The 42,006-nt window shown below is 49.0% G+C and carries 51 protein-coding genes and 1 pseudogene; 11 read left to right on the forward strand and 41 right to left on the reverse strand.

Annotated features, from left to right (window positions below; translation table 11 throughout):
- Window positions 1-3 precede the first annotated feature (3 nt).
- The 5 genes from ON063_RS05750 to ON063_RS05770 all read right to left on the reverse strand — a co-directional run bounded on the left by ON063_RS05750 (window position 4) and on the right by ON063_RS05770 (window position 4,142).
- Window positions 4-1,056: a glycosyltransferase family 4 protein gene (locus ON063_RS05750; protein WP_214693706.1), complete on the reverse strand. Its 1,053-nt coding sequence runs from the start codon at window positions 1,054-1,056 to the stop codon at window positions 4-6.
- 128 nt (window positions 1,057-1,184) lie between these two features.
- Window positions 1,185-1,592, reverse strand: coding sequence for a Rok-like winged helix domain-containing protein (locus ON063_RS05755; RefSeq protein ID WP_214693715.1), 408 nt, complete (start codon window positions 1,590-1,592; stop codon window positions 1,185-1,187).
- A gap of 218 nt (window positions 1,593-1,810) precedes the next feature.
- Window positions 1,811-2,476 (reverse strand): beta-phosphoglucomutase, encoded by a 666-nt coding sequence (gene pgmB, locus ON063_RS05760; protein WP_274664499.1) that lies wholly within the window; start codon window positions 2,474-2,476, stop codon window positions 1,811-1,813.
- Between the two features lie 200 nt (window positions 2,477-2,676).
- Window positions 2,677-3,012 carry an Asp23/Gls24 family envelope stress response protein gene (locus ON063_RS05765; protein ID WP_074033784.1) on the reverse strand — a complete coding sequence of 112 codons (336 nt, stop codon included), beginning with the start codon at window positions 3,010-3,012 and terminating at the stop codon, window positions 2,677-2,679.
- A 74-nt stretch (window positions 3,013-3,086) separates the two neighbouring features.
- Complete coding sequence (locus tag ON063_RS05770) at window positions 3,087-4,142, reverse strand: acyltransferase family protein (protein WP_214793707.1); 1,056 nt, start codon at window positions 4,140-4,142, stop codon at window positions 3,087-3,089.
- A 329-nt stretch (window positions 4,143-4,471) separates the two neighbouring features.
- Between ON063_RS05770 and ON063_RS05775 the strand changes: the two genes are divergently transcribed.
- Complete coding sequence (locus ON063_RS05775) at window positions 4,472-4,960, forward strand: hypothetical protein (protein ID WP_214693723.1); 489 nt, start codon at window positions 4,472-4,474, stop codon at window positions 4,958-4,960.
- A 5-nt stretch (window positions 4,961-4,965) separates the two neighbouring features.
- On the opposite strand, the gene ON063_RS05780 is transcribed toward ON063_RS05775, so the two are convergent.
- Both ON063_RS05780 and ON063_RS05785 read right to left on the reverse strand, forming a co-directional pair.
- Window positions 4,966-5,565, reverse strand: coding sequence for an alpha/beta hydrolase (locus ON063_RS05780; RefSeq protein ID WP_274664500.1), 600 nt, complete (start codon window positions 5,563-5,565; stop codon window positions 4,966-4,968).
- Window positions 5,562-6,506 carry a VOC family protein gene (locus ON063_RS05785; protein WP_274664501.1) on the reverse strand — a complete coding sequence of 315 codons (945 nt, stop codon included), beginning with the start codon at window positions 6,504-6,506 and terminating at the stop codon, window positions 5,562-5,564. Before ON063_RS05785 ends, ON063_RS05780 begins: the two co-directional genes overlap by 4 nt.
- A gap of 116 nt (window positions 6,507-6,622) precedes the next feature.
- Here ON063_RS05785 and ON063_RS05790 point away from each other — a divergent pair, with 116 nt between their 5' ends.
- The 3 genes from ON063_RS05790 (at window position 6,623) to ON063_RS05800 (ending at window position 9,186) form a co-directional block, all read left to right on the forward strand.
- Complete coding sequence (locus ON063_RS05790) at window positions 6,623-7,513, forward strand: ABC transporter ATP-binding protein (RefSeq protein WP_214759991.1); 891 nt, start codon at window positions 6,623-6,625, stop codon at window positions 7,511-7,513.
- Entirely contained in the window at window positions 7,503-8,696 is a 1,194-nt protein-coding gene (locus ON063_RS05795) for an ABC transporter permease (RefSeq protein ID WP_274664502.1), read from the forward strand. The genes ON063_RS05790 and ON063_RS05795 overlap by 11 nt, the downstream gene beginning before the upstream one ends.
- 64 nt (window positions 8,697-8,760) lie before the next feature.
- Complete coding sequence (locus ON063_RS05800; RefSeq protein WP_214693732.1) at window positions 8,761-9,186, forward strand: hypothetical protein; 426 nt, start codon at window positions 8,761-8,763, stop codon at window positions 9,184-9,186.
- 54 nt (window positions 9,187-9,240) lie between these two features.
- Here ON063_RS05800 and ON063_RS05805 read toward each other — a convergent pair whose 3' ends face one another.
- Together ON063_RS05805 and ON063_RS05810 are read right to left on the reverse strand one after the other, a co-directional pair.
- Window positions 9,241-9,846, reverse strand: a complete 606-nt coding sequence (locus tag ON063_RS05805) for a helix-turn-helix domain-containing protein (RefSeq protein WP_274664503.1) — start codon at window positions 9,844-9,846, stop codon at window positions 9,241-9,243.
- Window positions 9,847-9,935: 89 nt separating this feature from the next.
- Complete coding sequence (locus ON063_RS05810; protein ID WP_012727005.1) at window positions 9,936-10,436, reverse strand: PTS sugar transporter subunit IIA; 501 nt, start codon at window positions 10,434-10,436, stop codon at window positions 9,936-9,938.
- 175 nt (window positions 10,437-10,611) lie between these two features.
- Here ON063_RS05810 and ON063_RS05815 point away from each other — a divergent pair, with 175 nt between their 5' ends.
- Window positions 10,612-12,306 carry a M3 family oligoendopeptidase gene (locus ON063_RS05815; protein WP_274664504.1) on the forward strand — a complete coding sequence of 565 codons (1,695 nt, stop codon included), beginning with the start codon at window positions 10,612-10,614 and terminating at the stop codon, window positions 12,304-12,306.
- A gap of 31 nt (window positions 12,307-12,337) precedes the next feature.
- Here ON063_RS05815 and ON063_RS05820 read toward each other — a convergent pair whose 3' ends face one another.
- From ON063_RS05820 to ON063_RS05835, 4 genes are all read right to left on the reverse strand, one after another.
- Window positions 12,338-13,405: a DUF389 domain-containing protein gene (locus tag ON063_RS05820; RefSeq protein WP_274664505.1), complete on the reverse strand. Its 1,068-nt coding sequence runs from the start codon at window positions 13,403-13,405 to the stop codon at window positions 12,338-12,340.
- Window positions 13,406-13,540: 135 nt separating this feature from the next.
- Window positions 13,541-14,434: an aldo/keto reductase gene (locus tag ON063_RS05825; RefSeq protein ID WP_274664506.1), complete on the reverse strand. Its 894-nt coding sequence runs from the start codon at window positions 14,432-14,434 to the stop codon at window positions 13,541-13,543.
- Window positions 14,431-14,934: a cupin domain-containing protein gene (locus tag ON063_RS05830; RefSeq protein ID WP_274664507.1), complete on the reverse strand. Its 504-nt coding sequence runs from the start codon at window positions 14,932-14,934 to the stop codon at window positions 14,431-14,433. The genes ON063_RS05825 and ON063_RS05830 overlap by 4 nt, the downstream gene beginning before the upstream one ends.
- Before the next feature lie 82 nt (window positions 14,935-15,016).
- The gene (locus ON063_RS05835) at window positions 15,017-15,343 is read right to left on the reverse strand and encodes a winged helix-turn-helix transcriptional regulator (RefSeq protein ID WP_012727011.1); all 327 of its coding nucleotides are present in this window, start codon (window positions 15,341-15,343) and stop codon (window positions 15,017-15,019) included.
- 265 nt (window positions 15,344-15,608) lie between these two features.
- Between ON063_RS05835 and ON063_RS05840 the strand changes: the two genes are divergently transcribed.
- From ON063_RS05840 to ON063_RS05850, 3 genes and pseudogenes are all read left to right on the forward strand, one after another.
- The gene (locus ON063_RS05840) at window positions 15,609-16,811 is read left to right on the forward strand and encodes an MFS transporter (protein ID WP_224861817.1); all 1,203 of its coding nucleotides are present in this window, start codon (window positions 15,609-15,611) and stop codon (window positions 16,809-16,811) included.
- Window positions 16,812-16,821: 10 nt separating this feature from the next.
- Window positions 16,822-17,761 (forward strand): annotated as a pseudogene (locus tag ON063_RS05845) (TIGR03571 family LLM class oxidoreductase).
- An 84-nt stretch (window positions 17,762-17,845) separates the two neighbouring features.
- Window positions 17,846-18,955: a low temperature requirement protein A gene (locus ON063_RS05850; RefSeq protein ID WP_274664508.1), complete on the forward strand. Its 1,110-nt coding sequence runs from the start codon at window positions 17,846-17,848 to the stop codon at window positions 18,953-18,955.
- A 37-nt stretch (window positions 18,956-18,992) separates the two neighbouring features.
- Here the strand turns inward: ON063_RS05850 and ON063_RS05855 are convergent, their stop codons facing one another.
- The 16 genes from ON063_RS05855 to ON063_RS05925 all read right to left on the reverse strand — a co-directional run bounded on the left by ON063_RS05855 (window position 18,993) and on the right by ON063_RS05925 (window position 28,601).
- Window positions 18,993-19,421 carry a CBS domain-containing protein gene (locus tag ON063_RS05855; RefSeq protein WP_074033810.1) on the reverse strand — a complete coding sequence of 143 codons (429 nt, stop codon included), beginning with the start codon at window positions 19,419-19,421 and terminating at the stop codon, window positions 18,993-18,995.
- 257 nt (window positions 19,422-19,678) lie between these two features.
- On the reverse strand, window positions 19,679-20,482 hold the full coding sequence (locus tag ON063_RS05860) for an alpha/beta fold hydrolase (RefSeq protein ID WP_274664509.1): 804 nt from the start codon (window positions 20,480-20,482) through the stop codon (window positions 19,679-19,681).
- 75 nt (window positions 20,483-20,557) lie between these two features.
- Entirely contained in the window at window positions 20,558-21,670 is a 1,113-nt protein-coding gene (locus ON063_RS05865) for a M14 family metallopeptidase (protein WP_274664510.1), read from the reverse strand.
- 86 nt (window positions 21,671-21,756) lie between these two features.
- Window positions 21,757-22,155 (reverse strand): hypothetical protein, encoded by a 399-nt coding sequence (locus tag ON063_RS05870; protein ID WP_214874696.1) that lies wholly within the window; start codon window positions 22,153-22,155, stop codon window positions 21,757-21,759.
- A 114-nt stretch (window positions 22,156-22,269) separates the two neighbouring features.
- Window positions 22,270-22,737, reverse strand: a complete 468-nt coding sequence (locus ON063_RS05875) for a flavodoxin family protein (protein ID WP_274664511.1) — start codon at window positions 22,735-22,737, stop codon at window positions 22,270-22,272.
- 55 nt (window positions 22,738-22,792) lie between these two features.
- Complete coding sequence (locus tag ON063_RS05880; protein ID WP_274664512.1) at window positions 22,793-23,221, reverse strand: hypothetical protein; 429 nt, start codon at window positions 23,219-23,221, stop codon at window positions 22,793-22,795.
- Window positions 23,222-23,229: 8 nt separating this feature from the next.
- Window positions 23,230-23,880, reverse strand: a complete 651-nt coding sequence (locus ON063_RS05885; protein WP_274664513.1) for an SIMPL domain-containing protein — start codon at window positions 23,878-23,880, stop codon at window positions 23,230-23,232.
- Between the two features lie 33 nt (window positions 23,881-23,913).
- Window positions 23,914-24,492, reverse strand: coding sequence for a hypothetical protein (locus tag ON063_RS05890; RefSeq protein ID WP_274664514.1), 579 nt, complete (start codon window positions 24,490-24,492; stop codon window positions 23,914-23,916).
- A gap of 142 nt (window positions 24,493-24,634) precedes the next feature.
- Window positions 24,635-25,177, reverse strand: a complete 543-nt coding sequence (locus ON063_RS05895) for an RNA polymerase sigma factor (RefSeq protein WP_274664515.1) — start codon at window positions 25,175-25,177, stop codon at window positions 24,635-24,637.
- A gap of 114 nt (window positions 25,178-25,291) precedes the next feature.
- Window positions 25,292-25,462 (reverse strand): hypothetical protein, encoded by a 171-nt coding sequence (locus ON063_RS05900; RefSeq protein ID WP_224861835.1) that lies wholly within the window; start codon window positions 25,460-25,462, stop codon window positions 25,292-25,294.
- Between the two features lie 23 nt (window positions 25,463-25,485).
- Window positions 25,486-25,917, reverse strand: coding sequence for a DUF2812 domain-containing protein (locus tag ON063_RS05905; RefSeq protein WP_274664516.1), 432 nt, complete (start codon window positions 25,915-25,917; stop codon window positions 25,486-25,488).
- 9 nt (window positions 25,918-25,926) lie between these two features.
- Window positions 25,927-26,022 carry a DUF2812 domain-containing protein gene (locus ON063_RS14860; RefSeq protein WP_342455029.1) on the reverse strand — a complete coding sequence of 32 codons (96 nt, stop codon included), beginning with the start codon at window positions 26,020-26,022 and terminating at the stop codon, window positions 25,927-25,929.
- A complete protein-coding gene (locus tag ON063_RS05910; RefSeq protein ID WP_274664517.1) occupies window positions 26,019-26,342 on the reverse strand; it encodes a PadR family transcriptional regulator in 324 nt (107 codons plus the stop codon). The genes ON063_RS14860 and ON063_RS05910 overlap by 4 nt, the downstream gene beginning before the upstream one ends.
- Window positions 26,343-26,454: 112 nt before the next feature.
- Window positions 26,455-26,802: a hypothetical protein gene (locus ON063_RS05915; RefSeq protein ID WP_274664518.1), complete on the reverse strand. Its 348-nt coding sequence runs from the start codon at window positions 26,800-26,802 to the stop codon at window positions 26,455-26,457.
- Window positions 26,762-27,511, reverse strand: a complete 750-nt coding sequence (locus ON063_RS05920) for a glycoside hydrolase family 5 protein (protein WP_274664519.1) — start codon at window positions 27,509-27,511, stop codon at window positions 26,762-26,764. Before ON063_RS05920 ends, ON063_RS05915 begins: the two co-directional genes overlap by 41 nt.
- A gap of 97 nt (window positions 27,512-27,608) precedes the next feature.
- Window positions 27,609-28,601, reverse strand: coding sequence for a tRNA dihydrouridine synthase (locus ON063_RS05925; RefSeq protein WP_012727027.1), 993 nt, complete (start codon window positions 28,599-28,601; stop codon window positions 27,609-27,611).
- 138 nt (window positions 28,602-28,739) lie between these two features.
- On the opposite strand from ON063_RS05925, the gene ON063_RS05930 reads away from it, so the two are divergent.
- The gene (locus ON063_RS05930; RefSeq protein ID WP_274664520.1) at window positions 28,740-29,267 is read left to right on the forward strand and encodes an AAA family ATPase; all 528 of its coding nucleotides are present in this window, start codon (window positions 28,740-28,742) and stop codon (window positions 29,265-29,267) included.
- Here ON063_RS05930 and ON063_RS05935 read toward each other — a convergent pair.
- Window positions 29,259-29,699 carry a hypothetical protein gene (locus ON063_RS05935; RefSeq protein WP_274664521.1) on the reverse strand — a complete coding sequence of 147 codons (441 nt, stop codon included), beginning with the start codon at window positions 29,697-29,699 and terminating at the stop codon, window positions 29,259-29,261. The genes ON063_RS05930 and ON063_RS05935 overlap by 9 nt on opposite strands.
- 207 nt (window positions 29,700-29,906) lie before the next feature.
- Between ON063_RS05935 and ON063_RS05940 the strand changes: the two genes are divergently transcribed.
- Entirely contained in the window at window positions 29,907-30,575 is a 669-nt protein-coding gene (locus ON063_RS05940) for an excalibur calcium-binding domain-containing protein (protein WP_274664522.1), read from the forward strand.
- Between the two features lie 38 nt (window positions 30,576-30,613).
- Here the strand turns inward: ON063_RS05940 and ON063_RS05945 are convergent, their stop codons facing one another.
- The 11 genes from ON063_RS05945 to gatC all read right to left on the reverse strand — a co-directional run bounded on the left by ON063_RS05945 (window position 30,614) and on the right by gatC (window position 40,304).
- Window positions 30,614-31,228 (reverse strand): hypothetical protein, encoded by a 615-nt coding sequence (locus ON063_RS05945; RefSeq protein ID WP_274664523.1) that lies wholly within the window; start codon window positions 31,226-31,228, stop codon window positions 30,614-30,616.
- Between the two features lie 10 nt (window positions 31,229-31,238).
- Window positions 31,239-31,772, reverse strand: a complete 534-nt coding sequence (locus tag ON063_RS05950) for a GNAT family N-acetyltransferase (protein WP_274664524.1) — start codon at window positions 31,770-31,772, stop codon at window positions 31,239-31,241.
- Window positions 31,773-31,892: 120 nt separating this feature from the next.
- Window positions 31,893-32,297 carry an ester cyclase gene (locus tag ON063_RS05955; protein ID WP_274664525.1) on the reverse strand — a complete coding sequence of 135 codons (405 nt, stop codon included), beginning with the start codon at window positions 32,295-32,297 and terminating at the stop codon, window positions 31,893-31,895.
- A 99-nt stretch (window positions 32,298-32,396) separates the two neighbouring features.
- Window positions 32,397-33,263, reverse strand: coding sequence for an SDR family oxidoreductase (locus ON063_RS05960; protein WP_274664526.1), 867 nt, complete (start codon window positions 33,261-33,263; stop codon window positions 32,397-32,399).
- A 36-nt stretch (window positions 33,264-33,299) separates the two neighbouring features.
- A complete protein-coding gene (locus ON063_RS05965; protein WP_274664527.1) occupies window positions 33,300-34,007 on the reverse strand; it encodes an FAD-dependent oxidoreductase in 708 nt (235 codons plus the stop codon).
- 47 nt (window positions 34,008-34,054) lie between these two features.
- On the reverse strand, window positions 34,055-34,474 hold the full coding sequence (locus ON063_RS05970) for a MarR family winged helix-turn-helix transcriptional regulator (protein ID WP_274664528.1): 420 nt from the start codon (window positions 34,472-34,474) through the stop codon (window positions 34,055-34,057).
- A 195-nt stretch (window positions 34,475-34,669) separates the two neighbouring features.
- On the reverse strand, window positions 34,670-36,031 hold the full coding sequence (gene rlmD, locus ON063_RS05975; protein ID WP_274664529.1) for a 23S rRNA (uracil(1939)-C(5))-methyltransferase RlmD: 1,362 nt from the start codon (window positions 36,029-36,031) through the stop codon (window positions 34,670-34,672).
- Window positions 36,032-36,086: 55 nt separating this feature from the next.
- The gene (locus ON063_RS05980) at window positions 36,087-37,085 is read right to left on the reverse strand and encodes a diacylglycerol kinase (protein ID WP_214761626.1); all 999 of its coding nucleotides are present in this window, start codon (window positions 37,083-37,085) and stop codon (window positions 36,087-36,089) included.
- Between the two features lie 31 nt (window positions 37,086-37,116).
- Complete coding sequence (gene gatB, locus ON063_RS05985) at window positions 37,117-38,547, reverse strand: Asp-tRNA(Asn)/Glu-tRNA(Gln) amidotransferase subunit GatB (protein WP_274664530.1); 1,431 nt, start codon at window positions 38,545-38,547, stop codon at window positions 37,117-37,119.
- 12 nt (window positions 38,548-38,559) lie between these two features.
- Window positions 38,560-40,002, reverse strand: coding sequence for an Asp-tRNA(Asn)/Glu-tRNA(Gln) amidotransferase subunit GatA (gatA, locus tag ON063_RS05990; protein WP_214745755.1), 1,443 nt, complete (start codon window positions 40,000-40,002; stop codon window positions 38,560-38,562).
- Between the two features lie 11 nt (window positions 40,003-40,013).
- Window positions 40,014-40,304: an Asp-tRNA(Asn)/Glu-tRNA(Gln) amidotransferase subunit GatC gene (gatC, locus tag ON063_RS05995; protein WP_012727041.1), complete on the reverse strand. Its 291-nt coding sequence runs from the start codon at window positions 40,302-40,304 to the stop codon at window positions 40,014-40,016.
- A 216-nt stretch (window positions 40,305-40,520) separates the two neighbouring features.
- Here gatC and ON063_RS06000 point away from each other — a divergent pair.
- Window positions 40,521-42,006, forward strand: a 1,486-nt coding sequence (locus tag ON063_RS06000; protein WP_274664531.1) for a methyl-accepting chemotaxis protein, incomplete at its 3' end; no start/stop codon positions are given.

Consider the following 42,006-nt stretch of genomic DNA (forward strand, 5'->3'; position numbering starts at 1 on the left):
TGTTTATGTCCTCGGTCGACCAAGTAGTCGCCGAGACGTTCGGATGATGGGTTTATAGTTCGGATGAATGAGTTCCGTTGATTCAACAATCAATTCGATGACAATCAGGACCACGACGAACGTGATGACGGCACCGAGCATTGTCGTCTTCGCAAACAAGATGGATGAAATGCCGAAGAATAGCGTCATCCCATACATGAGCAGAACGGCTTGGCGCGTCGTGAATCCCATGTCAATCAACTGGTGGTGCATATGCGACTTGTCCGGTGACATCGGCGGTCGACCTTGGACGAGCCGACGAACGATCGCGAAAATCGTATCCGAGATCGGCAAGCCGAGCAAAAGGACCGGGACGACGAGTGAAAACAATGTCACGTTCTTAAATCCGATCAGCGAGAAGACGGCGAGCATATAGCCGAGAAACAGCGCTCCCGTGTCCCCCATGAAAATTTTTGCCGGGTAGAAGTTGTGGACGAGAAAGCCGAGCGTGCTCGCAAGCAACAACAAAGCCATCATCGTCAAATAGACGTTCCCTTGAATGATTGCCAAGACGGCAATCGTTCCGAGGGCGATACTCGAGACACCCGCAGCGAGCCCGTCGAGTCCGTCAATCAAGTTGATCGCGTTCGTGATCCCAATCAGCCAAAGAACGGTGACCGGGATACTCCATGACCCGAGATACAGTTGCTGATCGAACGGGAGATTGACGAGCTCGATGCGCATCCCAGAGTTCAAGACGACGACCGTCGCAATCATCTGCCCCATCAACTTCACACGGGCAGAGAGCTGGAAACGGTCATCAATCAGTCCGGTCAGGAGAATCACGACGGCCCCGATCAAGATGGCGTCATTATAACGACTCGTCGGAAGCAGCAGCGCATAGCCGATGAAGAAGGCGATGAAGATCGCCAAACCACCGATTCGTGGCATCGTCCGTATATGTACTTTTCGTGCGTTCGGATGATCGACTGCACCGATAAAGAATGCGAATCGACGAACGAGCGGTGTAATCAAGATGGCCATTACAAAACTGACCAACATGGCAATCCATAGCATGGGCCGACAGTTCCTCTCTCAAAAAAATAGACTCTGGCGAATTATATCATATTTTGAATCGATGAGTTGTTATCAGTCCGTTTACAACAAAAAGTTGGGACGATGGGGCGTTCCCCATCGGCTCAAACTTATGAAAGTGTTACGGCTACTTCTTCTGCTGGTTCATATGTATAGAGGCCGCGGCCAATCTTTTTAATCTCTGGGTTGACCCCTTCAATCTTCACCATCAATTGGTAGATGTTACTAATGTGATGGCGGTAACGAAGTTCGAGCTCCATCTGGATATCACGTACGCTCATCGTCTGACGCTCTTTCAAAAGATCCGTCACTTGATGAACATATACTTCGAGCGGATAACGCTGATTCACACGACGTGGACGTAGGCGTTTTGATGCATCAGTCGTTGAGTCTGTTTCCTCTTTGTCCCGACTCAATTCCGCAATCAAATATTCCGCACGTCGTTGCAATTGACGATAAGATTCTTCGATTTCCATCAATTCTCGATAAATGTGTTCATTCACATTCGTAGATTCCATACACAAATCCCCTTCTACATCCAATTAATTTTAGGAATTCCCTATTTTAAATCAGCAATTCCTAATAATCCCTTGATATCTTCTATAAAAGTGTAACGGATTTGTAATGTGCTTGTCATCTCTTTTTGGGCAATATTGTCTATTCGGGACTTTTGGACTATAAAAAGACGGCGACTGTTCGGGGCAGTCGCCGTCTCACGGAAGATGATTGTAGTCCATTACACGCGAGCGCGTTCGAGGATGCGATCGAGTGAAAGTTCATCGGTAGAAGCAACGATGAGGTCTGCATGACCAAGCATCGATTCTTCCCCGACGGCGACAGCAAACATGTTTGCCGCTTTGATTGCAGTTACGCCTGCAGCCGCGTCTTCAACGCCGATGGCGAGTTCGGGTTTCACGCCAAGGGCAGAAGCGGCTTTCAAAAACACTTCGGGGTGTGGTTTTGACTGGGCGACAGTTGCTGCATCGACAATATGATCGAAGTAGTGACGGACACCTAGTGCGTCAACGACCGCAAATGCGTTCTTTGAAGCAGACGCCATTCCGATTTTAAGTCCCGCCTCTTTGATTTCATCCAGGAATGAAACGATGCCAGGAAGAAGATCGTCAGATGAGATATGTTGAATGAGTTCAACGTAATGCTCGTTTTTCTTTTGAGCGAGTTCTTCTTTCTCTTCCGGCGTAAAGTCGTTCTGTTTTCCGCCGAGCGTAAGGATCCGCTCGAGCGATTCAGTCCGACTCACCCCTTTGAGCGTTTCGTTGAATTCGCGGTCAAATGGAATTCCGAGCTCTTCACCGAGCTGCTTCCAAGCGAGGTAATGGTACTCTGCCGTGTCAGTGATGACACCGTCCAAATCGAAAATCACTGCTTCAATCGTTAACATACATGCTTTCCGCCTTTCCTTCAAATGCTTGTGTCGTCAGACTACATTTAGGGAACTTGACAAGTACCCGTCGCACGTTTGGTCAATGATGCAAACGGTTGCACTTGTTCGATTTCTATTATAAATGAAAACGTTATCTTGATGCAACCGTTTTCGCAAAAATCAAAAAAAGAGAAGAGCCCTCTGCTCTCCCCTCTCATTTACAGTTGGATCCCTACGACTTTCACGTTCACCGAACGTGGTGTCATCGCAAGCATCGTGTCCATATCTTGCGTGATTCGCTCTTGAACCGCCGTCACCGTTTTGATGATCGACTGCCCATATGCGATATAAAGTGACAAGTTGATTGTGATGCCTTCTTCTGACTCATCGACTTTCACATGCTTCATGAGCGCACGTTCTGACAATTTCGTGTCTTCTTGCGTGAACGATACGTGTTTCGTTTCTTTGACCGCGACTGCGGCGATCATTTCTACGACATGACGTGAGACGTTCACGTCACCTTCTGTGCTGTGCATTCCATTTTCGTATGGCATAGGGTCACTTCCTTAACTCTAGTTTCGTTTCCTCTTTATAAAGTGTAGCGGAAATGAAGCGTTTAGAAAAGACTTTACCCTTTCACACCTTTCGTATTTTGTACGCGCCTCACGTCAATCTCGACGAGCGGACGTAAGAGACGAACCATCGGCGGACTGATAATCACGAGTACCATCACGAATGCGACACCGAACAAGACGAGCAATTGCATCCACGACGTCGGCATGAATCCAGCCGGCACGAACGCTTTCCAAGCGACGACGAAGAAGACGTGAACGAGATAGACATACAAGCTATATCGTCCTGCCCTCGAGAAGATTGGTAGTTTTCGTCCCGGAATGATGAGCGCGAAACTGATCGACATGAGAAGTGACACCGTATAGACGATCAAGAATGCGAACGGTCCGCTCCACATCGCCTCCGGCACCGCCGTATCATAAGCGAAGCGGAACTTGAACAAGTTTCCGATATGATAGAACGTGTCATCTTGTTGGACGCGCATGGAAATCAACAGGCCAATCGTCAACGTGACAAAGACAATCGCCCCCCCAATCCGGTAGCGGTTCCGTTGTTCAGCCCGTTTCGGCAATTCAAAGAAATTGAGTGTGTTCCGTTCGGACATCCAGTTCCCGATCAAGAAGAACGGATAGAACATGATCACTTTTCGTAACGCGAAATAGCCGGTCGCCTCCGCCTGGAACCCGAACAGGAGCGCAAATAGAAGCGCGTATAGCACATACCCTTTCAGCTGCGTCACGTACGGGGTGATGATGTACCAGAAAATGATCGCCATCAAATACCATAGTGCCCAATACGGTTTCAACAGATTCAGTCCCGGATTCTCCAGCGAGAAAATCGGGATGCCTTCTGTGAAAGCGAACCATGACCCGAGAATGACTTGCCAGATGACGTAGACGACGAACAACTGGATCACACGTAAATAACGGTTCTCCCGATAGAAGTAACCGCTTAGCATAATGAATAACGGCATATGGAAGGTGTACAGGAACAAATACACCCACTTCGGAAGAATGTCGTCATAAGCGCCGCGGACGTCCGTCAACAGGTGACCGAACACGACGAGTAAGACGAGTACTCCCTTAATATTGTCATACCAATAATTTCTCATAACATTCCCTCTAGTTCTTTATGATGATTGCGATGAAGCTGACCTTCATGTTTTCACGTTCAATTCGCACACGGACTGCATGGAAGATCAGATGGAAAAATCCCTCACCTATCATAATCGATTCCCTCGCCAAGTGAAATTACGTTTCAACAAAATTTTCGTGTCTTCACTGTCATCATTCCCATAATTCACGTATTGCAAGCCGAAACGTCAAAAAATCCTCACGATTCAGCACGTTGTGGGCGTATTCAAATAGACGGGATTGGGTACAGTATAGTATAGTAGTGTTACTAAATATTCAGAATATTCTAATAAAGGAGGTGGAGAGAATGGCTTCGATCATCCGGAATCGACATCATATGGTGCACGACCCGAAACGTTCATTCTCTAACTTCGGATTCTGGTGGTTAATCAGCAGCTTTTCCGTCGGGCTACTGATGGTGGCCTTTGAGTCGGTCCGTAACGGGTTCTCTGCCATTCATCCTGTGTTGTCTAGTATGGCCTTCCTCGGTCTAACGTTCGCGCTCGGTGTGTGCGCCAAATTGGTCCGTGACGTCTGGTGGCTCAACTATCTGCTCGAGCGCACCCAAAACCGGTACTTATACATCGGTGGCGACACGCTTCAGAGCTGGCAGTATACGCTCGACTCGATCTGGTTGCTCACGCGAACCTCACAAAAAAAGCTCGGCCGATTGTATATCCAAATCGACCGAACCGTGCATGCTGAGGAAGCGAAACGCTTATTCGCCGCCTATTTGATTGACCGAGGTGTCCTCGTCGTCTATTCTCGTCCGAACAAACCGAAAAAAATGGCTTGAACGAATTAGTCGAGGTGAGCGGCGATCCATGCCCGTGCCGCCTCGACTTCTTCCATGCGCACTTCATGCCCACCTGTATGATAGAAGAGCTCGACGTCCGCTCCGGCATTCCGGAGTGTCGATGTCAGCTCTTCTGTTTCTGCTTTCGGGCAAATCGGATCGCGCTCACCTGCCGAGATGAATACGTTCGTACCTGACAAGTCAGGCAATGTGAGCGAACGGTCTGGGACCATCGGATGGAACAAGAGTGAAGCGGCGAATGCTGGTTGACGGTATAGTGCCGAACCGATTAAGTTCGCCCCGTTCGAATATCCGATTGGGATCATCTTGTCGCGTTTGATGCCATATTCCGCTGCCGCATCATCTAAAAACTGAAGGAAGCGCTCCGTCTGTTTCTTTAAATCTTCGAGGTCGAGCACGCCTTCCGCGTGACGACGGAAGAAGCGGGTCATCCCATTCTCAAGAATGTCCCCTCGTAGCGTCAGTACGTTCGATTCCGGTGATAACTCTTTTGCGAGCGGGATCAAGTCTTGCTCGCTCCCCCCTGTTCCGTGCAATAAGACGAGCGTCGTCTCTTTCGTTCCTTGAATGAATTGATGAATCATATCCGTTCTCCTTTCGGGATTGTAATGGTTGGCAGCGTGCGCACAATCTTATCACGGTCCGTCTCTAACCATGATGGTAAGCGAAGCGCCTCACCGAGCGTGTCGATGGACTCGTCCACGGTGAATCCAGGTACGTCTGTCGCGAGTTCGTGCAAGATCCGTCCGGCATCGTGGAAATAAACCGAGCGGAAATAATTCCGTTCCTTCACTTCGGTCGGTCTAAGCCCAAGGTCAAAGATGGCACCTTGCCACGTCGGATAGTGTTCACCGTCCGCGACCCGCCAAGCGATATGGTGGACCGTACCCGTTCCGGGCACACCGTTCGGAAGAATCGTCTTTTTGACGTCGATGATGTTCCCATAGTCAGCCGTCCCTTTCAGACGTACCCATTCCTCGTCTTCTCCGACTCGTTCAAATCCAAACAGTTCCGTCAACAAGCGTACGGTCTCGTCTGGTGCTTTTGATAATAATGTCGCGCCCGCGAATCCGACGATCGCCTCATCCTTCGTGACGCCTGGGATGACCCAGCGCGTCTGTTTCGTCGTCGGGCGCGCGACGAGTTCGACGACGAGTCCGTCCGGGTCTTCAAACAGAAGTGACGGCTCCCCGAACCGTTCCGTGGCGACGGTCGCAATTCCATGCTGTTGTAGTCTTTCTTCCCAAAACGGTAAACTTCCTGCCGGCACGAGATATGTCGTCACACCGACTTGCCCGCTCCCGACCTGCCCTTTGCCTAACCCAGGGATTGGGAAGAAGGTAATGACGGTTCCCGGTGTGCCGACCTCGTCCCCGAAATAGAGATGATACGTACCCGGGTCATCAAAATTGACGGTCTGCTTCACGAAACGAAGACCGAGTACTTGTCCATAAAAATCAAGTGTACGTTGCGGGTCTTGTACCATCGATGAGATGTGATGGATGCCTGTAGACTGCGTATTCATTGTCATCCTCCTTTATTATCTTGATTTCAAGATAAATCATTTGTTAGAAAAAGTGAAACTTTTTGCTCACGGTGGCGTACGATAAGAAGAGAGACATTCTAAGGAGGTATAAGAACATGGCATTACAGATTGAACGAGTCACCAAAGAATTCGGTGACTTCACCGCTGTCGACGATCTCACGTTCCGCGTGCCACAAGGAGAGATGTTTGGTCTTCTCGGAGCGAACGGTGCCGGCAAGACGACGACGTTCCGAATGATCCTCGACATTTTGAAACCGACCGACGGAAGCATCACATGGAACGGCAAAGCGGTCGACCATCGGATTGTCGGATACTTACCCGAGGAACGAGGACTATACCCGAAGTCGCAAGTTCGTGAACAACTCGTCTTTTTAGCCAGTTTGAAAGGCATGCGTTCAAGCGATGCCAAACGTGCGGTCAAATCATGGCTCGAACGGCTAGAAATTCCCCAGTATGAGACGATGCGCGTCGAGCAACTGTCAAAAGGGAATCAGCAGAAAATCCAACTCGTTGCCGCGCTGCTCCACAACCCCGAGCTCGTCATCTTAGATGAGCCGTTCAGTGGACTCGACCCGGTCAACGTCGAGATTCTGAAACGCGAGGTGCTCGCTTTGCGTGACGCCGGAACGACCATCGTCTTCTCGAGTCACCGGATGGAACATGTCGAAGAGCTCTGTCAACATGTCGGGATCTTAAAAGGTGGACGTGCCGTCGTCAGTGGTGACGTGCCCTCCATCAAGTCGCGTTACGCCGAGCCAGCCCTCTTCATCGAGACGGACCAGATTCACGTGCTCGAATCACTCCCGGTCATCGAGACGATCGAGCCGTATAAGTCCGGTCATTTAGTACGTCTACATTCATTTGATGATAGCGACGTCGTCCTATCGACACTCGTCCGCCATCAGGCAAACGTGAAAACGTTCATGCGCCAACCGGTATCGCTCAATGACATCTTTATCAAGGAGGTCGGACAGCATGTTTCATAACTTTGGACCGCTCTATGCATTCACCCTTAAGTCGAGGATCCGTTCGAAAGCGTTCGTCATCTCGACGGCGTTGACGATTTTATTCATCTTCGGATTCACGAACATCGACCGCATCATGTCCTCGTTCGAGGATTCAGAACAAGCGAGCGCCCTCGTCGTAACGGAAAACACAGCCCTCGTCGATACGATGCAGTCGCTCGGCTATGAAGATGTTACCACGAGTGACATCACCGAAGAGGAGGCACGCGCCGGAATCAATGACGGCGAATACGGAGTCGTTGCTTTTGTCGACGGTTACGACGCCCGTGTCATCTCGGAACGCCCGGAGCAGGAATTCACAACCATCTTGCAAACGTCGCTTCAGCAATTGCGTAATGCGGAATTAATTGAATCAGCCGATGTCGACCCGGCCGTCATCACGGCTCTCAGTGAACCAATCCAGCTCGATGAGTCGTATCTCGGGCGCGGAGGCGAGAACTCGGATGAGCTGCTTTCGTCTTCGGCACTCGTCTATGTCATGTTGATGCTCCTTTACATCTCGATCATTACGTACGGATCGATGATTTCGACAGAAGTGACGACCGAGAAGTCGTCGCGTGTCATGGAATTGATCATCTCGACGACGCATCCGGTGACGCACATGCTCGCCAAAGTGACCGCCATCGGGACACTCGCCCTCATCCAGATTGGGATTTTCCTTGGGTTTGGTTATGTTAGCGCGAGCGGCAGTGAGTTAGCGACGACCGTCATCGAAAACGCCGGGAATGCGCGAGCTGTCATCTACTTGCTCGTCTTCTTCCTACTCGGTTACTTGTTGTACGCGTCACTCTTCGCCGTCCTCGGCTCGCTCGTCAGCCGCGTCGAAGAATCCCAACAGATGGTCATGCCGGTCATCATGCTTCTCGTCGCAGCGTTCTTAGTGGCGATGTTCGGCTTGAACAATCCGGACGCGACCATCGTGACGATTCTCTCCTTCGTCCCGTTCTTCGCCCCGATGCTCATGTTCCTCCGGGTCATGCTCGTCGATGTGGCCGTGTGGGAAGTCGCGCTCTCAATTGGCTTACTCATCGGAACGATCGGCGTGACACTTTGGATCGGCTCGAAATTCTATCGTGGTGGTGTCTTATTCTATGGAACGAACGCCATTAAACAATGGCGACAAATATTACAAAACCGCCAATAACGTTTACAGCAAATTCGTTTTCGTTTACTCTAAAGAATGTGCAAAATGAGGAGGAAAACGAACTATGCGATCACGATTACTCGCGGCCTTAATCTTTACGTTTATGACGACGCTCACGACGTTCATCTGTTATACCGTCTTCTTAGACGCGGATGCGTTATGGCAAATCCTGCTTGCGTATGCAGGTAGTACGTTTATCGGAACGCTCGCGTTTTGGTATCCGGTCAGCAGACGTCCACAAACGTCTCGCTTCGGTGGCGCATGGATCGGCATCATGATTACTGCAACGACACTCATTGGCTTCACCGTCATCCGCTTCACATTCCGCGGCGACGCAGCAGCTCTGCTCGACTGGCAAACGGTGCTGGCGAGTCTCGCTTACACGTTCGGGTATGTCGGATGGGTGCTCACAATCTTGAATATCGTGCTCGGCTTTTTACTTGCCGGCACTCGTCCGAAAGTACGCTACGAAGCGCGCCCGATGCGCTGATGAATGAAAAATGACCAGGAGAGTGATTCTCCTGGTCATTTTTTTCGTTCTATATCATTGCAATTTATATGATTTTTCCACGACGCCGTACTCTGCATATTGGAAGGAGTTGTCCGCGAACTGGTCGGGGACGAGTCGTTCCACATAACGAGCGAACGGGACGATGTGACGATTTGGATTTGAATCATGGGACCGTCCAAGGTCAAGGACGGCGTCGACGAGTGCTTCGAGGGCGTGGTGCGACGTCGGCTCTTCGTCCTCTTCAAAGATTCGCTGCAATTCCTCTTCATGCATCAAGTCGAAGATGCGCATCCGCTCCTCGAGTTGTCGTTGCATCTCCTCGACGGACTTCCCGTGCATCGCCTCTTCATAGGCTAGCTTCATCTGTTCGATTTCGGGTACTTTCCCTCGCATCAACACTTTGAGCGATTCTCCCGTCCAAATGTGACGCGCCAAATAATTGGAATCGATGCGCAGAGCTTCTGCGAGCGCCTCTATGTAAGGCATCGTCGGATAGACCTCACTCAGTTCCGTACGTCGAATAAAATATGGGGCGACGCCGATTTGTTCCGCAAGCGTCTCAATCGATAATCCAGCCCGCTCTCGCAAGATTCGAATCCGGTCCCCATATCCCCGGTATGGTGCATTTTTACCATCCATCTTATTTCCCCCTTCCCTCTCTTCATTATAATTCCCGAATTCACAAAAAAATACTCGGAAGCGTAGGCTCCCGAGTCATGATCGTTCTCTTATTTCTTCGTCAATTCGACGACTTCTGAAGATCCAGCTGTCACCGTGTCGCCTTCTGCGACAAGTTTGTTCACGCCGAAGCTGTCATGGTTCGTGATGATGATCGGAGTGATTGTCGATGGAGCGTTCGCTTTGATGAAGTCGAGGTCGAACGTGACGAGCGGGTCGCCTGCTTTGACAGACTGACCTTCTGTGACGTGTGTCTCGAAGCCTTCACCTTTAAGGTTTACCGTATCCAAACCGATGTGGATCAAGTACTCTGCACCGTTGTCCGCGTTGATACCAATCGCGTGTTTCGTTGGGAATACCGTTGCGATTGTTCCGCTAACTGGTGAAACGACTTTGCCTTCAGTCGGCTCGATTGCAATTCCGTCACCCATCATTTTTTGTGAGAATACTTGGTCCGGTACGTTCGTGATGTCGACGACCTTTCCTGTAAGCGGTGAAACCGCGTTGAGTTGTTCTTCTTTACCACCAAATAGTTTTTTAAAGAATCCCATAGCTTAATCCCTCCAACATGTTCTATTGAATCGAAGTCTTCACTTTTATACCCGAAAAGCTAAAACTTCAATCCCTACCTTATTAACGGTATAGTAGATATAAGGTAGTGCGAAATCGTTTTACACATCGTAAGAATACGAGTGTGCAATCGCTTTTGCAAGCCCTCTTCTTACAATGACGACTTTCACAAAATTGTCATATGAACGGCCCGACTTGGACGCTTTGAACAGCAGATTGTCGGACTATTCTGCCGAATTACAGCAAGCGAGCACACTTGAGGAAGCGAATGAACTCATTCGTCAAATCAACAAGGAACGGAACGACTTTGAGACACAAAGTCAACTCGTCGCAATCCGACACTCGGTCGACACACGCGACGCTTTTTATGAAGAAGAACAATCTTTCTTCGACGATGCACTACCGGTCTATGAGAAAGAGATTCAAGCATACTACCGCGTCTTGACGAACCACGAGCTTCGTTCTGAACTCGAAGCGGAATGGGGTAGCCAGTTGTTCTCTCTCGCCGAGCGTGCACTCGAGACGTTCGAGGAGTCGCTCATCCCGAAATTGCAGGAAGAGAACCGCCTCGCGACGGCTTATCAAAAGGTCATGTCCGCTGCACAGATTGAATTTGACGGCAAGACACTCAATTTGTCACAGTTCGGTCCATACCTTCAGTCACCTGACCGCGATGTCCGCAAAGCCGCATCCGTCGCCCGCTATACATACCTTTCTGACAACGGTGACGAGCTCGACCGGATTTACGGGGAACTCGTACGCGTGCGTACAGAGATTGCCCATGCACTCGGCTTCCCGTCTTTCGTTGAACTCGGTTATGCCCGCATGCAACGCGTTGGATATGACGAGTCGATGGTCGACAACTTCCGCAAACAAGTCCGCGACGTCATCGTCCCGCTCGCTTCTGCGTTAAAAGAGAAGCAGGCGAAACGAATCAGTGTCGATCATCTCTACTATTACGACGAGTCATTCGTCTTCCCGGACGGTAACGCGACACCTCAAGGGGATGAGTCGTTCATCATCGAAGGCGGCAACAAGATGTACCAGGAACTCTCGAACGAGACAGACGAGTTCTTCCAATACATGCAAGAACGCGGCGCCCTCGATTTGACGGCGAAACCAGGTAAAGCTGGCGGCGGATATTGCACGTACTTGCCTTCTGAAGGTCTCCCGTTCATCTTCTCGAACTTCAATGGGACAGCCGGAGACATCGACGTCCTCACACACGAAGTCGGTCATGCCTTCCAAGTGTACGAGAGCCGTCATTTGACGACTCCGGAATACGCCTTCCCGACATATGAGGCGTGCGAGATTCATTCGATGTCGATGGAGTTCTTCTGTTGGCCATGGATGGAGCTCTTCTTCGGCGACCAAGTCGACAAGTACAAGTTCAACCACTTGGCTGGCAGCATGACGTTCCTTCCGTACGGCGTGCTCGTCGACGAGTTCCAACATGTCGTCTACCGCAATCCTGACATGACAGCTGCCGAGCGTCGTCAGGCATGGCGCGACTTGGAGAAGGTGTACCTCCCGCATCGTGACTATGAAACGAACGACTATCTCGAATCAGGTGCATGGTGGCACCAGCAAGGACATATCTTCCAAAGTCCGTTCTATTATATCGACTACACGCTCGCGCAAGTCTGTGCGTTCCAGTTCTGGGTACGCATGCATGAGGACCGCGAAGCGGCATGGAGCAATTACCTCACGCTCTGTCAGGCAGGCGGAAGCCGTTCGTTCCTCGATCTCGTTGAACTGGCTGGTCTCAAATCGCCATTCGCAGACGGCGTGTTGAAAGAAACGATTGATCAAATCGAAGACTATCTCTTGAAACATCCGCTCGCGAACTAATAAGTCAGACCATCGAAAAATCGATGGTCTTTTAGTTTGGATCGATTTCGTTCTGCAGTTCGAACGGCAAGTCCTCTAAATTGATTTGACGGCTGTCGAACAGATTGAACTGTTGGAGACGACTTTCCAAATATTTTTGTAGCAGTTCAGCTACCTTCTCCCCGGACAATCCGTTCAAGTCCGGGACTTGCGTCACCGAGAGTTCGATGGTACGAAGCCCGTAGTCCGGCAACCGCGATTCGATGTCGGCAAGCTCTTCTTCGGTCAACCGTTTCCCTGTCGTCGTCACGAGAAGGAGATTGTCATCCTCTTGATAGTCCTGACTGATAATGATGGCATCTGAGAATTCTTCTTCGATGAAGTTATTGATTCCCGTCCGGACGATGCTGTCTTGAACGAGCGTCGCGGCCGAAAAGATACTCGGAACGACGATCAGGACAGATAAACCGATGAGAAGTCGATTGATTTTTTTATGGTTCGCATCCTGTTTCGTCAACACTTGAGAGATGCCCATGAACTTGACCCCGATGAACGTGGCGATGGCGATGAACGCACAGTTGATGACGAACAGGTAGCTCGAACCGATTAAGTAGTCGAGATTGCGTGTTGCAATCGAATAACCGACCGTACATAACGGTGGCATCAAGGCGGTCGCGATGGCGACACCTGGGACGATGTTGTTACTCATTTTCTTTTGTGCCCCGATGATCCCAGCGGTCCCCCCGGCGAAGGCGATGATGACATCCCAAATCGTCGGTTCGGTCCGAGCGATGATTTCATTACTCGCATAGGTGATTGGGGAGATAGCGAAATAGATGGTCGCGACGGTGAGACTGACCGCGACTTGGACGAGAAGCAGACGTACGCCTGCACGCAGTAATTTCATGTCATAAAGCGACAAGGCGAGACCGATACTTAAAATCGGTGTCATCAGTGGCGAAATTAACATCGCCCCGATAATGATGGGAATAGAGTTCATATTCAGTCCAATTGAAGCGATGAAGATCGAACACATTAAAATGACGGAATCACTCGGTCGTACCTTTAAATTCGTGTACATCTTGTCTTTGAATTCTTCGGCGGTGTACGTCTGTTCCATTCTGATTTTCAGCTCCCTTGTCGTATCGATATCATCCACAGAAGCAAGCCCTTCCTTTATTTACCCGCAACTCGAAAAAGACAATCGATTTCAGCAAAAGAAAAACTGGACCTTTGATTGGTCCAGTTCACATCATCAAATGACATCTAACGGTTGTTTCGTCGTCGGTGGTGGGAACGCTTCATCGAGCGCCTCGAAATCTTCTTCACTCAAATCGAGCAAGAGCGCTGCCGCATTCTCCTCGACGTGCTCGGCCTGTCCCGCTTTCGGGATGGCGATGACGTGTCCGCTCCGAATCGTCCAGGCGAGTAAGATTTGTGCGACCGAGGCGCTATACGCCTCTGCGATTTGATTGACCGTCTCGTTTTCGAAGACATCTTTTTTCACGTCGCTTCCCTCGGCGAGCGGCGCGTACGCCATGACCGGGATGCCTTGTTCTTCTAGATAAGGAAGCAGGTCATACTCGATCCCTCGACTGCCAAGATGATAGAGCACTTGATTGACCGCGCAGTTGTCTCCGTTCGGTAAGGCGAGAAGTTCTTTCATATCCTCGACATCGAAGTTCGAGACACCCCATGCCCGAATCTTGCCGTCTGCCTTGAGCTGCTCCATTCCTTGAATCGTCTCCTCGAGCGGCGCATCCCCTCGCCAATGGAGTAAGTAAAGGTCGAGATAATCAGTCCCGAGTCGTTCGAGTGACGCATCGCATGCTTTGACGAGTTTGTCGCCGTACGCATTGTATGGATACACTTTCGAGACGAGGAAGACATCCTCGCGTCGGTCTTGAATGGCTTCGCCGACTAACTTTTCCGACTCGCCTTCCCCGTACATCTCGGCTGTATCGATGACATGAAGTCCGCAATCGAGTCCTGTCCGAAGCGCTTCCACCTCAGCGTCATGCTTTGATTCTTCTTCCCCCATACGCCACGTTCCTTGCCCGAGTGCGCGCATCTCCCGTCCGTCTTTCAATTCGACGACGTTTTGTTTCAATGCCGCGAGTAATAAAGAATGTGGTAGTCGTTGATTCATATCGTTTCCTCCTTTGTCCAAGCCTCATGTAACGGTCCCGTCGTCCCGAAGACGGGATCATACGTCGGTTTCTCGACTTGTTCGATTCGCTTTAGGTTGTCCGGACGTTCTTCTGTCTTCCCGGTCAACGTGTCATAGTCGCGACCGTCCGGGTATGCCCCGACGACTTGAAAGTCTTCGCTCGCCTCGATGCGCCGATGTCCTGTTCCCGCCGGCAAGACGAGGACATCACCTGCACTGACGCGTACGAGATCACCATTCGTCCCTCCGAGTTGAAGGGTCGCCTCACCATGTAATACGCCCAACACTTCATGCGTGTTGCTGTGATAGTGATGATAATCGAACACCCCGTTCACCCAACTGTTCGTCCACTCATTATGAGCAAACGTTTCCTGCATCCCGCTCGGGTCATCAAAGACGCTGCGATAGAGAAGCGCCGGATAATCGGGATGATTCGGGATCGAGCCGTCATCTGTAAACCAAAAAGTTTTCAAGTCCATTCTAAAAACCCTCCTTGTCTCTGTCCCTGTACCCGACTTCCCCACACAAAAAACGGTCGCCCTCTATGGACGACCGTGATTGTTATGAGATAACCTCTTCTCCAGACTGGTCGATATGGCACTCGCCCCAGGCGCACATGGCGTCTAAGATCGGTTTAAGTGACCATCCATACTCTGAGAGCGAGTAGATGACTTTCGGTGGAACTTGCTCGTACACCGTACGTACGACGACTCCGTCCGCTTCTAGTTCACGCAATTGTTGGGTGAGCATCTTCTGGGTGATGTTCGGCATGAGCTTACGCAGCTCGCTCGTCCGACGCTCTCCTTTGATCAAGTGACACATGATGACGACTTTCCATTTACCGCCGATGACGTCAAGCGTCGCTTCGACCGGAATATTATATGGCATATCATTTCCTCCATTTCTCACATAGGCACTTTTTGGTGCCTACCGCACTTTGAAGTACGTACTTCTCAAACGGTTTTCATGCCATTATGATAGCAACTATAGCAAATCAATACAAGTTCATTTCGCTCGTAGAACCCTCTTGAGACGGTAAGGTACTTTTTCGACCGTACTGAACAAATAGAGGAAAGTGAGATGTCTTTGCTATCGGGAGACGAAGGGTCCTCGTCTTCCACACCATTTTTTCATCAACTAGGAGGAACTACTCATGAATCAACCTATTTCACAACCTGTTGAAGAACAGGCACCTAAAAATGGAGGGTTGGCGTTACTCGCCCTTGCCATTAGCGCTTTCGGCATCGGGACGACCGAGTTCGTCCCTGTCGGATTGCTCGCATCCATCGCAAGTGACTTAAACATCGGGATAACACTCGCGGGTCTCATTATTTCGGGATATGCCATTGGCGTCGCCGTCGGTGCACCGATTTTAACGGCACTGACGAACCGAATGAACCGCAAGACGTTACTCATGGCACTGATGGTCGTCTTTATCGGCGGAAACTTGGTCTCTGCCATGTCGACAAGTTTTGAACTCTTAATCGTCGCCCGATTTATCACCGCGTTCTCGCATGGTGTCTTCTTCTCAATCGGAGCAACCATCGCCGTACAACTCGTACCACCGCATAAAAAAGCGAGTGCCATTGCACTCATGTTCACAGGTTTAACTGTCGCTACCGTCACAGGTGTCCCACTCGGTACCTTCATCGGTCAAGCGTTCGGATGGCGTGCCACATTCTTTGCTGTCGCAGCACTTGGTGTCGTTTCAATCATCGCCAGCTTCTTCTTGATTCCGAAAGATTTGAAACAGTCGCCACCGGCGAAGTTCTCAGATATGAAGAAACTGCTCACGAACGGTCGTCTCATGCTCGGATTCTTGATCACAGCACTCGGTTACGGCGGAACGTTCGTCGCGTTTACGTACTTGACTCCAATCATGCAAGACGTGACAAAAATCAGCCCGAGCTTGATCAGCGTCGTCTTACTCGTTTACGGAATCGCAGTCGCCATCGGGAACGCGGTCGGCGGAAAACTCGCCAATGAAAATCCGGCGAAAGCATTGTTCTATATGTTCATCGTTCACGCAGCGGTCATGATCATCATGTCGTTCATGATTCCGTTCAAAGTGGCTGGTCTCATTGCCATCGTCTTGATGGGACTTCTCGCCTTCATGAACGTGCCTGGACTCCAACTGTATATCGTGCAATTGGCTGAAAAATATGTACCCGCTGCTGTCGATGTCGCATCCGCACTCAACATCGCGGCCTTCAACATCGGGATCGCCCTCGGTGCGACAATCGGCGGACTCGTCGCCGATTCAATCGGACTCGTCCACACGCCGTGGGTCGGTGGCATCATGGTCATCATTGCCGTCATCTTGACAGCCATTTCTCGTCGTTTGGAAGCAAACTAAGGAGGAACCTATGTTCAACAATCATAAAAGCTACAACCGGATGTATCGGGAGGGCGAGCTCACGCTCGGCCTCCACATCCCTTTAGAAAATTTTAAAATGCGTACCCCGACACTCGAACGTCAAGTCGAACTCGCTCCACGACTACGGCTTCACAGCCCTCTGGTTACGGGACGTCTTACTCAAAGACCCGAACTTCTTGGACCCTGCCGTCGGTCAGATTTATGACATGTTGATCTACGGGACACATTTACTCGGTCAAACGAAAAACATCGCGCTCGGTACGTCCGCGCTCGTCTTACCACTCCGACATCCGCTTCGTTCAGCGAAGGAAGTCGCGACGATTGAAGCGTTATTCCCGGAACGATTGATTCTCGGAATCTCGTCAGGCGACCGTCGTGCCGACTTCAAAGGACTCGGCGTCGATCATCCGACACGCGGCGACCAGTTCAAAGAATCGCTTCGCGTCATGGAGCAGGCACTCTATTACAACTACCCAACGATTGACTCACCTTACGGGGAAGTTGAACAGGCAACGCTCGTACCACGTCCGAAGAAACGGATCCCGACAATGATCACCGGCTTCGCGCAACAGGATATGGACTGGCTCGGGGCGAACGGGGATGGATGGATGTACTATCCGCAGGCACCTTTCGCACAAAAACAAGCGCTTGACGCTTGGCGTGAAAGCGGTGAGGCACACGGTCGTGCTTTTCGTCCCTTCTCGATGCCGATGCATCTTGACTTGACGCATGACCCAGACGAGCCACCGACGCCAATTCGCCTCGGTTTCCGTCTAGGTCGCAACCACTTAATCAAATTGCTCGAAGCGTATCGTACCATCGGCGTGAACCACCTCTTCTTCGCCCTCTTCGACGGAGAACGTCCGACCGAAGAAGTGATGGATGAATTAGGAGAATATGTGTTGCCGCATTTCCCACCCCTTGATTGAGGTTTGCCCTTCATTTATAAAATGAAGGGTTTTTTGTGAATCGGACGGGTAAATAAATAGGAATCTATGAAAAGGAGTCCTCTCATGCCCTCTCATCATGAAAAGGTAGAAAAGATTGAACTGTTTTTTGACTTGGTATTTGTATTTACGTTCATCCAACTCACATTGAAACTCGAACATCATTTGAGTGTTCATACGTTTTTAGAAGTTCTCGTCCTCATGGCCCTCATTTGGTACATCTTCGAGGGATATATTTGGTTGACGAATACGACCAAACTGACAAGAAGGAACCATCAAATCTTCATGACGCTCGGGATGATTGGCTTTATGCTCATTTCTGTCGCCATCCCAAAAGCATATGATCAAGATGGCTTCATTTTCGGGCTTGGCTTTTTAGTGATCGTCGCCGTGCATTCGACGCTATTCTTGTTGCACAGTAATGAGGATACGAAAAAGGCGATGCTTGTCATCGTACCGTACAACGTCTCCTTTAGCATCATCATCCTCGTCGCTTCGCTGTTTGAGGGGAACGTACGCCTGATTGTATGGGGAATTGTCGCGATTGTCGCTGTATTAGGTCCTCTTGTACAGAAAAACAGAGGGCAGTTCGAAGTGTCCTCCTGGCACTTCCTTGAGCGTCATTACTTGATTCTCGTCATCGCCCTTGGCGAAACGATTGCATCGACCGGTCGCGCTGCGATTGATGAGGATTTAACCTCGGATGTCGTTCTGACAATGATTCTTGCCCTTATGCTGACCGTTCTGCTTTGGTACTCCTACGTGAAGGACGATGAAGCAAGAGAAAATCGTTTTCAAAACATGCATACGGATAGGCGAGATCAGACAGCCAAGGCCGGATTCTATTGGTCGCATCTTTCGATGTTCCTCGGCATCATCTTACTCGCCGTCGTCAAGATCACCCTCGTGCACGATCCGATGCAGACACTCGATTTGGCACACCGGATTACGTTGTATGTCGCCATCGTCTTGTTTGGATATGGTGTCATTTACTTCAATCGTCTATTCTTCAAGGTGTCTTGGAAGCGACTTGCGGTTCTCGCGGTCCTACTCGTCATCCCACTCATCGCACCCTATTTACCGGCAACCCTACTCTTACTCGTGATCGCCTTGATTTATTTCATCGCAATGATTGCCCCACTTCCGTTCTTGAAAACAAAGCAGAAAGAAACGTAAAACAAGCCAGAACCGGGATTCGGTTCTGGCTTGTTCGTTATCGGACTTCATTCTCCAGTTGTTTCAACTTTGACGAGTAATACTCGATGATGTCACGGCGTCGGATGATGCCGATGAAGTATTTGCCGTCATCGACGACCGGCACGAAGTTTTGATCCGTGATTGCATCGACAAGTTCTTCGATTTGGGCCGTAATGGATACCGGCTTATAGCGAACGCGTTGCTTGATGTCCTTTAGACGTGTCCGGAGCACTTTTTCATAGTCTTCTTCCCCGCGAAGCTGTTCTGCGAGTGCCCAGAGTAAATCCCCCTCTGTCATCGTCCCGGCGTAAAATCCGTTTTCCGAAACGAGTGGGACAGACGTGAATCGATGATGTTTCATCTTTTCAAGTGCTTGTCGTACCGTTGATTCGGGGTCCAAATATTTGACGTCTTCTTTCGGATATAAAAAGAAAGCGATGTTCATTTAAATCTCTCCTCAATCTGTTAATCCACCCCGTTATTGTACCATGAATGGTAGGACAGGTTGAACTAAATCCATGTTCCTATTCTCTTTAATCATCCCCTTTCTCCTAAACGACACAAAAAAACATCGTGATTCTTGTCACAGCGATGTTTCGGTGCTTCAAAAGATTTGGAAGGGAACTCCAATTGATTTATACCCGTTTTAGTTGGAACTTATCCGTCCAGACACACAAAAGGCCCCCATGAGGAGGCCAAAGGTTATTGAACAAACTGCAACAGTGTATCGTTAAATTTCTCTCGTTCATCGAGTACCGTGCCGTGCCCGCTCTCTTCAAAACGTTCAATCCGTGCGTTTGAAATACCCTCTTCCATCTGTTCTGCAAACTCAAACGGACAGATTTTATCATGTACGCCATGAATGATTAACGTCTCTACGTCAATCTTCGGTAAGGCATCGCGCAAATCTTCGTCTCGGAGCGCTTTTGCCGAGGCAATCGTCCCGTGACTCGAAGCAACGAGTGCGAGATGGTGGAACCAATTTTGCATCGGTTTCGAATGTTCTTTCTCGAAGAAGATTTCCCCGAATCCTTCGAGCATCTTCGGCCGATCGGCTCGTGTATCGTCAATCAACGCGTCGACTTCGTCCGTCGTCATCCCGTACGGATAGTCTGAACGTTGTGTGAAAATCGGTGCCGCTGCTCCCGCCAACACTAACTTTTTCAGACCATCTTCTTTATAATCGGCCGCGTAACGAACAGCAATCGCGCCACCCATCGAGAATCCGACGAGTGTGAAGTCTTTTAAACCAAGGCCGTAGACGACCATATGCACGTCGGATGCCATCGTCTCATAGTCATACCCCGTCGCTGGCGCATCAGATTTGCCGTACCCTCTAAAGTCGATCCCGATATAGCGATAGCCTGCCTCAACGAGCGCATTCTTCTGATACTCGAACATGTTGTTGTTCGCCGGCCAACCGTGTAAGAAGACAATCGGCTCCCCAGAACCGACATCCTCCACATATAAGTTTGTCCCGTCATGTGCTGTAATATATCCCATCATCCAACCTCCACATTTTTAATTGATTGTAAATACTCACAACCTACTTGTTCCCGTTTCCAACCCTTAAAAACCTTCTCATGTGTCACGCCAGAGCGATTCTCCTTTTAAGTACCCTTCGATGGCTTTCGCCCCTTCTCGTAACACCGCTTCCCGCCAAGACGGGTCGTCTGGATAAAACATCGCCATGAACTCGTTTTGAATCCCGTTACGCGCTTCGGGATCTTTCGTCCCTTCAAAATACAGACGATTCTCTAAAATGATCGTCAAAAACTCGCGGATGGAGGCTTTCGTCGACGTTCCGAACGTACCGAACTCAAAGAGAGCAGAGACGAGTCCTTTGTCCGGATACTCCGTGTCTCGTACATAGTAGAAGTGGTTCGTCGAGTCCCCGAGCACTTCATCCGGGTCATACACTTTCACGTTGTCGAGACCGTATGCCTGTTTCAACTCGTCTTCGGTGCGACCGTCTCGCTTACTGATGACCATCGTCACTTCGTTTGTCGGACCGAGTGCAGTATGCCAATCGAGATGAACCACTTTCTCGTAGCGCTCCAGTAAATCATGTTGAATGCCTTTCAAGAAGATGGCTGACGGTTCGTCTTCTTCTCCGCCATAGTACACACCTTTCGGGAATTGGTACTGTCCCATCCCTTTCGCTCCACTCATCGCTTTGAAGCCATCGAGCTTAATCCCAGAGCCGAGGAACGAATAAATCTGTTCACGCGCCTCATGGTAGTCGTCAATCACTCCGTCCGGTACGAAGAGATGGCGCATCAGCTCATATTCACGGTTCACGTTATATGGGACAGATTCACGATTGATCACATAGTTCCGGTTCAAATCGACATTATGCTCGTTGACCCGGCGGAAGTGTTTCATTCCCCACGGATTGACGGCATGGATGAGACAAAGGCCTGTCGTTTCATGTCGCAGTTGTGGCAATTGTGTTTGTACAAATTGATGCGTCACCGCGGCACCTGCATATCCTTCAATTCCATGTTCCCCGATGGTCATGAGAAGTATCGCTTTTCGATCTCGTTTCGGTTCGCCTAAGATGATGTCGATGCTTTCGTCCCCAATCGAATGCGTCAACAGCTCCGCTTTCGGATAAAAGCGTTTCACCTCCGGCAACAAATTGATGAACTTCTCTCGCGACTCTTCATAGGATGATGAAAAATACTGGCTCATCGCACTCTCCTCCATTCTTTTCTCTCTACTCCATTCCCATCCTACGGCAATCTAAAAACGCCTCCTGAAAGAGGAGACGTTTCGAGTCAAGGTGTTCGGATTCGTTTCGTATGTTGACGCCGGAACGCCATCACGTAGAAAATCGGACCAATCAAGACGGCACCGAATAACCAATAGAGACCCGCGTTCGCATACAATCCTTCAAACGAACGGAACACCCAGGCGAGGACCGTGAACGCGACGATCAGCTCGACGGTCCACAACAATCCACGACGAACCGCTAGGAGAATCGTATTCGTTTTTTGGAAAAAGGCTGCGACGAAAGCAATCAAAAATGCTGGGAAACTCGAGAGCCACAACATGCGATTGAGTGAGGACTCAGCAAAGTATGAGTTTCCGAGAGAGACGGTGATGAGGAAGTGCACCAATATAACGAGCAAGACGACCATCCATCCGACGAAGACATCACGTTCCATTTTTCTCATCACAACCAGCTCCCTTTCTAAAGAGTTGAATACTAAGTATTTACCCGCTTTTTCAGCCTTCTCTTCCGCTTCTATTAAAAAAACGCATCCTCATTTCAGAATGCGTTTCACGTATTATCCGACCAACTCCCGTGCCCATGCTTTTGCACGTTCGAGCTCGCCTTCTTTCAGCATCTCCGTCTCCCCATCAACCAAGAACGATTCTTTTTGAACGTTCGTCGCGCCTTTTTCAATCATTTCCCCTTCGACACGATTGACCGCATGACCGAACCAGTCGATGATTTTACCGAGAATCGGATTCTGTTTTTCTTTGACGACACTCGTATCAAACGCAGCCGTCCGCTTCCCGCGAAGCGCATTGTCCGAGATTCCGTCTAGAAACACTTTAATGTCCTCCGTCTCATAACCCCCATGTGTCGGTGAACCGATGACGACAAGGTCGACATGCACCAAGTCACCGAGGCCGATGTTCAACACATGTTCCATGCGTGCCTCATGCTCTTTCGAAAGTTCTTCCTGCATCGCATGGGCAATCTTTTCTGTATGACCATACAACGAATCAAAAATAATCAAAATATTCATGATGAATCCCCCTTTGCCGAACGTCTCTTTATCCCCTTCCCATTCCAACGTTCGTTCATGCTTCTTTTTTGTACAGTGAACTTCGCTTGAAGAGTGTCCAACTTACCATAACAATGCCGAGCACGAGCAAGATATAGCCGAAGAATGTGACAAAGTCGCGCGTGTGATAGGGTGCTTCGAATCGGTATTCCGCCCGCTTCCATTCCGAGCCGTCTTCGACCGCAATGACGTCTTCAACGGGCTCCCCGACGACTTCACGATACACCGTCCCGATTGGATATCCGTTCGAGGCATTCCCGTAGTAACGTCCCGTCTCATCGTTGACCGTTGTTTCCACTTCACCAATCACGTCACCGAGCGAATCCTCATCTATTGTCGCATCAAGCACTTCATATGCATTTCGGTCGAACACGACAAACGTATAGGCCCAGGAAAGAGCGGATACGGGAAGCGCAATAGATATAGCGAAAAGAGTCAGGATCATGAATCGCCTCATTTGAGACTCCAGACGAATGTCGCCGAATCACTGACATTGATGTCATCTGGTTCGAGTTCAGGCATCCGTGATTCAGAAAAGTCGATTTCATGACCATAGCGAATATCAGTTGCAGAGAAGAGATGAATTTCGCTCCATGTATAGTCAATTTGAATCAACTCTCCTAACGTTGCGCCCGCTCCTGTTGCAAGAAGTTCTGCTCGTTTTTTCGCATTTTCCGCAGCGTTCACTAACAGCTGATCTTCAATCGCGTTCGGGTCTTTCATCGTGAAACGAATCGATAGTAGCGGATTCGCACGACATTGACTGATTTGTTCGATGGCGTCAGACAGTTTGGATGTATCGAGCGGGAACTCCACTTTCATTTTTTGCCTACAAGCATATCCAATTAACCGTGAACGATAATTCTTATCTTTATCACGATACTGGTCGTATAATGTATCAATTGAAAAATCACTCGTCTTCATGTCCTTCTTTTCAAACCCTGCGCGCACGATGGCCTTTTGAAGCTGCGCCACGGCGTTCGCTGCCTCAGTCATCGTCTCTTCATATCGTGGTGCTTTTGTGACAAGGTCCATATGGATCACAATCAAATCTGGTCGAGACGAGACATTTCCTGTTCCTTTTACCGTAATCGTACGTTCCATATCGTTCACCCTCCTAATAATATGAGATGTAGATTATTCTGATGCATTAAATCGTGAGATCATCCAACGTTCTATTCCATCTAAAGAATTCATATCTTGCAATGACGGATAAGCATCCCGCTCAAACAACAGTCCATTCGGAGTATCTAAAAACAGATAACGCTCCCCGTCCGGAAAACCGTAATCCGCAATATCTTTCAGTCGAAGTGTGGCCCCGTTTTGTTCCCAGATGAATTCGTCATCATATGGAATCGGCATAAAGATGCCCTCCATCCCTTGACGTACGTGTGAAATGACGCTCGTATGCTCTGTCTGTTCCATTCCTCCAATTGCATCGGCACGAACAACCAGTTTTTGCCCGACTTGCACATCCCCCCGATACACATCTGACACATGGATCGTGATGAGGGACTGATATTCGGTCTCCCCGTTGAAATCAATCTCAATTTGCTGGATGTTCGAGACCGTTCCTCTGATCACGACCGGATTCCACCGCGAAAAGAGTTCATCCTCTGTCATGTCCATCAAGTTTTCCTGGGAAGTACCTTGCCTTATTTCTGATTCATCAACGATATGAACCGAGTTTGCCGTCGAATCCGTGGATAACGGCATACGTTCATTCCAAATATTCGATGTGAAGAGCATGAATCCCGCAGCGGTGGCGAGTAATAGTCCCGCCCCCCATTTGAGTCGTTGAATTCCTCTATAAAGCGGTCATCCACTTCCCCAAGTAATCGAAGCAACTGTTCATTCTTCATACGCGAATCCCTTCTGCTTCAAGCGCTCGCTGTAATGCATCACGCGTTCGCTTCAGCGTCATTTTGACATGGCTCTCCCCGAGTTGATGGTTTTTCGCAATTTCTTGAATCGAGTGAAGATAAAAATAACGTTGCATGAACATCATTCTCGTCTGTCGAGGAAGGTCTGCAAGAAATACATTCAATAGGTCGACGATGTCTTCGTCTTTCATCGACACCGTGAGGACATGTTCTAGTTCTTCATAGACGAGCGGTACTTGTCCACCACCCCGTTTTTTCGCATGATTCTTCTTATAGCGTTGCAGCGAGAGATTCCTAACAATCTTCGTCAAATACGCCCCGAGTCGAAACGGACGTGTCGGCGGTATTGATTCCCATGCTTTCATATATAAATCATTCAGACACTCTTCCGTATCTTCATGATTTTGTAGAATGTTGTAGGAAACACGATGACAATATCTCCCGTATTTCTTTTTCGTGGCAACAATCGCATATTCGAATCGCTCCCAGTACCAATCGATGATGACCTGGTCATCCATCTATTTACCCCCTCCTCTTAACCCTCTATCACTATAGATCCCAATCGACTATTCTTCGTCACAACATGCTAAAAAAACCTCGTCGTTGAGACGAGGAGTCGAAGCGCTTATTCATCATTTTTTCCAAATCGATACGGCAAGTCCTCCGATATAGCCAACCATCGCCCCGCTCGCGATTCCGTATGTCAGCTGTATATCGAAGAAAAACGAGAGGATTACACCGAGTGTTGTCCCCGCAATCAATCCAAAACAAATGATACAGTCCTTCCATTCTCGTGAATCCATCTTGCTCCTCCTTACCAATTCGCTCAATCTGACGACTTCATTTCCCCTATTGCTTTAAGACCTTTCAACGTTCTCATTTTCCGTGTGTGATGCTGGACGGCATAGACCAACATGACGACAACAACTATATTTAATAGAATTGTCCATTTTGCAACCGGATTCGAGAAGTTCGCTAAGACGACCACAAAGTTGGCGAGCAAAACGGTTCCGTACAGTTGGATGATTCGTGTTTCCCGCTGAATCATCGAGTCAAAATCCGAATACAATTGGAACGGTCCGTCGCTCGTTCGCTTTCTTAAAAAGACCCAGCGATAGGATGTGTCGACGACCTCAATCCCAACTTCATCCATGAAAGCCATGTAAGCTTTCGAATCAGGATGAGAGGGCAGTTCTCGTAACAATTCAATTCGATATGTATACATCCCTGGTTCGACTGAACGAAAGCGATATCGCATGAAACGAAACTACTCGAGGGCCCATCCCTTTTCTGCCATCTCATTGAGCCATTTTTCTTCTTTTTCATAGTCGAGAAATATGAGATACATGGTCTTCGTCTTCATGTTTCCAACTCCTTCGTCCACTCATGACCGTGCCGCACCAATTCTTCCAATCGTTTTAATTCGATCTGAAGTGCTTCTCGACCAGCATCGGTGATCTCGTACTCTTTTTTCCGGCCGCTTCCCTCGAGTGCCTGAATCCAACCTCTTTCAACTAAACTACTGAGAGCTCCATATAACGTACCGGGCGCGAGCTGAACTCGCCCATGACTCAATTCCTGGACAAACTGCATCATGCCGTACCCGTGACTCGGAACTTGAAGGGACAATAATATATAATAAACTGCTTCGGTTAGTGCGCCTGTACTCGACTGTTGTGTCACGTATCCTACTCCTTTATATCGTGTTTCGTTATATCGTCATCCGATATATCAAAATTATCCTATTTTGGTCACAAAAGCAATAAAATCCTGTCTGCATCCATCGCAGACAGGATTATGTTTTAAATAATGTAAGGGCAAGATCACGTTGTTGATCGGATGGCATAAGCGATAATCGGGCATCCGAACGAAACAGTCCCATGACTGTCGACTGAAAGTCCCAATACGTAAATCCGATGCCCGCTTCATTTAATAACGTGATAACATCATTCACGTAAGCCAAACCACCTCGCCCATCTTCAAAACAATGATGAATCAAACCGAACTCACTGATGAAAATCGGGACCTCATGCATCATTCGTAATTGAAGAAGTGGTTCGAGCTGTTTAGCAAGATATGATTGACAGCGCGGCATATAACCTTCAAGTGTAGGCTCTAAAAGAGAAAACGCCACCTTCTTCATGAACACCAACCCACTCCGCATACTGATGGGTATACGAAAAAGGATCGTAAAAATGAAGGTCATAAATCACGTTCGGATTATCCAGCAAAAACCAATCTCTTAATAGGTCTTCGTGTTTCATACCATTCGTACCATAACATGGCGCGACAACGAAAATACGGTTTGAATCGAGAGCATATAATTCGTTCACAGTCGACTGAAGTAATTGACGATATGTTTCTCCAGTCCCATCGATTGTGGCGGGAGCATTGAATAAATCGAACGCTGCTATCGCCTTACCACGTGTCGTTCCTTTATAACGTGTCAGTAACGTCCGCCAAATCCAACGGAATCGTTCCTGTTTCGAAAAATCGCTCCATAGAGAATAATCCGGTTCGGGACGATCGTCCATCCAGTCCGCTCCCGGCGGCAAAATTAGACAAAGGATGACGTACAACCCGTTCGCTTGAGCGAAATCAAGTTGTCGATCTAACCATTCCAGGCCGGCTGTTTCCTCTAAAAACGGTTCACGTTCAATCAGGCGAGCGTGGAACGTGAGACGCACGACATTTGCTCCTATTTCTCGCATGACACGATATGGCTCGTCCGTTGGATACAGTTCCGTAACTACTTGTGTCGGCTCCCAATATAAAGCCGTCAACGTGAAACCACGCAACCGAACAACGTTTCCTGCCGCATTGACTAAATGTTGTCCTTGAACGTGTAGCATTCGCTTTCCTCCCTTTTTCACTCTCCTGTTCTCATTCGTCCCATAAATAACTTTTCCTGCAAAAAAAAGATACGAGTACGCCTCGTATCCAATAAGCTTATTCAGCAGCCAGCGCTGCCTCTTCTTCATGATATTTCTCGACGAAGGCATCAAGCAACGCTCGTACCTCGTCCGTCGATTTCGTTTCCATCAAATTATGGCGAAGTTCGCTCGCCCCGCGGAATCCTTTGACATAAATCTTGAAGAAACGGTGCAAGTTCGAGATTGAACGTGGCACGTCTTCTTGGAATTTGTCTTGAAGGTCCAGTTGCAGACGCAATAGGTCGAGATGTTCTTCCATCGAGTGTTCGCGCGGCTCTTTCTCGAATGCGAACGGGTTCTTGAAAATCCCACGACCAATCATGACACCATCGACCCCGTACTTCTCAACGAGCTCGAGTCCCATTTGACGGTCGAGGATATCTCCGTTGATGGTGATGAGCGTATCCGGTGCAATCTCGTCACGCAACTTCACGATATCCGGGATCATCTCCCAGTGCGCGTCAACTTTACTCATCTCGTTACGCGTGCGCAAGTGAATCGACAAGTTTGCAATGTCTTGTTTCAAGAGATGCGTTAACCAGTCGCGCCACTCGTCGAGCTTCGCAAAACCGAGACGCGTCTTGACGCTGACCGGGATGCCGCCGGCTTTCGCCGCTTGAATGAGCTCAGCCGCGACTTCCGGACGGAGAATGAGTCCGCTCCCTTTCCCACGTTTTGCAACGTTTGGGACTGGGCACCCCATATTGATATCAAGTCCTTTATAGCCCATCTCGGCCATCCCGATACTCATTTGACGGAAGTATTCCGGATTGTCTCCCCAGATGTGGGCGACCATCGGCTGCTCGTCTTCCGTGAATGTCAAACGGCCACGAAGGCTGCCTTTCCCTTCAGGATGGCAATAGCTATCCGAGTTCGCAAATTCCGTGAAGAAGACGTCCGGGCGTCCCGCATGAGCGACGACATGACGGAAGACGACATCGGTCACATCTTCCATCGGGGCAAGTATAAAGAATGGACGCGGAAGGTCGCGCCAAAAGTTTTCTTTCATCGTAAAATCAGTTCCTTTCATCCATACAGTCCAACAAAATCACTCATCTATTCTATTATGTCTGTCGGATTGTATCAACTGTTTCACCACACCGTTCGATATAATAAAGGAACAATGACAATGAAATGAGGAGTAGGAATGATTATATGGATCAACGGCGCATTCGGTTCGGGTAAAACCACATGTGCCAGTATACTTCAGAAACAACTGCCGAACGCATTTCTCTATGACCCGGAGCAGGCTGGATTTTTTATTCGGGATCAATTACCGGAGAGCCTTCAGCAACCCGATTTTCAACATCACCCGGAATGGCGTGAGTTCAACTATCAGATGTTGTTGAAGATTGCCACATCCTTTGATGGAGTCATACTTGTTCCGATAACACTCGTTGACGCAACGTATGTAGATGAAATCATCGGAAGACTTCAACGGGAAGGCGTCGATGTAAGACATATCATTCTCCAAGCGAATCGACGGACACTCGTGAAACGATTGAATAAACGTTTCGAGTGGTTCAACTCTTGGGGGAAATCTCAAATCGACCGCTGCCAATCCGCATTCGAATCTGACATCCATGCAGAAAAAATTGTAACGGATTCTCAATCAAAACAAGACGTCGCGAGAGCAGTCGCTCAGCATGTAGGACTTACGCTTTCTTTAAAGTGAATCAAATTCATACATTTCTTCCACGGGTTCGTCTTCCCATTGGATGACGAGCTCGCTTGCATGGGAGAGATTCCACTCCACCGTCTCACATGTCGTATCGGTCAACCACATGCAGCGGAACAACAGCTGGCGGTAACCATATAACTCATCGACAATCTCGAACCGTCCACGTTTTACAAAGTGACTCAACTGTTCAATCGGACACACAGTATAAGTCGATTCATCAAATCGTGTAAGTGAAGAAGAATCTCGATCTACATTCGAAATTGTCACGGTGGCACGTCCTGTCCATACTGCTTCTTTCTTGAACAAATCACGGATTCCATCTGCAAATACGAGACGTATCGTCGAACCCATCACGGTTGCTTCCGTGATGACAGCGTCATGTAAGGAAATCGGGACGTTTCGGTTTCGCATCGTATATTGTTTCATCGAATTCCTCCTTTGTATGTTTATCTTCTTCGTGATATTTCACTTCTCCCCTTCCTTATGTACATCCCATAATCAGCAATGAATTGAAAAAACAATAATCAATTGAAAACATACTTCATTCATTCCGTTTATCAATTTAAAAATTGGTAAAATAAATATAAATAAGTGGGTTGTTTTGGATATCTATAAGAGAAAGGAGGATATGGTATGGAAAATATTTTGTTAGTCGGGCTATTCCTAATAGTTTTACTTATTGTGACAACTTTTATTTTGAGCAATTACGTTCAGCAATCACGACTTTCCCCTCGCTTCTTCATCATTTTCGCAGTCCTCTCATCAGTTCTTCTATTAGCTTCATGTAGTTTCGAAGAGACGATTTCAATGGAACAATATGAGCAAGATTTATCGCTCATTGAGGAAAAATTGAGTTCCGCCAATTCTGAGAAGGAAAAATTACAAGATCAATTGGATTCCTATTTGTCTGAAAACGAAGACTTACGTCAACAATTAACGGATGCTAAAGAATCAACGAATCAGAAACTAGCAGAAGCCGAAACAAAATTACGTGAAGAGTTCGAAAGTGAGTTGAAACGCGTAAAAGAAGAAGCTGCGCAACAATTAGAGGAAGAAGTTGCTTCGGTTCGAAAAGAAGAGCAAGAGAAGTCGGCAACAGCCATCGCAGAAGTAAAACAGGAACTTGAACAACAAGCAAAAGCTTCGGAATCGACCAAATCGAATACTCAAACGTCACAACCCTCTGAGAATTTCCAAAACTGTACAGATTTACGCGGAACCTATCCAGGTGGCGTGTCTTCCGATCATCCAGCCTATCAATCTAAGATGGATCGTGACAACGACGGCTGGGCATGTGAATGATTACTTTTCGTAAAAGGAGTGGACTGGATTCACTCCTTTTACAATCGTTTCCGAAACACATAGTTCTCCACTTGTTTCGTATATTGGGGACCTTTCATCGTCTTCTTCACTTCTGCGATATCGACGACTTTCTCTTTCGGCAATCGGAAATACTCGTCGAGCCCCGTCTGAACGAGTTCATTCGCACTTCCTATAACTCCAATCAATTCGAATGCCTCATAAAATCGTGCCAATGTCGCGTCTCCGTGACTATCATTGCAAAGCAAGATGCCGCCCGGCTTCAAATAGTCCTTCGTTGCCTGACCGACAAATCCAGCATACTGGGAGATGATCAAATCGACCGGTTCAATGTCGAGCGGCTGTGTATAGTCTTGACCAAAGAATTCAATGGTACACCGCTCATCATATTCTTTTCGTTCATTCACCAATTCCTGTACCATTTCGAGGTTCTTGAAGAAACGAATCGTCCCTTTGAAACTGTCAACATAGATGACGTGAGGGATGACAAGGGACGGCGCGATATCAACGTGACTTCCAGGATATAGCGCCCTCTTCACGTCGAAGGTGCTCGCAATCGTTTCGTACACTTGTTTTCGGTCACCAATTTTTTGTGCATATGCCTCATACATGTCTGACACTTGTTCACGGTTCATCTAGACCCTCCTAGTATAAGTATCCGAGCAAATCGAGCTTTCCATCGGTCCATCGTTTGTCTCCCACCTGACGAATCATTAATTCTTCAAAACGTGCTTCCCCAATCCCACGTGTCGTTTGATTCTCATCATCAATTTGAAGCCATGTGCATGTATTCGATACTGTATGAAACCCGACCCGTTCGTAAAGGTCTGGTCGGTCTGCGAATAATAAGAGAAAGTCGATTGAGTACTCTTCTCCAAGCGCAATGATTTTTTCCATTAGCTCCCGTCCGACCCCACGTCCACGCGCTTCTTCCCTCACGCATAAATCGATGATGCCGAGCACGTGAATCGGTTTCCCCTTCATATTCATCATGCGAAAGTCTAAACCGACTTGTCCGATGATTTGTTCGTCTTCATATGCAATTAATCGAAGATGCGGCAGTTGCTTGAAATAGCGGCGATTCGGATAAAGTGGCTCAAAAGATTTCACAAGTAACTCGGTCAACTGTTTATCGAGCGCCGCCCCAATCTCGAACTCCATCATCTGTTGAATATTCATGTCATTCCCCCGACTATATGTTTTTCAATCATACATTCATCATATCAGACTTACTCTTTGTTTCTTTAGTAACTAAAAAAAGCACTTATGCTCATGCATAAGTACTTTTCCCCTACGTCATCATTGTTCAGGTTGCTTCACCAATAACTCACCCATCAGTTCAGAGACGACCCACTCCTCAACAATCAATCCTTCCTGGAAACGGGAAACGACCATGTCCACCCATTCGACCTGTTTTCCGCTCGCAGGAATGCCCAACATGTTTTCTCGATGTGTCCCGATCAGCGTTCGTTGCCACGAGACGGTATTCTCCGTCTGAACGAGTACCTCAATTTTCTTCACCTTGACGTCAGGAATCGCCGTCTTCATCTGTTTGGAGAAACGTCGAATGAATGCATGTCCTTGATACGTCCGTTCCCCTGCATGCGCGACATATTCTGTAGCGAACACTTCGGGGACGACTTGCATTTTTCCGAGCTCGATCACTTGATACGCCGCAAAACGAATCTGTTCCTCTCGATTCATCCGTTCGCCTCCTTCAGGTCAAATGGTTAACTCGAATGACTGGGATGGTTCATTGTGACACAAGTTCGTCCAAAGGCGCATGTGATGATTCGTTGCATCTCAATCAGCTTTTCGCTCAAACTCATGAAGGTGAGCTTTTGCGAACTCGAAAAACGTCCGTGGTTCTTCCCCTGTCAATTCTTTGAACGTATGTGTGACCGCCTTTGCTGTGCCAAGGCGCGTCATCAAATAAAGCGCCATTGTCACGTTCACGTATTCCGGGCTAAGTCCCCGTTCGTTGATATAGTGTGAACGATAGTGCAGCATACTCGGCTTGGCATAGGTGATTTTTTTCCCAGTCAATAGAGTCAGTTGGTTGGCGATGTCTACGTAATCGAGTGCTTCAGGACCTGTCAACGTATAAGCCACATGTTGATGAGCGTGAGGGTGTAGGAGAACATGAGCGATTGCTTTGCCGATATCTTCAGCATCGATAAAACTCACCTTACTGTTACCGGCAGGAATGAAAATCTCACGATCCTTTCTAATCTCCTCGGCATGGACACCGGTTAAATTCTGCATAAAGAAACCTGGACGAATATGTGCGTAAGGAATCGATGCCTCCTCAATCATTTTTTCGATTTTGTGGTGGGGAGGGAATGGATTTCGTTCAACCCCCATCAACGATAAAAATGAGACGAGACGTACGGATTGTGCCTTCATCGCTCCAACGAACGGTCGAAAGACCTCAGCGTCCCCAATCTGAGGTGGTCGCATCAAAAACACACGGTCGACGCCATGTAATGCCTCTTCAAACGTGCTCGGATCCTCGAAGTCCAGTTTGACCGTTTTTATGCCCGGATAGCTCTTTTCTAACTCTTGTATGTGATTCCCAGCCACCACAACGTCTGAATCTCGTCCGTTCAAATATTTGACGACATGTTTCCCTACATTACCCGTCGCTCCAGTCACGAGAATTGAACCCATCAATCCTTCACTCCTTGTCATTCATATTTTTTACGCTTAATATCCGATGAACGTGTCCTTGATGATATTTTTCTTTCGTATGCCTTTATCTTTCAGACGTGTTGCGATTGATTTTGTCATCGCTGGTGAGCCGACCACAAAATAGTTGCCAGCATTGTGATATGTCTGAACGTATTTCTCGATTGACACATGCAAATCTTCTCTCTCCGTTACATACTCAACAGTAAATGGATTCCCCTCCTTCATGTTGTCAAACTCGTCCTTGTAGAGAAACGTTTCTTTTTGATCCATATAGAGCAAATGCAGTTTTTCAGGAGCCATCCCTTTATCGTGAAACACGTGCCTTACGATGGACTTGAACGGTGTGATCCCAATCCCGCCAGCAATGAGCACAGTCGGCTTTTTATCATGGATATAAAAACCACCGAAAGGTCCTCTCATGCTCATTTTCATGCCAGGTTCTAGATTCAACAAGGCTTGTTTGAACTCGCTCGGATTCTCTCCCACTCTAGTTGAAATCTCGATGTATCCATCTTCGGCAGTGGATGCGATGCTGAAGGCTCGAGTCGGTTTTTTGATTTTGTCGTGAGTGATTGTGAATGCACCATGTTGCCCGGCTTTCCAGTCAATCCGCTGAGCTGAACGAAAAATGAAAGTGTGAATATCTCCAACTTCATTGTGGTGTTTCTCAAAGATGATGTCGTGCCTCTTGAAAATCGGTGAAATATCTTGAATGAACCCCATGATTCTTCCTCCTTCATCAGAATAAAACGATTTCTCTTTGCATCGAATCACATGTCATCAAAGCGTTTCATCAGTTTGACTAAATATTCTTTCATGTTAGCCACTTCCTCTTCAGTGAACGCTTCAAATACCATTTCATTCACTTCATCAGAAATACGTCTCAGCTCGTCTACGAGTTTCAATGTCTCTTCGTTCAGCTTGAGGTACGCAGATCGCTTGTCATGTGGATTTTGCACTTTTTCAACGAAGCCGTCCCTTTCAAGCCTATTGATGATTGCAGAGATGGTCGGTCGATCGGACTCTAATCGCTGCGCGACTTCTGCTGACGTGATGTTCCCATTGTGACCCGTGATTTGATTCAATACCGAAAATTGCGTAGCTGTTAAATCATACTCTTGCAATCGTTTGTCTAACGTTCCTTTTAAAAATCGGGAAGACTTAATCAACAGATAAGACAAATTCTCCAAACAATCACCTTCTTTGTTTCGTTCTTAACATTCTTTGGTCTGATCAAAGAATCATTACTTCCTACACCACATAGTTCGTTTACTTACTATAAGTATACTAACTATCTGGGTACATATCAAATCAACATATATCTTCAGAAAAAGAGGTCCTGCCTTTTCGCGATAAGCGATAGGACAAGGACCCTCTCAAATCTCTTACTCTTCTTTCTCCATCCAAGCCACCGTCTCCACATGTGCCGTATGTGGAAACATGTCGACCGGTGTCACTTCCTTCAAGCGATACCCACGGTCTGCGAGGTAACGCATATCGCGTGCCTGTGTCGCGACGTTACATGAGACGTACACAATCCGTTTCGGTCCCATCTCGACCATTGTCTCGAGGAACGACTCGGCACATCCTTTACGCGGCGGATCGACGACGATGACGTCTGGATTCACGCCATCTTTCTTCCACTGCGGGAGCACGTCTTCGGCCGCTCCACATGCATACGTCACGTTATCAATCTCATTGACGAGCGCATTTTGTTTCGCGTCCTCAATCGCTTCCGGGACAACTTCGACGCCATACACATGAGCCGCCTTCCGGGCGAGGAAGAGGCTGATCGTCCCGATGCCACAATACGCATCGACGACTTGCTCCGTACCTGACAGCTGTGCGTACTCCAGTGCTTTGCCGTACAACTTCTCCGTTTGGACCGGGTTGACTTGGAAGAACGAGTGCGGGGAAATCGTGAACGTCAGTCCTGCGATTTTATCCTCAATCGTCTCATGGCCGTATAGCAATTTGTTCGTCGCCCCGAGGATGACGTTCGTCTTGTCCGGGTTGACGTTTTGCATGATTGACGTCACGTCTGGGAGACGCTCGACGATGTCCGCGACAATCTCATTCACACCTTTTAACTTCGTCGTCTTTGTGATGAGGACGATCATGAGTTCACCCGAATGGTACCCGTAACGGGCCATGACATGACGGATGACCCCACGTCCTGTCTTCTCGTCATACGCCGGCACGCCTCGTGCGTCCAATACATCACGGACGACTTGGATTGCCTTGTCATTGCGCTCATCTTGAATCAAACATTCGCTCATCTCGACGATGTCATGCGAACGAGGACGATAGAAGCCCGAGACGAGACGGTCTCCTTCTTGTTTGAACGGGACTTGTGCCTTGTTGCGGTAGCGCCAAGGTTCTGGCATCCCGATTGTGTCATGGACCGGCACATCGAACTGACCAAGGCGCTTGAGCGCATCTACGACGCGTTCCCGTTTCTGACGGAGTTGTCCTTCATAGCTGAAGTGTTGCAACTGACAGCCGCCACATTGATAAAAGATCGGGCACGGCGGCTCGACGCGGTCCGCACTCGCTTCTTTCACGTTCAACAATCGGGCGAACCCGTACTGCTTGTTCGTCTTCGTCACGACGATTTCGACCGTCTCTCCTGGCAACGCGTTCGGGACGAACAGCGTATAGCCGTCAACTCGTGCCACACCCGCCCCTTCATGGGTCAGATCATGGACATGCACGTCGAGACGGTCATTCTTTTTCACTGGTAGCATACGAATGCTCCTTCCATTGCAAATAGGAATGACTGATGTCGTCATTCCTATCTTTTCACTCTGCTTTATCTAGCGAAACATTAAACAATTGCTTGATCATCTGTTCGCGTTCATATTGTGCATTTAACTCTTCCATCTCGCGAATTCGGGCGTTCGGTGCGAGCACCGTCAAGTGACGGAACAAGTTTCGCATCTCACCTGTGCACTCCCCACCGTACTCCCCGTCGATGTTCAAGCCCATCGGCTCGGTCGTCTTCATCTTGACGCGGCTCGTCTTCACATGTTCAACGAGCGGGCTCGATAAATGCTCTCCGCGGAGGAGAAGACGGACGACATGGATGAATTCGAACAAGTTACATTTCCGAAGGATGAACAAGTCAAACAACCCGTCATTCAACGACGCGTGCGGTGAGATTTTTTCAAATCCACCTACCGAATTTGTGTTCGATGTGAGGAAGACCATGACTTCGCCTTGGAATGTTCCTTCATCGTGCTCGAGCTCGATGTACGTCGGTTTGATGAGTGGAAGTTTCTCCATACCTTTTACGTAATACGCGAGCTGTCCGAGTGCCGTCTTCAACTTCGATGGCACCTCATACGAGAGCTCGGTCATGATCCCACCGCCTGCGATATTGATGAAATAGTGGATGTCACCTGTCTCGCCTTCGATTTCCCCAAGGTCGACCGGCATCTCGAACCCGTCACAGATGACGTCGAGTGCACCGACCACGCTCAGTGGGATTCGCATCGCCCGGGCAAAGTCGTTCGTCGTCCCGACCGGAATGAGACCGATCGTCGGACGATTCTCAAGCGGTGCGAGCCCTGAGATGACTTCATTCAATGTTCCGTCTCCACCTGCGGCGATGATGAGATCGAACTCGGCCGCTGAGGCCCGTTTTGCTTCGAGCGTGGCATCACCAATCGCTTTCGTCGCATACGTCGATGTCTCATAACCCGCATCCTCGAGGCGGTTCAAAATGTACGGGAGTTCCCGTTTGATCACTTCTTTACCAGATGTCGGGTTATAAATGACCCGCGCACGTTTCCGTTGCATATTGATTCTCTCCCCTATGCTCGCCGCCTGCTTAGCGTTTCGCGATCTCTTCGTGGAACAAGCCATCGAGGAGTGCCGGGTTCGCCATCCCTTTCGTCTGTTTCATGATTTGCCCGATGATGAAGCCTTTCGCACGGTCTTTCCCGTTCTTGAAGTCTTCAATCATTTGCGGATGCGCCTCGAATAATTCGAGGATGTAGCCGCGGAGCAAATTCTCGTCCGAGATTTGGGCGAGACCGTTCGCTTCGACATACGCTTTCGGCTCTGCGCCCTCTACCATCATCGCTGTGAAGACACGCTTCGCAATCTTCGATGAAATCGTCCCTTCCGCAATCAAGCGGATGAGTTCTGCGAGTGATCCCGGCGTCAACTTCATCGTTTCGACCGTTTCATCCGACTTGTTCAAATGACCGAGCACTTCACCCATGAGCCAGTTCGCTGCTGCCTTTGGTTCAGCTCCAGCCGCTGTCGTCGCCTCGAAGAAGTCCGAGAACTCACGCGTCGACGTGAGAGCTTTCGCGTCGTATGCCGAGAGACCGTATTGGCTCATGTAGCGTTCACGACGTGCTGCCGGCATCTCTGGAATCGTCGCGCGAATGCGCTCTTTCCACGCCTCATCGATTTCGAGACGGACGAGGTCCGGTTCTGGGAAGTAGCGGTAGTCCGCCGCCCCTTCTTTGACACGCATGAGAATCGTCTTTTTCGCTGCTTCATCGTAGCGGAGCGTCTCTTGACGCATGACGCCACCTGAGAGGAGCAATTTACGATGACGCGTCTCTTCAAAGTCGAGTGCCTTCAAGACGTTCGAGAACGAGTTCAAGTTCTTGAGCTCCGTCTTCGTGCCGAACTTCTCTTGCCCGAATGGACGGACCGAGATGTTACAGTCACAACGAAGCGACCCTTCTTCCATCTTGACGTCCGAGACGCCAGCGAACGAAAGGACCTCTTTCAAACGTTCGAGGTACGCGACCGCATCTTTTGGTGAACGCATATCTGCTTCACTGACAATCTCGATGAGCGGTGAGCCGGTCCGGTTGAAGTCGACGACCGAGTGTTTCTCGCCCGTGTGGTTCATCTTCCCAGCATCTTCTTCCAAGTGCACGCGCTCGATGCGGAATCGTTTCATCTCGCCATCGACTTCGACGTCGACGTGGCCGTTTGAACCGATCGGCTTGTCAAACTGCGAGATTTGGTACGCTTTTGGCGTGTCTGGGTAGAAGTAGTTCTTACGGTCAAATTTCGTATTTGTCGCAATCTCACAGTTGAGTGCCATCGCCGCTTTGATGGCGAGGTTGACCGCTTCTTCGTTCAATTTAGGCAAGACGCCCGGGTGTCCGAGACAAATCGGACACGTCTGTGTATTCGTTTCGGCACCGTAAGTGCGTGAGCAGCCACACCAAATCTTCGACTTCGTGCTCAGCTCGGCGTGCACCTCGATCCCGATGATCGTTTCAAAGTTCATCGTACGTCCTCCTTAGAGCTGTGGCATCTTGAAACCGCCGTTTGCTTGTTCAAAAGCATGAGCCACGCGGTAAAGTGTTGATTCATCAAAGTAGTTCCCGATAATTTGAAGACCGACCGGAAGACCTTCTGAAAGACCTGCCGGGACCGAGATCGCCGGGATACCGACCAAGTTAACCGGAATCGTCATGATATCGTTCGCATACATCGTGAGCGGATCGTCGAGCTGTTCGCCGAGTTTGAACGCTGTCGTCGGAGCTGTTGGTCCAACGATGGCATCATACTCTTCGAACACTTTCGCGAAGTCCTGCTTCATGAGGGTACGGACTTGTTGTGCTTTCTTGTAGAACGCATCGTAATAACCAGAGCTGAGCGCATATGTCCCAAGCATGATCCGGCGTTTGACCTCGTCACCGAAACCTTGTTCACGCGAATACGTGAACACTTCGTCGAGTGTGTCCGCTTCGGCACGACGTCCGTAACGGATCCCGTCGAAACGAGCCAAGTTCGAAGAGGCTTCTGATGAGGCGAGCAAGTAGTAAGCCGAGAGCGCATACTTCACGGACGGAATCGAGACCGTCTCGATTGTCGCACCGAGAGACTTGAGCGTCTCAATCGCTTTTTCAATCTGTTCACGGACGCCTGGCGCGACGCCTTCTGCCATGAACTCTTCCGGGAGGGCAAACTTCATACCCGTCAAATCTTGGTTGAGCGCTGCCGTATAGTCCGGCACCTCGACCTCGGCTGACGTCGAATCCATGTCACAGTGTCCCGCAATCGTATTCAATAAGTAAGCATTGTCTTCAACGGTACGCGTGAGCGGACCGATTTGGTCAAGTGAAGACGCGAAGGCAACGAGGCCGAAGCGTGAGACGAGACCGTATGTCGGTTTCATCCCGACGACACCGCAATACGCGGCCGGTTGACGAATCGAACCACCCGTATCCGAACCGAGGCTAAAGAGGACTTGTCCAGCTGCGACCGATGCCGCTGAACCGCCTGAAGAACCTCCTGGTACACGTGTCGGGTCCCATGGGTTACGGACCGGCTTGAACGCCGAGTTCTCGTTCGATGAACCCATCGCAAACTCGTCCATGTTCAACTTCCCGATTGTGACGGCACCAGCATCATGAAGACGCTCGACGACTGTCGCATCGTGGGCCGGGACGAAGTTCTCAAGGAATGTCGAGGCACATGTCGTGCGCATCCCTTTTGTGACGATGTTGTCTTTCACACCGATTGGCATCCCGAAGAGCGGGTCATCTGATGTTTTGGCGAGCTCATCCATGCGTTTCGCTTGCTCGAACGCATCTTCGTTGAGCGTCAAAAACGCACCGATTTTGTCATCTGTCGCTTCGATGCGGTCGAACGACTCTTTGACGAGGTCCGTGACCGTGACTTCGCCTTCTTTTAATAGCGTATGCAGCTTCGCTACACCGTGGTCAAATAAACTCATGAAAGGCCTCCTTACTCAAAGACCGCAGGGACACGGACTTGACCGTTCTCCCAGTCAGGTGCCATCCGTTCGACTTCCTCACGTGGAAGCGATGGACGAACCTCGTCTTTGCGTAGTACGTTTTTCAAATCTAGGGCATGGGTCGTCGGTTCGACGCCCGTTGTATCCAGCTCATCGAGTTGCTCGGCGAACTCGAGAATTTTTGTCAATTGCTCCGTGAAGTGCGTCACTTCTTCATCCGTGATCGCAAGTCGGGCAAGTCCGGCGACGTGCCGAACTTCAGCTTCTGTAATACGAGCCAAAATTCCCACCTCCAACAATTTTCAATACATCGTTCATTATCATACCACTTTTTCATAAGACAAAAAAGGAAATCTATCTCGTTCTAAATTGTCTCATTTTTATCAAACTAGGGAAATCCTTCCCGAATATTGACCCGCTTTCAAAATCAGCTATACGGTCGGAGCGCGATTCTGATTATGCTTATGTAAAGAAACGATTCGTTAAGGAGGAATCATATGTCGATCCGAAATAAACTGATCACCGCTTTCAGCATCATGTTCGTTTTACTTCTCGGTGTAAGCGGTTACTCTTGGTATGCCTTGAACGCCTCAAAAGCGGCTCAAGAAGATATGACCGTCTCCTGGGTACCGGGGATGGACCAAATCCATCAAGTCGATAAACAATTGCTCGAAATTCGACGCCACCTCATTCGTCACGCTCTAGTTGACGATGCGGTGACGAAACAAAATATCGAGCGAGATATTCAAGCATCCGTTGCGATTTTAGAACAGCGGATGGATGGTTATGAAGCGACAATTATTATGGAAGAGGATCAACAGCTCTTCGACCAAGCTAGTGCGAACTGGAACGACTTTCAGACTGTCATGACCGAACTTATCCGCATTTCTAGTGAGGAAGGGACAGAAGCAGCCGAAGCTTACATTCGTGATACAGCCACAGCAAGCGCGGACACGCTCTCGAACGCTCTCGGACTTCTCGTCAACTTGAACCGTGAAGAGATTCAAACGGACACAGCTGCTGCGGCTAAGATGTTTGAACAGGTTCAGCTGACACTCTTCATCGTTCTCGGGGTCGCGGCCGTTATGACGATTCTCATGATGCTCTTCATCTTCCGTTCGATCTTTGAACCACTCAAAGAGTTCAAGACGAAGATGCACGAACTCGCAACGAGCGAAGGCGATTTGACGACGTCGATTCCCGTGAAACGTCGTGACGAGTTCGCCGGACTTGCCCGCGACTTCAATCAGTTCATCGCCAACTTACGTCAGTTGATTTTGCAAGTGAACGATGTGACAACGGGCGTGACGAAACAATCAAACCATATGTATGACGAATTGAAAGAGCTCGATACGTATATGACGACGACCGCCGCGACAACCGAAGACTTGACCGCCGGCATGCAACAGACGGCTGCGAGCGCGCAAGAGATGAACGCGTCTGCATCGGATATGGAACGGACGATTCATCATATCGTGACGATGGCTGATGAGCGAAAAGTCGAAGCCAAACAGATCGATGAACGCGCCCTCTCTCTGAAGTCACATGCGGTGGAAGCGAAAGAGAACGCCATCAGCGTTCTGCAGTCGACACGCACGAACTTAGAGAAAGCGATGCAAGACGCCAAAGCTGTCCGTGAAATCGCAACGCTCACGAACGATATTCTCGACATCGCCGCCCAAACGAACCTGCTTTCCCTCAATGCTTCCATTGAGGCAGCACGTGCCGGTGAGGCCGGGCGTGGATTCGCCGTTGTCGCTGATGAGATTCGAAAACTTGCTGAGACGAGTCGAGCGACCGTCGAACGCATCCAGGCCATCTCGACGACCGTCCTCCATTCGGTCGATCATTTGAATGAGAGCTCAGGTCAGATGCTTCACTTCCTCGATACGAACGTGTTGAAAGACTATGACCAACTCGAGGAGGCGGCCGGCCAATATAGCGAGGACGCGGGACGTTTTGAGACGACCGCGACCGAGTTCG

The sequence above is a fragment of the Exiguobacterium sp. B2(2022) genome, from assembly GCF_028823655.1.
Taxonomy (GTDB): domain Bacteria; phylum Bacillota; class Bacilli; order Exiguobacteriales; family Exiguobacteriaceae; genus Exiguobacterium; species Exiguobacterium aestuarii_A.

What these genes read in the sequence shown, in the direction of transcription:
- ON063_RS05750 (WP_214693706.1), bottom strand. Translation starts at nt 1,056, where the DNA reads ATGCTATGGATTGCCATGTTGGTCAGTTTTGTAATGGCCATCTTGATT.
- ON063_RS05755 (WP_214693715.1), bottom strand. Translation starts at nt 1,592, where the DNA reads ATGGAATCTACGAATGTGAATGAACACATTTATCGAGAATTGATGGAA.
- pgmB (WP_274664499.1), bottom strand. Translation starts at nt 2,476, where the DNA reads ATGTTAACGATTGAAGCAGTGATTTTCGATTTGGACGGTGTCATCACT.
- ON063_RS05765 (WP_074033784.1), bottom strand. Translation starts at nt 3,012, where the DNA reads ATGCCATACGAAAATGGAATGCACAGCACAGAAGGTGACGTGAACGTC.
- ON063_RS05770 (WP_214793707.1), bottom strand. Translation starts at nt 4,142, where the DNA reads ATGAGAAATTATTGGTATGACAATATTAAGGGAGTACTCGTCTTACTC.
- ON063_RS05775 (WP_214693723.1), top strand. Translation starts at nt 4,472, where the DNA reads ATGGCTTCGATCATCCGGAATCGACATCATATGGTGCACGACCCGAAA.
- ON063_RS05780 (WP_274664500.1), bottom strand. Translation starts at nt 5,565, where the DNA reads ATGATTCATCAATTCATTCAAGGAACGAAAGAGACGACGCTCGTCTTA.
- ON063_RS05785 (WP_274664501.1), bottom strand. Translation starts at nt 6,506, where the DNA reads ATGAATACGCAGTCTACAGGCATCCATCACATCTCATCGATGGTACAA.
- ON063_RS05790 (WP_214759991.1), top strand. Translation starts at nt 6,623, where the DNA reads ATGGCATTACAGATTGAACGAGTCACCAAAGAATTCGGTGACTTCACC.
- ON063_RS05795 (WP_274664502.1), top strand. Translation starts at nt 7,503, where the DNA reads ATGTTTCATAACTTTGGACCGCTCTATGCATTCACCCTTAAGTCGAGG.
- ON063_RS05800 (WP_214693732.1), top strand. Translation starts at nt 8,761, where the DNA reads ATGCGATCACGATTACTCGCGGCCTTAATCTTTACGTTTATGACGACG.
- ON063_RS05805 (WP_274664503.1), bottom strand. Translation starts at nt 9,846, where the DNA reads ATGGATGGTAAAAATGCACCATACCGGGGATATGGGGACCGGATTCGA.
- ON063_RS05810 (WP_012727005.1), bottom strand. Translation starts at nt 10,436, where the DNA reads ATGGGATTCTTTAAAAAACTATTTGGTGGTAAAGAAGAACAACTCAAC.
- ON063_RS05815 (WP_274664504.1), top strand. Translation starts at nt 10,612, where the DNA reads ATGACGACTTTCACAAAATTGTCATATGAACGGCCCGACTTGGACGCT.
- ON063_RS05820 (WP_274664505.1), bottom strand. Translation starts at nt 13,405, where the DNA reads ATGGAACAGACGTACACCGCCGAAGAATTCAAAGACAAGATGTACACG.
- ON063_RS05825 (WP_274664506.1), bottom strand. Translation starts at nt 14,434, where the DNA reads ATGAATCAACGACTACCACATTCTTTATTACTCGCGGCATTGAAACAA.
- ON063_RS05830 (WP_274664507.1), bottom strand. Translation starts at nt 14,934, where the DNA reads ATGGACTTGAAAACTTTTTGGTTTACAGATGACGGCTCGATCCCGAAT.
- ON063_RS05835 (WP_012727011.1), bottom strand. Translation starts at nt 15,343, where the DNA reads ATGCCATATAATATTCCGGTCGAAGCGACGCTTGACGTCATCGGCGGT.
- ON063_RS05840 (WP_224861817.1), top strand. Translation starts at nt 15,609, where the DNA reads ATGAATCAACCTATTTCACAACCTGTTGAAGAACAGGCACCTAAAAAT.
- ON063_RS05850 (WP_274664508.1), top strand. Translation starts at nt 17,846, where the DNA reads ATGCCCTCTCATCATGAAAAGGTAGAAAAGATTGAACTGTTTTTTGAC.
- ON063_RS05855 (WP_074033810.1), bottom strand. Translation starts at nt 19,421, where the DNA reads ATGAACATCGCTTTCTTTTTATATCCGAAAGAAGACGTCAAATATTTG.
- ON063_RS05860 (WP_274664509.1), bottom strand. Translation starts at nt 20,482, where the DNA reads ATGATGGGATATATTACAGCACATGACGGGACAAACTTATATGTGGAG.
- ON063_RS05865 (WP_274664510.1), bottom strand. Translation starts at nt 21,670, where the DNA reads ATGAGCCAGTATTTTTCATCATCCTATGAAGAGTCGCGAGAGAAGTTC.
- ON063_RS05870 (WP_214874696.1), bottom strand. Translation starts at nt 22,155, where the DNA reads ATGAGAAAAATGGAACGTGATGTCTTCGTCGGATGGATGGTCGTCTTG.
- ON063_RS05875 (WP_274664511.1), bottom strand. Translation starts at nt 22,737, where the DNA reads ATGAATATTTTGATTATTTTTGATTCGTTGTATGGTCATACAGAAAAG.
- ON063_RS05880 (WP_274664512.1), bottom strand. Translation starts at nt 23,221, where the DNA reads ATGATCCTGACTCTTTTCGCTATATCTATTGCGCTTCCCGTATCCGCT.
- ON063_RS05885 (WP_274664513.1), bottom strand. Translation starts at nt 23,880, where the DNA reads ATGGAACGTACGATTACGGTAAAAGGAACAGGAAATGTCTCGTCTCGA.
- ON063_RS05890 (WP_274664514.1), bottom strand. Translation starts at nt 24,492, where the DNA reads ATGCCGTTATCCACGGATTCGACGGCAAACTCGGTTCATATCGTTGAT.
- ON063_RS05895 (WP_274664515.1), bottom strand. Translation starts at nt 25,177, where the DNA reads ATGGATGACCAGGTCATCATCGATTGGTACTGGGAGCGATTCGAATAT.
- ON063_RS05900 (WP_224861835.1), bottom strand. Translation starts at nt 25,462, where the DNA reads ATGGATTCACGAGAATGGAAGGACTGTATCATTTGTTTTGGATTGATT.
- ON063_RS05905 (WP_274664516.1), bottom strand. Translation starts at nt 25,917, where the DNA reads ATGCGATATCGCTTTCGTTCAGTCGAACCAGGGATGTATACATATCGA.
- ON063_RS14860 (WP_342455029.1), bottom strand. Translation starts at nt 26,022, where the DNA reads ATGAAGACGAAGACCATGTATCTCATATTTCTCGACTATGAAAAAGAA.
- ON063_RS05915 (WP_274664518.1), bottom strand. Translation starts at nt 26,802, where the DNA reads ATGAAGAAGGTGGCGTTTTCTCTTTTAGAGCCTACACTTGAAGGTTAT.
- ON063_RS05920 (WP_274664519.1), bottom strand. Translation starts at nt 27,511, where the DNA reads ATGCTACACGTTCAAGGACAACATTTAGTCAATGCGGCAGGAAACGTT.
- ON063_RS05925 (WP_012727027.1), bottom strand. Translation starts at nt 28,601, where the DNA reads ATGAAAGAAAACTTTTGGCGCGACCTTCCGCGTCCATTCTTTATACTT.
- ON063_RS05930 (WP_274664520.1), top strand. Translation starts at nt 28,740, where the DNA reads ATGATTATATGGATCAACGGCGCATTCGGTTCGGGTAAAACCACATGT.
- ON063_RS05935 (WP_274664521.1), bottom strand. Translation starts at nt 29,699, where the DNA reads ATGAAACAATATACGATGCGAAACCGAAACGTCCCGATTTCCTTACAT.
- ON063_RS05940 (WP_274664522.1), top strand. Translation starts at nt 29,907, where the DNA reads ATGGAAAATATTTTGTTAGTCGGGCTATTCCTAATAGTTTTACTTATT.
- ON063_RS05945 (WP_274664523.1), bottom strand. Translation starts at nt 31,228, where the DNA reads ATGAACCGTGAACAAGTGTCAGACATGTATGAGGCATATGCACAAAAA.
- ON063_RS05950 (WP_274664524.1), bottom strand. Translation starts at nt 31,772, where the DNA reads ATGAATATTCAACAGATGATGGAGTTCGAGATTGGGGCGGCGCTCGAT.
- ON063_RS05955 (WP_274664525.1), bottom strand. Translation starts at nt 32,297, where the DNA reads ATGAATCGAGAGGAACAGATTCGTTTTGCGGCGTATCAAGTGATCGAG.
- ON063_RS05960 (WP_274664526.1), bottom strand. Translation starts at nt 33,263, where the DNA reads ATGGGTTCAATTCTCGTGACTGGAGCGACGGGTAATGTAGGGAAACAT.
- ON063_RS05965 (WP_274664527.1), bottom strand. Translation starts at nt 34,007, where the DNA reads ATGGGGTTCATTCAAGATATTTCACCGATTTTCAAGAGGCACGACATC.
- rlmD (WP_274664529.1), bottom strand. Translation starts at nt 36,031, where the DNA reads ATGCTACCAGTGAAAAAGAATGACCGTCTCGACGTGCATGTCCATGAT.
- ON063_RS05980 (WP_214761626.1), bottom strand. Translation starts at nt 37,085, where the DNA reads ATGCAACGGAAACGTGCGCGGGTCATTTATAACCCGACATCTGGTAAA.
- gatB (WP_274664530.1), bottom strand. Translation starts at nt 38,547, where the DNA reads ATGAACTTTGAAACGATCATCGGGATCGAGGTGCACGCCGAGCTGAGC.
- gatA (WP_214745755.1), bottom strand. Translation starts at nt 40,002, where the DNA reads ATGAGTTTATTTGACCACGGTGTAGCGAAGCTGCATACGCTATTAAAA.